The organism is Haloarcula pellucida (genome assembly GCF_014647235.1).
Lineage (GTDB): Archaea > Halobacteriota > Halobacteria > Halobacteriales > Haloarculaceae > Haloarcula > Haloarcula pellucida.
In genome coordinates this window covers 1,208,555-1,254,436 of record NZ_BMOU01000001.1, presented here as the reverse complement: position 1 = coordinate 1,254,436, position 45,882 = coordinate 1,208,555, and the positions used below count along the sequence as shown (strand labels likewise).

The 45,882-nt window shown below is 67.3% G+C and carries 48 protein-coding genes and 2 rRNA genes (1 of these 50 running past the window's edge); 28 read left to right on the top strand and 22 right to left on the bottom strand.

The features are described 5' to 3' along the window. Positions 1 to 229 (top strand): 23S ribosomal RNA (locus tag IEY28_RS06665); the annotation flags it as partial. A 127-nt stretch (positions 230 to 356) separates the two neighbouring features. Then, positions 357 to 479 (top strand): 5S ribosomal RNA (rrf, locus tag IEY28_RS06660). 546 nt (positions 480 to 1,025) lie between these two features. Here rrf and IEY28_RS06655 read toward each other — a convergent pair. Then, positions 1,026 to 3,122: a beta-glucosidase gene (locus tag IEY28_RS06655; protein WP_188995641.1), complete on the bottom strand. Its 2,097-nt coding sequence runs from the start codon at positions 3,120 to 3,122 to the stop codon at positions 1,026 to 1,028. Positions 3,123 to 3,216: 94 nt separating this feature from the next. Between IEY28_RS06655 and IEY28_RS06650 the strand changes: the two genes are divergently transcribed. The 4 genes from IEY28_RS06650 to IEY28_RS06635 all read left to right on the top strand — a co-directional run bounded on the left by IEY28_RS06650 (position 3,217) and on the right by IEY28_RS06635 (position 6,583). Continuing rightward, on the top strand, positions 3,217 to 4,056 hold the full coding sequence (locus IEY28_RS06650) for a VOC family protein (RefSeq protein WP_188995640.1): 840 nt from the start codon (positions 3,217 to 3,219) through the stop codon (positions 4,054 to 4,056). Positions 4,057 to 4,182: 126 nt separating this feature from the next. Beyond that, positions 4,183 to 4,821 (top strand): alpha/beta hydrolase, encoded by a 639-nt coding sequence (locus IEY28_RS06645; RefSeq protein WP_188995639.1) that lies wholly within the window; start codon positions 4,183 to 4,185, stop codon positions 4,819 to 4,821. Positions 4,822 to 4,887: 66 nt separating this feature from the next. Continuing rightward, the gene (locus IEY28_RS06640) at positions 4,888 to 5,988 is read left to right on the top strand and encodes a DUF3179 domain-containing protein (RefSeq protein WP_188995638.1); all 1,101 of its coding nucleotides are present in this window, start codon (positions 4,888 to 4,890) and stop codon (positions 5,986 to 5,988) included. After that, on the top strand, positions 5,978 to 6,583 hold the full coding sequence (locus IEY28_RS06635; RefSeq protein ID WP_188995637.1) for a hypothetical protein: 606 nt from the start codon (positions 5,978 to 5,980) through the stop codon (positions 6,581 to 6,583). The genes IEY28_RS06640 and IEY28_RS06635 overlap by 11 nt, the downstream gene beginning before the upstream one ends. On the opposite strand, the gene IEY28_RS06630 is transcribed toward IEY28_RS06635, so the two are convergent. After that, positions 6,584 to 7,012 (bottom strand): CopG family ribbon-helix-helix protein, encoded by a 429-nt coding sequence (locus IEY28_RS06630; protein WP_188995636.1) that lies wholly within the window; start codon positions 7,010 to 7,012, stop codon positions 6,584 to 6,586. It lies immediately after the preceding gene. A gap of 126 nt (positions 7,013 to 7,138) precedes the next feature. Between IEY28_RS06630 and IEY28_RS06625 the strand changes: the two genes are divergently transcribed. The 5 genes from IEY28_RS06625 (at position 7,139) to IEY28_RS06605 (ending at position 13,091) form a co-directional block, all read left to right on the top strand. Then, positions 7,139 to 8,323 (top strand): vWA domain-containing protein, encoded by a 1,185-nt coding sequence (locus IEY28_RS06625; protein WP_188995635.1) that lies wholly within the window; start codon positions 7,139 to 7,141, stop codon positions 8,321 to 8,323. Positions 8,324 to 8,375: 52 nt separating this feature from the next. After that, the gene (locus tag IEY28_RS06620; protein WP_188995633.1) at positions 8,376 to 9,605 is read left to right on the top strand and encodes an FHA domain-containing serine/threonine-protein kinase; all 1,230 of its coding nucleotides are present in this window, start codon (positions 8,376 to 8,378) and stop codon (positions 9,603 to 9,605) included. A 2-nt stretch (positions 9,606 to 9,607) separates the two neighbouring features. Continuing rightward, positions 9,608 to 10,705 (top strand): PP2C family protein-serine/threonine phosphatase, encoded by a 1,098-nt coding sequence (locus IEY28_RS06615; protein ID WP_188995631.1) that lies wholly within the window; start codon positions 9,608 to 9,610, stop codon positions 10,703 to 10,705. Between the two features lie 75 nt (positions 10,706 to 10,780). Further along, positions 10,781 to 11,851, top strand: a complete 1,071-nt coding sequence (locus IEY28_RS06610) for a double zinc ribbon and FHA domain-containing protein (RefSeq protein ID WP_229783079.1) — start codon at positions 10,781 to 10,783, stop codon at positions 11,849 to 11,851. A 43-nt stretch (positions 11,852 to 11,894) separates the two neighbouring features. After that, positions 11,895 to 13,091 (top strand): zinc ribbon domain-containing protein, encoded by a 1,197-nt coding sequence (locus IEY28_RS06605; RefSeq protein ID WP_188995628.1) that lies wholly within the window; start codon positions 11,895 to 11,897, stop codon positions 13,089 to 13,091. Here IEY28_RS06605 and IEY28_RS06600 read toward each other — a convergent pair. Further along, positions 13,088 to 13,498, bottom strand: a complete 411-nt coding sequence (locus tag IEY28_RS06600) for an archease (RefSeq protein ID WP_188995626.1) — start codon at positions 13,496 to 13,498, stop codon at positions 13,088 to 13,090. The genes IEY28_RS06605 and IEY28_RS06600 overlap by 4 nt on opposite strands. A 53-nt stretch (positions 13,499 to 13,551) precedes the next feature. Next, positions 13,552 to 14,208, bottom strand: a complete 657-nt coding sequence (locus tag IEY28_RS06595; protein WP_229783078.1) for a halocyanin domain-containing protein — start codon at positions 14,206 to 14,208, stop codon at positions 13,552 to 13,554. Positions 14,209 to 15,020: 812 nt separating this feature from the next. Here IEY28_RS06595 and IEY28_RS06590 point away from each other — a divergent pair. Together IEY28_RS06590 and IEY28_RS06585 are read left to right on the top strand one after the other, a co-directional pair. Then, positions 15,021 to 15,329, top strand: a complete 309-nt coding sequence (locus IEY28_RS06590) for a hypothetical protein (RefSeq protein ID WP_188995622.1) — start codon at positions 15,021 to 15,023, stop codon at positions 15,327 to 15,329. Between the two features lie 192 nt (positions 15,330 to 15,521). After that, complete coding sequence (locus tag IEY28_RS06585; RefSeq protein WP_188995620.1) at positions 15,522 to 15,734, top strand: hypothetical protein; 213 nt, start codon at positions 15,522 to 15,524, stop codon at positions 15,732 to 15,734. Here the strand turns inward: IEY28_RS06585 and IEY28_RS06580 are convergent. From IEY28_RS06580 to IEY28_RS06570, 3 genes are read right to left on the bottom strand one after another with little or no spacing between them, the layout of a single operon-like run. Continuing rightward, entirely contained in the window at positions 15,701 to 16,006 is a 306-nt protein-coding gene (locus IEY28_RS06580; RefSeq protein ID WP_229783077.1) for a DUF6199 family natural product biosynthesis protein, read from the bottom strand. The genes IEY28_RS06585 and IEY28_RS06580 overlap by 34 nt on opposite strands. Positions 16,007 to 16,063: 57 nt before the next feature. After that, on the bottom strand, positions 16,064 to 17,818 hold the full coding sequence (locus IEY28_RS06575; RefSeq protein WP_188995618.1) for a MutS-related protein: 1,755 nt from the start codon (positions 17,816 to 17,818) through the stop codon (positions 16,064 to 16,066). Between the two features lie 58 nt (positions 17,819 to 17,876). Further along, entirely contained in the window at positions 17,877 to 18,692 is an 816-nt protein-coding gene (locus IEY28_RS06570) for a cupredoxin domain-containing protein (RefSeq protein ID WP_188995616.1), read from the bottom strand. A 220-nt stretch (positions 18,693 to 18,912) separates the two neighbouring features. Between IEY28_RS06570 and IEY28_RS06565 the strand changes: the two genes are divergently transcribed. Together IEY28_RS06565 and IEY28_RS06560 are read left to right on the top strand one after the other, a co-directional pair. Continuing rightward, the gene (locus IEY28_RS06565; protein WP_188995614.1) at positions 18,913 to 19,530 is read left to right on the top strand and encodes a zinc ribbon domain-containing protein; all 618 of its coding nucleotides are present in this window, start codon (positions 18,913 to 18,915) and stop codon (positions 19,528 to 19,530) included. Between the two features lie 45 nt (positions 19,531 to 19,575). After that, a complete protein-coding gene (locus IEY28_RS06560) occupies positions 19,576 to 20,313 on the top strand; it encodes a sporulation protein (protein WP_188995612.1) in 738 nt (245 codons plus the stop codon). A 4-nt stretch (positions 20,314 to 20,317) separates the two neighbouring features. Here IEY28_RS06560 and IEY28_RS06555 read toward each other — a convergent pair whose 3' ends face one another. Beyond that, positions 20,318 to 23,152, bottom strand: coding sequence for a DEAD/DEAH box helicase (locus IEY28_RS06555; protein ID WP_188995610.1), 2,835 nt, complete (start codon positions 23,150 to 23,152; stop codon positions 20,318 to 20,320). A gap of 89 nt (positions 23,153 to 23,241) precedes the next feature. On the opposite strand from IEY28_RS06555, the gene IEY28_RS06550 reads away from it, so the two are divergent. After that, positions 23,242 to 24,012, top strand: a complete 771-nt coding sequence (locus tag IEY28_RS06550) for a creatininase family protein (protein WP_188995608.1) — start codon at positions 23,242 to 23,244, stop codon at positions 24,010 to 24,012. A gap of 69 nt (positions 24,013 to 24,081) precedes the next feature. Beyond that, a complete protein-coding gene (locus tag IEY28_RS06545) occupies positions 24,082 to 24,927 on the top strand; it encodes a class 1 fructose-bisphosphatase (RefSeq protein WP_188995606.1) in 846 nt (281 codons plus the stop codon). A gap of 2 nt (positions 24,928 to 24,929) precedes the next feature. Here the strand turns inward: IEY28_RS06545 and IEY28_RS06540 are convergent, their stop codons facing one another. The 3 genes from IEY28_RS06540 to IEY28_RS06530 are packed head-to-tail and all read right to left on the bottom strand — an operon-like array spanning position 24,930 to position 28,667. Continuing rightward, a complete protein-coding gene (locus tag IEY28_RS06540) occupies positions 24,930 to 25,679 on the bottom strand; it encodes a metallophosphoesterase (protein WP_188995604.1) in 750 nt (249 codons plus the stop codon). 52 nt (positions 25,680 to 25,731) lie between these two features. Then, complete coding sequence (locus IEY28_RS06535; RefSeq protein ID WP_188995602.1) at positions 25,732 to 27,393, bottom strand: hypothetical protein; 1,662 nt, start codon at positions 27,391 to 27,393, stop codon at positions 25,732 to 25,734. Continuing rightward, the gene (locus IEY28_RS06530; protein WP_188995600.1) at positions 27,390 to 28,667 is read right to left on the bottom strand and encodes a Single-stranded DNA binding protein; all 1,278 of its coding nucleotides are present in this window, start codon (positions 28,665 to 28,667) and stop codon (positions 27,390 to 27,392) included. The genes IEY28_RS06535 and IEY28_RS06530 overlap by 4 nt, the downstream gene beginning before the upstream one ends. A gap of 232 nt (positions 28,668 to 28,899) precedes the next feature. On the opposite strand from IEY28_RS06530, the gene IEY28_RS06525 reads away from it, so the two are divergent. Further along, positions 28,900 to 29,358 (top strand): hypothetical protein, encoded by a 459-nt coding sequence (locus IEY28_RS06525; RefSeq protein WP_188995598.1) that lies wholly within the window; start codon positions 28,900 to 28,902, stop codon positions 29,356 to 29,358. A gap of 48 nt (positions 29,359 to 29,406) precedes the next feature. Further along, positions 29,407 to 30,081: a 2,5-diamino-6-(ribosylamino)-4(3H)-pyrimidinone 5'-phosphate reductase gene (locus tag IEY28_RS06520; RefSeq protein ID WP_166970917.1), complete on the top strand. Its 675-nt coding sequence runs from the start codon at positions 29,407 to 29,409 to the stop codon at positions 30,079 to 30,081. A 6-nt stretch (positions 30,082 to 30,087) separates the two neighbouring features. Here IEY28_RS06520 and IEY28_RS06515 read toward each other — a convergent pair whose 3' ends face one another. The 3 genes from IEY28_RS06515 to IEY28_RS06505 all read right to left on the bottom strand — a co-directional run bounded on the left by IEY28_RS06515 (position 30,088) and on the right by IEY28_RS06505 (position 32,060). Next, the gene (locus tag IEY28_RS06515) at positions 30,088 to 30,375 is read right to left on the bottom strand and encodes a DUF7545 family protein (protein ID WP_188995596.1); all 288 of its coding nucleotides are present in this window, start codon (positions 30,373 to 30,375) and stop codon (positions 30,088 to 30,090) included. A 76-nt stretch (positions 30,376 to 30,451) separates the two neighbouring features. Further along, a complete protein-coding gene (locus tag IEY28_RS06510; protein WP_188995594.1) occupies positions 30,452 to 30,925 on the bottom strand; it encodes an SRPBCC domain-containing protein in 474 nt (157 codons plus the stop codon). A gap of 91 nt (positions 30,926 to 31,016) precedes the next feature. Further along, positions 31,017 to 32,060, bottom strand: a complete 1,044-nt coding sequence (locus tag IEY28_RS06505) for an NAD(P)/FAD-dependent oxidoreductase (protein ID WP_188995592.1) — start codon at positions 32,058 to 32,060, stop codon at positions 31,017 to 31,019. A 102-nt stretch (positions 32,061 to 32,162) separates the two neighbouring features. Between IEY28_RS06505 and IEY28_RS06500 the strand changes: the two genes are divergently transcribed. The 3 genes from IEY28_RS06500 (at position 32,163) to IEY28_RS06490 (ending at position 34,250) form a co-directional block, all read left to right on the top strand. Beyond that, positions 32,163 to 32,447, top strand: a complete 285-nt coding sequence (locus IEY28_RS06500; protein ID WP_188995590.1) for a DUF357 domain-containing protein — start codon at positions 32,163 to 32,165, stop codon at positions 32,445 to 32,447. Positions 32,448 to 33,002: 555 nt separating this feature from the next. After that, entirely contained in the window at positions 33,003 to 33,974 is a 972-nt protein-coding gene (locus IEY28_RS06495; protein ID WP_188995588.1) for a transcription initiation factor IIB, read from the top strand. 96 nt (positions 33,975 to 34,070) lie between these two features. After that, the gene (locus IEY28_RS06490; protein ID WP_188995586.1) at positions 34,071 to 34,250 is read left to right on the top strand and encodes a DUF7836 family putative zinc-binding protein; all 180 of its coding nucleotides are present in this window, start codon (positions 34,071 to 34,073) and stop codon (positions 34,248 to 34,250) included. Here the strand turns inward: IEY28_RS06490 and IEY28_RS06485 are convergent, their stop codons facing one another. After that, positions 34,251 to 34,655 (bottom strand): translation initiation factor IF-2 subunit beta, encoded by a 405-nt coding sequence (locus IEY28_RS06485; protein WP_188995585.1) that lies wholly within the window; start codon positions 34,653 to 34,655, stop codon positions 34,251 to 34,253. A 187-nt stretch (positions 34,656 to 34,842) separates the two neighbouring features. On the opposite strand from IEY28_RS06485, the gene IEY28_RS06480 reads away from it, so the two are divergent. Continuing rightward, on the top strand, positions 34,843 to 35,079 hold the full coding sequence (locus IEY28_RS06480) for a UPF0058 family protein (RefSeq protein ID WP_166970894.1): 237 nt from the start codon (positions 34,843 to 34,845) through the stop codon (positions 35,077 to 35,079). Positions 35,080 to 35,160: 81 nt separating this feature from the next. Here IEY28_RS06480 and IEY28_RS06475 read toward each other — a convergent pair whose 3' ends face one another. Both IEY28_RS06475 and IEY28_RS06470 read right to left on the bottom strand, forming a co-directional pair. Further along, positions 35,161 to 35,601, bottom strand: coding sequence for a DUF555 domain-containing protein (locus IEY28_RS06475; RefSeq protein WP_188995584.1), 441 nt, complete (start codon positions 35,599 to 35,601; stop codon positions 35,161 to 35,163). 45 nt (positions 35,602 to 35,646) lie between these two features. Continuing rightward, positions 35,647 to 36,627: a DMT family transporter gene (locus IEY28_RS06470; protein WP_188995583.1), complete on the bottom strand. Its 981-nt coding sequence runs from the start codon at positions 36,625 to 36,627 to the stop codon at positions 35,647 to 35,649. Positions 36,628 to 36,853: 226 nt separating this feature from the next. Between IEY28_RS06470 and IEY28_RS06465 the strand changes: the two genes are divergently transcribed. Then, positions 36,854 to 37,642: a helix-turn-helix transcriptional regulator gene (locus IEY28_RS06465; RefSeq protein WP_188995582.1), complete on the top strand. Its 789-nt coding sequence runs from the start codon at positions 36,854 to 36,856 to the stop codon at positions 37,640 to 37,642. A 78-nt stretch (positions 37,643 to 37,720) separates the two neighbouring features. Here IEY28_RS06465 and IEY28_RS06460 read toward each other — a convergent pair whose 3' ends face one another. Beyond that, entirely contained in the window at positions 37,721 to 38,344 is a 624-nt protein-coding gene (locus tag IEY28_RS06460; protein ID WP_188995581.1) for a uracil-DNA glycosylase family protein, read from the bottom strand. Positions 38,345 to 38,457: 113 nt separating this feature from the next. Between IEY28_RS06460 and IEY28_RS06455 the strand changes: the two genes are divergently transcribed. The 4 genes from IEY28_RS06455 (at position 38,458) to IEY28_RS06440 (ending at position 43,537) form a co-directional block, all read left to right on the top strand. After that, positions 38,458 to 40,008 carry an acyl-CoA carboxylase subunit beta gene (locus IEY28_RS06455; RefSeq protein WP_188995580.1) on the top strand — a complete coding sequence of 517 codons (1,551 nt, stop codon included), beginning with the start codon at positions 38,458 to 38,460 and terminating at the stop codon, positions 40,006 to 40,008. Positions 40,009 to 40,010: 2 nt separating this feature from the next. Next, positions 40,011 to 40,316, top strand: a complete 306-nt coding sequence (locus IEY28_RS06450) for a DUF8022 family protein (RefSeq protein WP_188995579.1) — start codon at positions 40,011 to 40,013, stop codon at positions 40,314 to 40,316. A gap of 314 nt (positions 40,317 to 40,630) precedes the next feature. Then, positions 40,631 to 42,484, top strand: a complete 1,854-nt coding sequence (locus tag IEY28_RS06445; protein WP_188995578.1) for an acetyl-CoA carboxylase biotin carboxylase subunit — start codon at positions 40,631 to 40,633, stop codon at positions 42,482 to 42,484. A gap of 66 nt (positions 42,485 to 42,550) precedes the next feature. Beyond that, positions 42,551 to 43,537 (top strand): biotin--[acetyl-CoA-carboxylase] ligase, encoded by a 987-nt coding sequence (locus IEY28_RS06440; RefSeq protein ID WP_188995577.1) that lies wholly within the window; start codon positions 42,551 to 42,553, stop codon positions 43,535 to 43,537. Positions 43,538 to 43,563: 26 nt separating this feature from the next. On the opposite strand, the gene IEY28_RS06435 is transcribed toward IEY28_RS06440, so the two are convergent. The 4 genes in view from IEY28_RS06435 to IEY28_RS06420 are tightly spaced (at most 60 nt apart) and all read right to left on the bottom strand, a layout consistent with a single transcriptional unit that may run on beyond the window. Then, positions 43,564 to 44,040 (bottom strand): universal stress protein, encoded by a 477-nt coding sequence (locus tag IEY28_RS06435; protein ID WP_188995576.1) that lies wholly within the window; start codon positions 44,038 to 44,040, stop codon positions 43,564 to 43,566. Between the two features lie 60 nt (positions 44,041 to 44,100). After that, positions 44,101 to 44,496 (bottom strand): SHOCT domain-containing protein, encoded by a 396-nt coding sequence (locus tag IEY28_RS06430; RefSeq protein ID WP_188995574.1) that lies wholly within the window; start codon positions 44,494 to 44,496, stop codon positions 44,101 to 44,103. A gap of 36 nt (positions 44,497 to 44,532) precedes the next feature. Then, positions 44,533 to 45,555, bottom strand: coding sequence for an amidohydrolase family protein (locus tag IEY28_RS06425; RefSeq protein WP_188995572.1), 1,023 nt, complete (start codon positions 45,553 to 45,555; stop codon positions 44,533 to 44,535). Between the two features lie 21 nt (positions 45,556 to 45,576). Then, positions 45,577 to 45,882, bottom strand: the end of a protein-coding gene (locus tag IEY28_RS06420) for an HD domain-containing protein (RefSeq protein WP_166970871.1). Its footprint extends 918 nt past the window's final position; 306 of the gene's 1,224 nt are visible here — the last part of the coding sequence; its start codon lies beyond the right edge, outside the window; the stop codon is at positions 45,577 to 45,579.

Sequence of the window (45,882 nt, the reverse complement as noted above, 5' to 3'; positions counted from 1 at the left end):
AGAGGAACTACGATTGGCCGCCACTGGTGTACCGGTCGTTCGAGAGAGCGCTGCCGGGTAGCCACGCGGCACGGGGTAAGAGCTGAACGCATCTAAGCTCGAAACCCACCTGGAAAAGAGACACCGCTGAAGGCCCCTGTAGAAGACAGGGTAGATAGACTCGGGGTGTACGCACTGAGGTAACGAAGTGTTGAGCCCACGAGAACTAACAGTCTGAAGCCATCATTCATACGCACTGTGACTCGCAGTTCAGCCATCGAGCTGACTGAACGAGTCCAGGCGCAAACTGGATCGCACGTACACAAGGTTGTTCGACCGAGACTGGTGATTTCGCGGTTCGATTCCGCGACTCGGCGTTAGGCGGCCATAGCGGCGGGGTTGCCTCCCGTACCCATCCCGAACACGGAAGATAAGCCCGCCAGCGTTCCAGGGAGTACTGGAGTGCGCGAGCCTCTGGGAAATCTGGTTCGCCGCCACCATTCATACTTTCATCGAGCCTCGCAGAGAGTCATCTCTCTGCGGGGCTTTTTGCATGTATAGAGAGCGGCAGCGCTGTCGGCGGCGGAACGCGTTCGAGGCTGCGCCGTCGGCACACGGTATGCCAGCGAACCCGGGCGTCGTATAACGGCTGATGGACGTGACGCGTTCGGGACCGGCGTTCACGCCCTGGAGACGCTCGCGGACGACGAGACGCTGACCGCCGACGTAACCGTCGTCTGTAACGGCGGTAGTCGAACACTTGTTGCAGTCGACATGCGGGGCGCATCGCGCACTCTCGACCGTGGGATCGACGCGCGTGCCCGTCTTCGCTCGATAGCGGCAGCCACGACAGCGCTGGGATGAACCGACCCGCAAGGGGGCGTCGGGGAACGTCTCCGTCAGGCCGTAGCCACTCCTGGGTGGAGTCGAGGAGCGCTGATAGTGCGCACCGGTAGCGTCGTCAGAGCGTCCCGTGGGCGGTCGAGGTCGACGATACTCGGCACGCTACTGTCACAGAGATAACTGCCGGGGCCCCCGATCGGTTTTTAACGGTCGATGCGGACCGAGGCCCGAACGTCGGCGGCGGAACGCGCAACGTCAACGGTGTAGCGGCCGTCGTCGACGGTCCATCCCCCGGCCGGGTCGTACCGCGAGAAGGCGAGATGGTCGAGCGACAGCGAGACGGTGCGCGACTCACCGGCATCGAGCGCGACTGCGTCGAAGGCGGCCAGTTCCCGAACCGGACGGTCGATGTCGTCGGTGTCCGGTGGGCGGACGTACGCCTGGACCACCTCGCGGCCCGGTCGGTCTGCGACGTTCTCGACGGTGACCTCGACGGTCGACTCGTCGATGGCCACAGCGTCGCGGTATTCGAACGTCGCATAGGAGTGGCCGTGGCCGAACGGGTAGGTCGGGTCGTGGTCGGTCGCGTCGAAGTGTCTGTAGCCGACGAACAGGCCCTCGTCGTAGTGGGCCACGCCGTCGACGCCGGGGAACCGTCGCTCGTCGCTCGTCGGGTACGCCTCTTCGGGCGCGAACGTGACGGGGAGTCGACCACCGGGGTCGCGGTCACCGTAGAGGACTGTAGCGAGCGCCGACCCGTCGGCCTGTCCGGGGTACCACTGTTCGAGGACTGCCGCTACGTCGTCGCGCCACGGCATCTCGACCGGGCCGCCCGAGCGGACGACGACGACGGTCCGGTCGTTAGCCGCGGCGACGGCCTCGACGAGTTCGTCCTGTCGACCGGGAAGCGAGAGGGAATCACGGTCGCGGGCCTCCGTCGTCGCGTCTCGGACGACGACGATCGGTACGTCGGCGTCGGCGGCGGCGTCGACGGCGGCATCGAGCGACGGGTCAACGGGGGGTGTGGACCCGCCGTCGCTGTCGTGGCCACTCTCGACGAACGGTAGCAGGTCGAACAGCGATACGTCCTCGATTTCGGGGACGCCGGGTGCGACCGTCACTGTCCCGTCGGCCCGCGATTCGATTCCGTCGGCGGGACTGACCGAGTGAAACGGGGTCGTCTCCGAGGACCCGCCGCCACCCAGTTTCGGTTCGTGGACGTGAGGGCCGACGACTGCGACGTCGGCGTCGTCGGCGAGGGGGAGGACGTCGTCGTTGTCGAGCAGGACGGTCCCTCGGACGGCCAACCGCTCGGCGAGGTCGCGGTGGCGCTGGCTATCCAGTTCGCCGGGACGGTCCTCGTCGTCGAACAGGCCGATTCGAGCCATCTGCCCGAGGACGCGCGTAACCATGTCGTCCAGTCGTTCGGGCGAGACGTCGCCGTCGTCGAGAGCGGTCGCAAGCGGGTCGCCGAACAGGCCCGCGTGGGTCGCGTCGGGGATGCCGTCGGGCCACTCGAAGTCGTCGAGTGCGTCGTCGCCCGCTTCCGGGACGCCCGGCATCTCCACGTCCAGTCCGGCGTTCGCCGCGCCGACAGTAGTCTCCAGCCCATACCAGTCGGAGACGACGTAGCCGCCGAACCCCCATTCGTCTTTGAGCACGTCGCCGACGAGCCGTTCGTGGTCGCTCATATGCGTGCCGTTCACGCGGTTGTACGCGGTCATCACCGACCCGACGCCGCCCTCGACGGCGGCCCGGAACGGCGGGAGGTACAGTTCGCGAAGCGTCCGTTCGTCGACGTCGGCACTGACCGTCGTCCGGTGGGTCTCCTGATTGTTGGCGACGAAGTGTTTCACCGTCGCGACGACGTCCTCGGACTGGATGCCGGAGACGAGCGCTCGGCCGATGTCGCTCGCGTGAACGGGGTCCTCGGAGAGGTACTCGAAGTTGCGGCCACACTGCGGGACGCGGATGATGTTCACACCCGGGGCCAACAGCGCGTCTTGGTCGTGGGCGCGCGCCTCGCGGGCCATCGCGGCACCCTGCGTCCGTGCGAGGTCGGGATCGAACGTCGCCGCCGTCGCGAGGGAGGCGGGGAACGCCGTCGCGCGTTCGCCCTCGGCCCGGATTCCGAGGGGACCGTCGACCAGTCTGAACGGTGGGATTCCGAGCCGTTCGACGCCGGGGAGAAAGCCAGTCGCGGTCCCTTCAGGGTCGTCGGTCCCGCGAACCAGCGATAGTTTCTCCGCACGGTCCATCTCGGCGAGGAGTGTGTCGACATCGGCTGGCGTCCGTTCCATTGGATACCGAATCGTCGTGCCGGGTGATATAAAGCGTTCCCACGGGACCGAACGGCGGCACAACCGATATCTGTCTCTCCGGCGAACAGTAGCTATGGCGGACAAGACTGACGCGCTACCGGCCGAGACAGATATCGGGCGGGTCGCTCTCACCGTGGGTGATGCGACCGAGACGGTCGAGTTCTACGAGACGGTGGTCGGACTGTCTGTCCACGAGCGACAGGCGGCGCGGACGGTCCTCGGCGACGGCGAGACGCCGTTGCTGGAACTACACGAGGATAGCGGGGCCCCGGAACGCTCTCGGTCGGCGGCGGGCCTGTTCCATACGGCGTTTCGGGTTCCGTCGCGGGCAGCGCTGGGTGACGCGCTGGAACGCATCGACACCGAGTGGCAACTGTCCGGGGTGTCGGACCACCTCGTGAGCGAGGCGCTGTACTGTCGGGACCCGGAGGGAAACGGGGTCGAAATCTACCGGGACAGACCGCGAGAGGAGTGGGGGGAGACGGCCGACGGCGGCGTCGAGATGGCGACGAAAACGCTGGACCGTGACGGTGTCAGAGCCGCTGCGACCGGCGCGAAAGGAGCGCCCGAGGGAACCGACGTCGGCCACGTTCACCTCGAAGTCACATCGCTCGAAGCGGCCCGTGCGTTCTACGTCGATGCGCTGGGGATGAACGTCCGGACGACCTACGACGGCGCGCTGTTTCTCGCCGCCGGCGACTACCACCACCACGTCGGTGCGAACGTCTGGAACGGCCGGACAGACCCGGCAAGCGGTCGGGGACTCGCGTGGTTCGAACTCGTGTTCCCGAACTCACGGACCGTCGAGGCGGCGACCGACCGACTCTCGACTGCGGGTTACGAGGTGACGGCCGACGGAGACGGGGTGTCGGTCACCGACGGCGACGACATCACGCTGCGTCTCCGATCGTGAACCGGTTGTGTCGGTGTTACCGGCTACTCAAGGGGGCAGACGCGGTAACGGGGGTATGGTAGCGAGCGCTGTACACGACGGCGGGTGGCAGACGATAGACGCGGCGGGAGTCCTGGAGGGGCGACGATGAACGGGCCACATCAGGGCCAGCAACTCGTCGCCGCCGGCACGCCGCTCGAAGCGGCCGACGCGGCGATGGTGCTCGTCCACGGGCGCGGGGCGACGGCCCGGAGCATCGTCCAGATGGGACAGGAGGTCCATCGGGACGGCCTCGCCCTCCTCGCGCCGCAAGCCGCCGGCAACACGTGGTATCCGAACTCCTTTCTCGCCCCCGTCGAGGACAACGAACCGGGCCGAAGTTCCGGCTTGCAGGCCGTCGGCGACGCCGTCGAGACGGCGACGGAGGGCGACGTTCCACGGGAGAAAGTCGTCTTGCTCGGGTTCTCGCAGGGCGCGTGTCTCGCGAGCGAGTTCGTCGCACGGAACCCACGACGGTACGGCGGTCTCGCGGCGCTGAGTGGCGGTCTCATCGGGGAGTCCGTCGACCCGACGGAATACGAGGGCGACATCGAACGGACGCCCGTGCTCGTCGGGTGTAGCGACGTCGACCCGCACATCCCGCTGGAGCGGGTCCACGAGACGACCGAGGCGTTCGAACGGCTGAACGGCGACGTCGACGAGCGCATCTACGAGGGGATGGGCCACGGCGTCAACGAGGATGAACTCGACGCGGTCTCGGAACTGGTCGCCGACGTTCTCGGGTGAGGCGCCGGCGACCGGGTTACTGCGGGCTCACCGCGAGGCTTTGACGACCGCGACCGTACGTCACGCATGACCATGACGCGCCGTGATTGGCTCCGAGCGACCGGTGCGCTCGGCGTCGTCGGCCTCGCCGGGTGTAGCGGCAGCGGCGGGTCGGGCGGTGGCGCCGACCAGCCGAACCGAACCGGGGGTGAGACGGGGCAGTCCACGTCGGCGGCCCGACGACCGCCGACGGCCGACCGGTCGCTGTACCTCGGCCACGACATCGAACACGTCTCGGACAACATCGTCAGTGGCGGCGTCCCGAAAGACGGCATCCCGGCTATCGACGACCCGAAGTTCGGGCCGGCGAGTGCGGCCCCACTCGACCCGGGTGACCCGGTGTTCGGTGTCGTCCGCGACGGTAAAGCGAAGGCGTACCCCCAGCGCATCCTCGTCTACCACGAGGTCGTAAACGACACCATCGCCGGTGACCCGGTGGCAGTGACGTACTGCCCGCTGACCGGCACCGCACAGGGGTTCGACCGCGGGCCCGTCGAGTTCGGCGTCTCCGGTCGACTCGTGAACTCGAACCTGACGATGTACGACCGTGGGACCGATAGCTGGTGGCCGCAGGTGCTCGCGACGGCGGTTCGCGGCGAGATGCAGGGGGCGACACTCAGGGAGTTCCGTGTGGTCTGGACGACGTGGGAGGCGTGGCAGACCGAACATCCCGACACCGTCGTGCTCACCGAGGACACCGGGTTCCAGCGCCGCTACGGGACCGACCCGTACGGTTCGTACAACCCGAAGCGCGGGTACTACGCCAGCGCCCAGACGTTGTTCGCACCGCTGGAGTCCGACGACCGGGTCGACCCGAAGCGTGTGGTCCTCGGCACACGGACCACGGAGGGCGCACTCACCTTCGACAAAGAGACGCTCCTGACCGACCGAGTTCGCACCGGCGACATCGGGGGCACCCAGTACGTCGCCGTCGCCGACGACGCACTCTCGACGGGATACGTCTACGCGAACCCCGAGAGCGTGTCGGTGAACGCCGTCGAAGACGGGTACCGAGTCGGCGGCGAGACGTACACGGCCGACTCGCTCCCGCTGGAACGGTCACTCGCCTTCGACGGGATGTGGTTCGCGTGGGCAGGATTCTACCCCGGGGTGGACTATGTCCGCTGACGTCGCCGCGGGGTCACAGTCGGCGGTGGCCCACGTCGAACGACTCCTCCGGCAAACCGGCGTGGCGATTCGTGGGGCGTTCTCCCGCCGCGACGGCCGTGCGACGTTCGGTGTGGCGAGCGTGTCGTACCTCCTCGTCTACCTCGCCGGCTTGCGACACCTCGGCTTCGGGCCGTGGGGAGTCGAGCTATCCGTCGTCGCGGACCCGCTCGCCCGGGCGACGCGGATGGTCAGCCCCTTCCAGTGGGAACCGGTCGCGCTCGTCGTGGCCGGTCCGGTAGAACTGCTCGTCTCGCCACTGAACGTCGCGCTGGGGACGGCGCTGGCGGTCCTCGTCGGCGTGAACCTCGCCGTCTCTGTGGTCGCCTACCGCGGTCCGAAAGCCTGCAAAATCGGTCCCGGTGCGGGTGCGGCCGCGGGGCTCCCGGGACTGCTCTCCGGGTTCGCCTGTTGCGGGCCGACGATACTGCTGGTGGTCGGGCTACAGGCCAGCGCCACAGTGCTCACGGTGTTTCAGTGGCTCGTCCCGTTCGCGGGGCTCGCACTGGTCGGGACGTTGCTGTGGGTCGGGACGAACGTCGACCTCGAGGCCTGACTACTCGATGTCCGAGAGCGCTCCGAACTCGTCGACGGGGACCACGGAGTAATCGATGTTCAGCGTGTCCTTCGTCGCGCGAATCTTCCCGACGAACGTCGATATCTCCTCTAAGTCGCCCTCTAGGACGAACAGCTCCATACAGCGGTGTTCGCCGACGTGACTGTGGAAGTTCGAGGCGACGAGGCCCTCGTGTTCGTGGCGCAGGTGCATCATCTTCTCCTCGACGGTGGTCGTGTCGTAGTCGAAGAGGACGGTGACGATGCCCATCAGTTCGCGGCCCTCCAGTCGCTTGTCTTCGAACTCGCCCAGCAGGTTCCGACTGGCTTCGCGGATAATCTCGCTGCGGCCCGTGTAGCCGTGTTCGTCGGCGAACTGGTCGATGCGCTCCAGTAGCGACTCCGGCATGGAGACACTGACGACGGTCATGTATTAATCGAGTACCCCGTTCCTATTAATGATTATCGAACCGGGCGGGAACCGACAGACTGTGGCCGCTCTCCGCGTACACCGTGGGGAAAACTTATAATTAGCTCGTAAGTCCCTCATAACAGTATGACTGCGAACGTCGTGACCGACGTTAACCGGCCGTACGTCCCGGGGTCCGGGGCGAAACTCACCGCCGAGATCGAGGTCGAGCCGGGACAGCAGGACGAGCGGCCGACGCGACAGATCGCGCTGTGTATCGACGCCAGCGGGTCGATGGCCGGCGACGAGATAGCACGGGCCCGCTCGGGTGCCGAGTGGGTGTTCGGGCTGCTCGAAGACGACGACTACGTCTCGATAGTCGCGTTCGACAGCGACGTCCACGTCGTCCTTGACGCGACGCGGTGGGGAGACATCGCCCGCGAGGAAGCGATGGAGACGGTGGCAGACATCGCCGCGGGCGGCGGGACAGATATGTACCGGGGTCTCGCCGCCGCGGCTGATTCCTTGCGGCAACTCCCCGACGACGGCAACACCGCCCGGCGCGTCCTCCTGCTCTCGGACGGGAAGGACAACACCCACGACACGCCGGAGTTCGAGACGCTCGCCCGGGAGATAGACAGCGAGGGCATCCGAATCAAGTCGGCGGGTATCGGGAGCGACTACCGCGAAGAGACCATCCGGACGCTCGGCAGCGTCGCGCGCGGCGAGTGGACCCACCTCGAAGCGGCCGGGGACATCGAGGACTTCTTCGGCGACGCCGTCGAGGAGGCCGGCACCGTCGTCGCGCCGGACGCCCGACTGGAACTGAACGTGGCCGACGGCGTCGAGGTGAGCGAGGTGTACCGTGCGCTCCCTCAGACACAGGAGGTCACGCCGGAGTGGGAGGCTAACACGACGGTCGTCAAACTCCCGGACCTGCTGGACCGAGAGACACAGCGCGTCGTCCTCAAGGTGCACGCGCCCGCCCGTGACATCGGACAGGAAGTCACGCTCGCGGACGTGACCCTGACCGCCGACGGCGAGACGGCCACCGGCGCGATAACCGTCGAGTACACCGACGACCCCGAGAAACTCGGCGAGCACAACGAGGGGGTCGACGTCGACCACCGCCAGACGGTCATCAAGACGGAACTCGGCAAGGGCAACGTCGCCGAGGCCCAGACTCAGATAGAGCGGATGACGCAGGTCCACGGCGCCGACACGGAGGCCGTCGAGGCGGCCGAACGCCAGACGGAAATCGTGATGGAAGGGGGTCGAGAGGAACAGAGCAAGGCGACGAAGATCGTCACCGACGAGGGCCTCCAGAAGTGACGGCGGACCCAGCGGCTGACGGCGATACAGCGGGATGCGGCGAGGCGTGACCATGGCGTGGGAACCCGAACCCGGCGACGTCATCGCTGGCCGCTACGAACTCGCGGAGTTCCTCGGCAAGGGCGGGTTTGCAAAGGCCTACCGGGCACTCGACACCCAGACCGGGGACAGCGTCGTCCTGAAACACCCCAACTACAGCGAGTCACAGAACGACCGGGGCGTCATCGAGGAGTACTTCCAGAAGGAGGCCGAGACGCTCGAACGCATCACCGCCGCGGGCGGCCACGAGAACGTGATGGCGCTGTACGAGGCGGTCGAGGACCGCGGGACGCCGTTCCTCGTCGTCGAACTCGTCGAGGGCGGTATCGAACTCGACGAGGTCATCGAGCAACACGGCCCTATCGACGCCGAACAGGTGCGACAGATCGGCATCGACCTCGCGGACGCGATGGGGTTCATCCACGAGAACGAAATCGTCTACCGGGACCTGAAACCGGAGAACGTGATGCTCACGCCCGACATCACGCCGACGCTCATCGACTTCAACACGGCGACGGGGTTCGACGCGACGGGCGACCCGTCGACGGGCAACACCGGGACGACGATTCTCGGGCCGTTCAAACCCAGAGAGGTCGCCGAGGCCAGTCGGACCGACGTCCGTCAAGGACCGTGGTCCGACGTCTACTCCATCGGGAAGATTCTGCTCTTCCTGCTGAAAGGCAGTGTACCGAAGAAAGACGGCGTCAACCCGCAGGACTTCGGCGCCGATTGCGAGGACGCCCTCGCGGCAATCGTCGAACGGGCCACCCAGTCGGACTACCGCCAGCGCTATCGGAACGCCACAGTCCTGCGCGACGTACTGGAAGCGAGGGACCCGACCCCGCCGGCGACGGCCTCGGTGCGGTACATCCAGGCCGACCAGCGGTTCACCGTCGAACCCGGCGACACTATCGGCCGCGCCGGCGCAAGCGGCCCGCCGGCCTCTATCACCATCGACGACCCGCAGGGAGAGTACATCTCCTCTGTGCAAGTCCAGTTCGACACGGAAGGCGACGACTGGTACCTCGTCGACCGAAGCCTCAACGGCACGTTCGTCCAGAAGGGTGCCGGCTGGCAACGCGTCCTGTGTGAGGCGGGTCGCGAACGCCTCCGCAGCGAGGGTGAGGACCCGACCGACCGCCACGGCGACGTGCCGCCGGAGTCGATTCGGCTCCGGGACGGCGACCTCGTCTCGCTCGTCCACCCGACCTACGGCGTCACGTTCGAGTTCAACTCGGAGTAACCATGCGATACGCAACCAACTACGACATCGGCGACCGGAAGCGCGGACAGGGAATCAACGAGGACAGCATCTCGATGACCGTCTTCGAGGAGGGCCATCGGGACGGCTACCGGGGACAGACCCGGCCACCAGTCGATAGCAGCGACACGGACGCCGAGCAGGTCGACCGCCCTGCGAACCGTTCTGCGGGCGTGTTCGTCCTCGCGGACGGCGCGGGCGGCCACGACGCGGGGGACGCGGCCTCGTACATCGCGACGACAGTCGTCGCCGAGCGTCTCGCCCCCATCGCAATCCGTACGGCGCGGAGTCATCCCGACGCCTTCGACGTGGACGTAGCCCCCGCGGTCCTGCCGGACGCGCTCGGGCCGGAAGACGTTCAGGCGGCGATAGCGGACGCCATCGTCGAGGCGCACCGAGAGATACTCCGCTATGCCAGCGAATCCGGCACCCAGTCGTACACCACCGTCGTCGCCGGCGTCTACGCCGACGGGAAACTCCACCTCGGGTGGGTCGGCGACAGTCGCGCCTACCTCGTCAACCACGCTCGCGAGGAGATAGCCCGTCTCACGAAGGACCACGCCGTCGTACAGGAGTGGGAAGACGCCGGCGAGATTGACTCGGTAGAAGCCCACGTCCACCCCAACGGCAACGAGATAACCCGGGCGCTCGGCGGGTCGGGCCACGAGGACCCCGACCGAGCCACGGTCGACGTGGACACCCGGACCGTTCGTCTGTTCGCCGAGGACACGGTACTGGCGACCAGCGACGGCCTCATCGACGCCCAGACCGACGCCCCGGACCTCTACGAACAGTACGTCGACGCCGACAAGTCCGAGGACGCCGCAGAGCGAGTCCGCGAGGCCGTCGTCACCGACGACGAGATCCGGGACGTGTTGCTCGACGCCGAGTCGCTCGACGCCGCCGCCGCCGAGTACGTCTCGCTGGCCAACGACCGCGGCGGGAAGGACAACGTCTCGGTACTGCTGTTCGAGGACGACGCACTCCCCGAGACGCCCAGTAGCGGCGGCTTACCGATACGAGCGGTCGACCCCGACGTGGACGTCTCGGACCGTGAGACGGTCATCATATCGGAAGAGTGAGGGGGCAACTGTTTTCTTTCTCCCCGTAAAAACCGCTCACGAACGAGTATGTCAGACGCGAGCACCGGACAGACAGTGGAGTGCCCGATCTGTGGGGAGGAGTTCGACCCGACAGTCGCGGGCGGGTGGTGTACGAACACGGAGTGTGGCGAGTGGCAACACACCGACGACGAGAGCGAGACCGAAGCGTCGTCTGCCGACGGCGGCGACCTCCTCTCGCAGGCCGCCGAGGCGTCGCCGACGGACGACGAACCGGCACAGGAGACAGGGCCGACCGACGCCGAAGCCTCGACCGCCGAACAGACCGAAGCAGCGAGCGACGCCGAACCGGCGGCAGGCGCGGACGGCGGCGCGAACGCGACGGACGCCGGTGCGAGCGAGACAGACGACCTGCCGACTGGGGCCGACACCGAGTCGGAAGCCCCGGCCGGGACGGCGGATACGGCGACCGACGACGAGGGCGATACCGACGCCACCGAGGCGGCGGACGACGGTCTGTCGGCCATCGACTGTCCGGACTGTGGGGCCGAACTCGACGCCGACGCGAACTTCTGTGTCGAGTGCGGGGCCGACGTTCGAGAGGTCGAACCGGCCGCCCCGCTCACCGAGTGCCCCAGTTGCGGCACCGACGTCGGCGAGACGGACAGTTTCTGTGTCGAGTGCGGCGAGAACCTCGACGCCCACCGCGGGGAGGGCGACGCGGGCGAGGACGACGAGACTGAGACGGACTCCCACGGCGACGACGCCGAGACTGCCGCTCCGGCCGAGACCGACACGGAAGCCGAGGACGCCGTGGAAGCGCTCGAAGCGCAGTCCGACGAGGAGAGCGGGTCGGACCCGGTGCCCGACTCGCTCGTCCTCGCGGTTCGCGGTCGGGAGATCCCCGTCGAAGACGGCGACACGGTCGGTCGTGAGGTCCGCGCGGCACTGACCGACGCCGGCCGACCCGAGGACGAGGCGGTTCGCGTCCACCGCGAACACGTCCGGTTCGTCCGTGAGTCCGATGCCTTCTATCTCGTCGACCTCGGCGACAACCCGACCAGCCTGAACGGCCACGCCCTGCAGAAGGGCGACCGCGAGTCGGTCGCGCCCGGTGACGAACTCGAACTGTCGGGCGTCGCCACGCTCACGATTCGCGCGCCCTGACCGGACCACACGAACTAAGCCGCCCCTCGGAGATACCCCAGTAATGGCTGACCGCGTTCTCGTCGCGGAGTTTCGACGGTCGATCTCGTTGCTACGGAGTGAGGTGTGGGTGCTCACCGGCGCGCTGCTGGGTGCCCTGTGTTACGGCGCGTGGGTTCTCGCGACCGGTATCGCGGTCGGGAGCGCCACACCGGGGCTGGCGAGCAGCGTAGTGACGACTGTCGGCGACGTCACCGTGACTGGGCTGTCGGTGCTGGCACTGGTGCTGTGGGTGGTCGTGCCCGCCATCGCCGTGTCGGTACTCGCGGGTCGACGGTTCCGCAACGAACACGGGAACCTCGAAAAGCGATATCGACTGGACCACCCGGCCCTCCTGCTCGCGCTGCCGGGACTGGTCATGGGCGGGTGTCTGGTGGCCACCGTCACGGCCGGACGGTCACCGGCGGTGACGGCGATAGCCCTCGTCGCGAGCGTCCACCTGCTGGTCCGCACCGTCGCCTACGGCTATCGCGTCTACACGCTGTCGGTTCCGCGACTGTTCACGGCGTCTCTCGCCGTGGGTGGGGCTGCGCTCGCCGGGGGATGGCTCGTCGCGGCGACGGTCCTCGCCGAACGGAGCGAGACAGCGGGTGGGCTTGTGGCCCGGTCGGGACTGTCCTCGGTGGTCGAGACCGGCCTCACGCTCGCCGGCGTCGGGCCGGCCGATGCGCTGGCGGTCCTCGTGTCGGTACCGGCACTCCTCGCGACGGCCTATCTCGCGGTCCAACTCGTCGCTGGAACCGTCGTCCGGATACAGGCACCGCTTTCGAACCCGACCCGACGCCCGGGACAGCGGTTCCCGATAATGCCGCCGGTGAGTCGCGGCGACGCCGGCGAGAACGGTGCTGTGGCCGTCGGCTCGGGATCGGACGACGGCGAGGCAGATACAGTCGACGAGGTGTCCGCGGAGGACGAACCCGACACGACCGACGACGCGTCCGCCGACGACCGCTCGCACACCCGAGTCTTCACGCCCGACGACCCCGTTCCCGAGAACAGTGGCACGCCGACGGAGGTGGCCACCGTCGACGGGATGGGACACGACGAGGACGACACGGACGACGGGTGGGAGGACGATACGGCGGTGTTCTCGTTCGACCGCGAGGACTCGTCGCCGGACGTCTGTGAGGGCTGTGGGGAAACGATAGCCGCGGACGCCGAGGTGTCGTTCTGTCCGAACTGCGGCGAGCGACTGGACTAGACGTCGAAGACGACGTACGCCCGCCAGCCGTCGTCGGTCGCTTCCAGCGCCATCTCGGAGTACGTGACCGCCTTGACCTCGCGAGCAGTGACGGCCGAGAGCGGGACGCCGCGGGCGCTCGCATCGACGTGCCACTCTTCGCCGCCGCCGCTGACGGTCGCCTCGTTGTCGACGGGGAGGACGTTCCGTACGTCCCGTTCGTAGATCAACTGATCGAGGTAGTCAAACAGCAGTGCCTCCCGCGACTCGGCGGTGACGGTCAGGTCGAACCGACTCCCCTCCTCGGGGACGGACTCACACATCGCGGCGGCGAGGCCGTCGGCGACGGCGGCGAACGTCTCGTCTATCGTCTCGCCGGTGGCTTCGACGGCGACGTCCGCCGTGTGTTCTCGGAGGTCGAACGGCATCACCCGAACGTCGGACCGCCGGGGAGAAAGCGGTACGGGTTCGGCCCGACAGGTCACCGCCGACGGTCTGTCTGTTTCGCCTTGCGCCGCATGAGCGCAGCGAAAGCCAGCGGCGAGAAGAACGCCATGGCGATGACGGCCGCGAGTGCAGTGACGGGGCCGCTGGCGGACCCCGTGCGACCGCCGTCACCGCTCGTCGCGTTCCCGCCGCTGCTCTCGCTGTCGCCGCTCGCGGTCGCCGTCGCGGTGCTGCCGCCCCCGCTACTGCCGCCCGAGGCCGCCCCGACGACGACGGCACCTTTCATGCCGAGGCCCTTGTGCGGCTCGCAGACGTACTTGTAGATGCCCTCGCTCTCGAACGTATGTGAGTACGTCGTGCCCTGTTCGGAGACCAGACCACCGGAGTCGAGGGGGCCGTCGCCGTCGGAGACGACGTTGTGGCCGCCGCCCTCGCCCGTCCACGTCCAGACGACTTCGGTACCGGGCGAGACGCGGACCGCCGCCGGGCTGAACGCGAACGCACCGCCGTTGCCCTGGGCGCCGACGGTTATCTCGACAGTGTCCTGTCCCGTCTCGTCGACCGTGCCGTCGAAGTTCGCGACGCCGTCGAACCACCCGCCGTAGTCGGGTCCCTGTTGTGCCGATACTGCCGTCGTAGCGCCCAGTGCGACCGTCCCGGCGGTCACCTGCGCGAACTGTCGCCGCGTCATCGAACCAGTCATGGGTGTCTCTTTGGACGAGCGGCGTCCGAGCCGTCAGCAACCGACCGTCCTTACCTGACGAGTCGGCGACGGACGAGCCTAAAAGCGGAGGGCTGTTCTCAGCGGATAGGAACGAACGCGATAGTGTTCGACAGTGCCGACGACGGGATGACATCGTATCCCTCTGTCTCGGCGGCTAGATGACAGCGAAATTCGCCCACGACGCCCATCCGATACAGTTCCGTCGAGGGAACGAAACCGTGCTACTCTATCACGAGCGTGCAATAGATTTAATATATCACCTCGTGATGGTGTAGATACGTCACTCAGACCGACGTGGTGTTCACATGACCCGTACCACTCCTACCCCAACGTCTCTGCCCGCCCCCCGCCGGTCGTCCGGCGGAGGGTGGGCTATCGGACGCGGCATCGATGCCGCGTATCCGGTATCTCTTGCTGGGGGTCGGAGTGGTCGGGTGAACGCCCGTCCGCTTTGCCCCGCAGCATAGGGGTACAGCGCCACCGTGGGACGGCCGTCCGGTCGCGCGGACGCCCACTGCGGTGGGGCCTCGATTTCGACTCCCGACACCGACGACGGCGTCGGCCGTGGCCTCGAACGGTTCGAGTGTCACGACGGCGGGTCTGATACCCACGAAGGGACAGTCATTCGGTGGCGTCGGCCATCGACCGCTGTCGGCCGTCGGCAGAGATGCACCACACTAGAGATACATCTCCGTCGAGCGACGCGACCGTCGCTCGCCCCGACGTGCTCGACCGGTGAGCCCCCGTCTCGGGGCCGGTTCGACTCCGGCCGTCGGCGTATGTCGCTCCATGCGACCGTCCCCGTCGACGCATCGGCTGACGTCTCGCTCCGGGTCCCCCGTGGCGGGACTGAAGACCTAGAGAGCGGCGTCGCCGCGGTCATCGAGGGCGTCGACGGCGTCACCGCCGTCACCGTCGACCGCGTGACAAGCGTCCGCCCGACGTTTACCGACATCCGCGTAGACGCCGACGTCTCCATCACTATCGCCCTCCCCGCCGACGCCGACCCGGAGGCGGACGTGGCGGAGCGACTCCCCGACGGGTTCGGAATCACGTCGGTGAACGACCTTGTCGTCGAGGAGGCCTGACGCGTCGCTCCACCTCTCAGTGCCCCCGAGTCCGCTGGCGGACCCCGGACGCCCGGGACCGGGTTCGACCCCCGGCGGGGAGCGAAATTCATGCGACCGACCTACCTACTCGCGATCGCGCGACAGCGACGAGAGACGAAGGATAGCGACGAGAAGCACCGACGCACCCGCCGTCGGTAACACCGCGGGGTTTTGGCCGTATTTCGAGAGCACGACGGACACTCACTAGCCGCACTCGTCGGCACCGTCGAGGACGCGGGCTTCGAGACGGACACGATAGCCCAGCGGGAGGAGAAACTGGAACTCGTCGCCGAGAAGCACGACTTCGAGTGCGAACCCTACGGCGGGACGCTACTGGACGAGGGCCGGTATCAGACCGACTCGTCCGACTCGGCGACTTGGTGACCGTCCTCGCCCTCGATTTCGACCGGTTCGACGTCCTCGTCGGCGTCGAGTTCGCCCGCGAGCAGGCCCGTGAGGCCGGTGACGAGCATCCCGACGCCGGCGATTCGCGTCGCTCGGACGTACCAGTCTTTGGGTTCGAGATCGCCGGGGTTCTCGTAACCGCTGAGGAGGAATTTCGCGTTCAGTTTGATGGCCTGCCGCGGGAGAAATACCGCGAGCAGTCCTTGCCCGACCATCCACGCGTAACTGAGTGGGAGGAGTCGTCGTAGCATCAGGTCCACGTTGGGCCTCTCCCTACCTGAACCCTCGCCTGTCGGCACTCCGGGCGTCTACTCGCTCTCGGTCCAGAGCGCGTCCGAGAGGGTACGCTGGACGGCCTCCTCGCCGACGGCGCGGGCAAGCGTCTCGAACCCGCTCCGCTCGACGGGGTCGTTCGCGTTGGCGACGAGTCTGGAGACGATGAACTCCGGCGTGGACTTCCCGACGGTGCCGAAACGCGGTTGGTAGTCCACCAGCAGGTCGAGGTCCTGACTCAGTCCCTCGGCGAAGATGCCGTCCGTGCGGGCCGCTGCGGGCAGCGGTTCGAGGTCGGCCGCGAGGTGCGTAACGAACACGCCGAGTGCGTCGCGGTCGACGGTCAACGTGACCAGACCGTGCAACAGGTTCGCCGCGGAGCCCGGTTCGGTGATGGCTTCGAACTCGTCGACGAGCATCAGCGCCCGGTCCCCGCCGGTCAGCGGCGGGACGACCGACCGGAGCGTGGATTCGAGGACGCCCGCGTTGAACGAGGCGTGCCGGCGGTGGAAGACGACGGTGTCGACCAGTCCCACCTCGGCGGCCTCGGCGGGCACCGGGAGGCCCATCTGGGCGAGCAGCTGGACCTGACACAGCGTCTCCAGCAGGGTGGTCTTCCCGCCGGAGTTCGCCCCCGTGAGGACGGCCACACGGTCGCCGCTGGGCGGGTCGTTCGCGGAGTGGACCGCCAGCGTGTGGTCGCCGATAGCGTAGGTGACCGGCTGGACGTCGTCCGTGTCGGCCAGCGCGAGGTTTCGGGCGTTGCGGACGGCGATGGTCTCGCGGTCGACGAACGTCGGCCGGGTGAGGTCGTAGGCGATGGCGAACCGGGCGAGCGACACCGACAGCGCCACGTCGCCCACGACGGCGACGGCGGCGTCGACGTCCTCGCGCGCGGCCGTGAGGTCGTCTTCGAGGCTCGCCGCGACGGTCTGTTCGCGCTCTTCGACGGCGCTCCGGAGCGACGAGCGCAGTTCGCGGAGCGCGGCGTCCACGAAGTCCTGCGCGTCCGTCGCCTCGCGCGGCATCGCGTCCCGGACGCGCGTGCCGTCGACGCCCGTCTCGTCGGTGACGTGCCGGACCAGCGCGTCCTGAAACTCGTCGGGTCGGCGGGCGTCCGCCTGTACCGCCTCGACCACTTCGGGCGTCGCCGCGGCGAGGTCCGCTATCTGGCCGAGTTGGGTCCGTAAGCGGTCGAGTTGCTCGTCTGCACCCTCGCCGACCCGGTCGCCCTCGCCCGCGAGGCCGGCGAGTGCGGCCCGGGCGTCGGTCAGCGCGTCGCCGTCCAGTTCCGCGACGGCGTCGAACACGCCCTCTGAGACGCCCGTGTCCTTGAGCGCGAGCGCCGTCTCGACGGCCGCGCGCTCCCCGCCGGCCTCGTAGCGTTCGAACGCGTCGAGGACGGCCCGATGGTCGTCCTCCGAGAGGGTTGCCCACGTGTCTCTGGCCGCCAATACGTCGTCCAGCCGTTCCGCCATCGCCTCTCGGGTCGGCAGTGGGGTCAGGACCCGAATCTTGTCGGCCGCGCCGGGCGTGACCGCGTACTCCTCGGCGAGGTCCAGCAGTTCCTTGTACACGTCGCGGGTGTCACGGGTCGCCAGGAGGTCCATCGACTCGGCCCCCGTCGCCCGCCGGAGGATACGCGTGGCCCGGCCTCGCGAGAGGCCCGCCGCCGTGAGCGCGCGCGTGTCCGCCGACTCGATGGCTTCGACGGCCCGTTCGACGCCCAGTTCCTCGCTCAGTAGTTCGGACGTCTTCGGGCCGATGCCCCAGTACTCCTCCAATCGCATAGGCGGGCCGACGGGCGGCCCGGGTTTAGTCGTTTATCATGGCCTCTCCGGGCCGTCTTCACCCCTCTGACTCGCCGGACTGGGCCTGATTGGCTTCGAGGTCCTGCCAGTCGACGGCCCCCTGTTCGACGATAGCCGTTGGCTGTAGTGCCGGGTCCGTGAGCGTCACGCGGGCGAGGCCGACCGGCCCGGTCCGTGGCTCGGCCAGATTCTCGGGAGTCGACGTCTCGAAGGGTGCCTCGGTGACGTCGCCGACGACCACGCGCAACGCCATGCCGAATCCCTCGTGTGGCGAACAGAGCATGTCGTATACGCCCGGCGTCTCGAAGGCCTGCAGCCACGTGTCCGGGACTGGCTCCGGGGGACCGTCCGCCTCTCTCTCACCTTGGTCGGCGCCGGCACCGCCGCCTCCTTCGCCGCCCCCTCCGGTTTCCCCCTCACCGCCGCCGGTCTCGGCGGGGGGCTCTATCTGGTCGTCCGCGATGGATTCGGGCCGCCACCCGAGCAGTGGCGAGGAGTACGCCGTCACGCCGGTCGGGACCCGCCGTCGCATCCCGAACGCGGGATGGTAGGCGACGACGTTGTGGTCGGGCGTCGTGAACACGAACTTCACCACGTCGCCGGGTTGCACGTGCAGACCGGTCGGTTGGTAGAAGAAGTCGGCCGGTCGGTTCGGGTTCGTCGGCGGTCCCTGTATGAGCGTCTGCACTTCGTGGACCGTCCCCCGCCCGTCCGTCTCCTGCTCGCCGCCGCCGCCCTGTTGGCCGTCGTCCGCCTGTGCGGTCGCCGTCCCGCCGAGCCCCGACAGCACGGCACCGGCACCGAGCGCCTTCATCACGTCTCGCCGCGAGGAGTCTGGTGGGTACTGTCCCATGGCGGGCCGTCCTCACGCATCGTCCTTTGTTAACGAGTCCAACGAGACGAGGAAACGAGTACAAGACCGCGTTACCGGCGCTGGCGGTCGCCCGGCCGACTGGAAAGGCGACCTTTGCGTCGATAGGGTGGCCGTATCGTTGCCAGACCCGACGCTCACTCGAAGACGGACCGCCCTTGTCTCCGGACCACTCAAGCCCCCGGCGTCGTAAGCGGGTCGTATGGCCGACGGACCGGACGCCGACGGGCCGACTTGTCCCGCCTGCGGGGCGACCCTCGACTCCCTCACACTCGAGTGTCCGGCCTGCGGGGAGCGACTGCTCTCCGAGGCCCAACTGGCCCGACTCGACGAGCGGATGGCGGCGGCCTTCGAGGGCGACCGCGACGGCGCACCGGGGTGGGCCGTCGTCCTGACCGGACTGGCACTCGGCATCGCCATCGCGCCGCTGGTCGCCTACGCCGCCGTCATCGCGGTCGGTGACCTCCCCCTGTCTGCCCTCGCCGTGCTTCTCCTCGCGGGGTGGCTCCTCCCGGCGGCGTACCTCGGCCGGTTCCCCTCGCCAAGTGCGGCGCTCGCACGCGGCCTCTACCTCGTCGTCGTCGGCGTCGTCGCCGTCGTCCTCGCGGTGGCCTACGACGCGGTCACCGGCGGATCCTCGCTCGTCACCCAGCGAACCGGACTCGTCGCTACGCTCTTGGCGGTGCCCGCCGTCGCCGCGGTCCTGTTGGCGCGCCGCGTCGCGGCCCGGGCCGCGAGACAGGCCCGGGGTGAACCCGGACCGCTCCACGAACGCGCGGGTATCGAACCCGACGGTGAGGACGACGGTGACACTCCCTGACAGACACGAAGTTTATAACCGACGGCGACGCCACCCACTGATGGCATGAAAGACGTGCTCTCCCGCATCGGAATTGGTTCCGCCCGTGTCGACACTGTCTTGCCCTCCAGCACCGTCCGCGCCGGCGACGCCGTCGACGCCGAAGTCCACGTCGAGGGTGGCTCGACCGACCAGGACATCGACGCCATCTACTTCGCGCTGGAGACGGAGTACCGCACCGAGGAGGGGTACGCCGACGCCATCGTCGACAAGTGGCAACTGACAGAGCCGTTCACCATCGGGTCCGGCGAGGAACGGCGCTTCGAGACGACTATCGACGTCCCGCGGCGGACGCCGGTGACCGTCGGGTCCGTCTCCGTCGAAATCGAGACGGGACTCGACATCTCGATGGCCGTCGACCCCGAGGACGAGGACCGAATCGAGGTCCGACCGACCGAGCGTCTGCAGGCCGTCTTCGACGCGCTAGAGAACGTCGGGTTCTCGATGAAGTCCTCCTCCTGCGAGGCCCGTCCCGGCGGTATCTTCTCGACGTCGGCGAATTTCGTCCAGGAGTTCGAGTTCCGCCCCCAGCGCGGCGAGTTCTCCGGCGAGGTTGACGAAGTCGAGATAATCCCGGTGTACGACGGGAACGGTCTGACCGTCCACATGGAGGTCGACCGACGCGGCGGTCTGCTCTCGGAAGCCATGGACATCGACGAACGGCACACCTCTTTTACGGTTCAGGATGCAGACCCGGCGGCCATCGAACCGTCGCTGACGCAGGCGATTCGGGACCTGAGTTGACTGCTTAGCCCCAGAACGACTGTGTTCTTGCGTACTCCCGTTCCTGTCGGAGGATGTCCCGATAGAACTCGTCTTCGTCCTCCCGCAGGCGGTTGATGATGCGCGCGGCGTTGTGCGGGCCGACCCCCCGCGCGGCGAGGGCGACGACGGCCTGTTTGCCGTGGGTCTGGACGAGCGATCCAGCGCGGTAGGCGCGCTCGGTCATCTTCTCTTGGTCCTCGTCCTTCTCGTCGGCCCGCACCGCCGAGACGACTTCGTCGGCCCACGGGTTCAGCGCGGCGACGCGGGTGGACCCGCATTTGGGACACTCCGGTTTGTCACGAACCCGGCCGACCTGCTGTTTCCGGTCCCAGTCCTGACAGTGCAGACAGAGCAGGATGACTCGGTCGCTCTGGATGCGCTCTCTGACCGTCTGGATGACGCTCGCGTCGGCGTTCTCCGGCGAGAGCAGTTCACGGCCCGACGAACGACCGCCGAGGCCGACGGGGGTCCGCTCGGCCACCGTCTCCAGCGCCACCTCGCCGGACTGGAGGCGTTCGAGGAGCGTCGCCGTCGCCTCGATAGCCAGATCTTCGTGCCGGACCTCCCGCATGGCCTCCTCGTACATCGGCGTGTCCTCCAGCGCGGCCAGCAGGCGGTCCCGTCCGAAGTCCGTCGACCCGCGGCCGCGCCAGCGCTTTAGCGACCCGAACTTGGTCGCGACCTGTGCGAGTTTGAACTTCAGCGCGTCGGCGTTCTTCAGGCTCAACTCCACCAAGGCGGGGATGTGGTCGGGGGCCGTCTCCTCCAATACCTCGATGACGTCGCCGGCGGTGATTCGCCGCGGCACCTCCAGTTCGATGCGGTAGGGGTCCACCTCCATCGCGACGGAGGACCCGGCCCGCTGTCCCAGCAGCGCCGAGAGGATGCGACCCAGCGTCTCGTTGACGGTGTGTCCGTGACACGAGTTGACCACCACCTCCCGGCCGTGAAACTCCACGAGGACGGTCTCGTCGTCGGGAATCGGCCCCTCGTGTCCCGCCAGTTGTGAGAGGCCGTCGGCGACCGTCTCGCGGTCACCGTCGTACCGGGCGGCGACGTGGGAGGCGACCGAGTCGACCGGCGCGCCGTCCTGCAACTGACTCCCTGCCACGCGGCGCAACTCCCCGACTTCCTGCGCGACGGCCTCCGGCACCGGAATCTCGGACCCGGTCCACGACGGCACCTCGCCGGCGGGGTCCTCGATGGGCGAGACGGTCACCACTTCCTCCTCCTCGTCGATGTTCGTGATGCGCCACATCTCGCCGCGCTGGACGAACACCTCGCCGGGGGTGGCGAAGTTGACGACGAAGCGTTCGTCTAAGGTCCCGACCTGTTTGCCGGAGGCCACGTCCTCCACCTCGTAGGTGGCCTCGTCGGGAATCATCGAGAGGTTCTGATAGAAGTACTGCCACGTGCCGCGGCGCTTCTCCAAGGTGTCGCGCTCCTCGTCCAACCAGACGACGTTGTTCTCGGCCAGTTCCCGAACCACCTCCTTGAACTCGGCTTCCCCGAGGTCACGGAACGGGTACGCCCGCGCGAGGACGTGGTAGGCCGCCATCGCCCGAATCTCCCCGGTGTCCATCACGAGGCCGGCTATCTGGTTGGCGACGGTGTCGAGGCTCCCGTCGTGAATCTGTGCGGGTTCCACGTCGCCGTCCTGCGCCTGCCTGGCGATGGCCAGCGCCTCCAGCGTGTCGTCGGCGTGGGTCGTGACGACGGTACCCGTCGACACTTCGTCGCGGCGGTGGCCGGCACGGCCGACGCGCTGGACCAATCGGGACACCTGCCGCGGACTCCCGTACTGGACGACGTGGTCGACGTGGCCCACGTCGATACCCAGTTCCATCGAGGAAGTACACAGCAGGGCGTCGAGGTCGCCGGCCTTGAACCGGTCCTCGACGTCGATACGGGCCTCCTTCGAGAGCGACCCGTGGTGGACCCCGAGGTTCGTCCCCAGTTCCTTGAACCGCGAGCCGAGTGCCTCCGCCGTCTGGCGCGTGTTCACGAACAGCAGGACCGACTCTTTCTCGGCGATCAGGTCGTCGATGTAGCGGACGTGGCTGGCCGTCTCGGCGTCGGTGACGAGTTCGCTGGAGAGGCGCTCGTCCCGGTCGGTCACCTGCGGGCGGACCACCTCGACGTCGAGGCGACTGCCGATGTCCACCTCGACGACAGAACAGGGACCGCCACCGGTGAGAAAGCGCCCGACCTCCTCGGGGTCACCGACCGTCGCCGAGAGGCCGATTCGCTGGAACCGGCCCGCGACCTCTCGCAGGCGCTCCATGCCGATAGTCAACTGGGCGCCGCGCTTGGCGGCCGCGAGTTCGTGCACCTCGTCGACGACGACGTGGTCGACGTCCTCCAGCGCCACGCGGAGTTTCGACCCGGTCAGCATCGCCTGCAGCGTCTCGGGCGTCGTCACCAGCACGTCCGGCGGGTCGTTCGCCTGTTTCTGTCGCTGGTAGTCGGTGGTGTCGCCGTGGCGAACGTCGACGTCCAGACCGAGCGTCTCGCCCCACCACTCCAGTCGCTCGCGCATGTCCCGGTTGAGCGCCCGGAGCGGCGTGATGTAGAGCGCGCCGATGCCGAACCGGTCGTCGGCCTGCACGAGGGCGTCCAGCACCGGGAGCATCGCCGTCTCCGTCTTCCCGGTGCCGGTGGGGGCGACCACGAGGGCGTCGTCGCCGCGGGCGAGCGCCGGGATGGCCTTCCGCTGTGGCTCCGTCGGCGTCGTGAACCCGCGCTCGGAGAGGGCGGCCCGAACCGCGTCGCCCAGCGCCGTGAACGCGTCGTGGCCCTGTGTCACCCCGTCGGTCATCGAGGCCGTCTAGCGACTACATCGGGTTAAACACGTTGTGTCACTGGCTGTCGCACAGGTTGAAGGCATCGGGACCCGGACTACCGCGTATGTATCTCGCCGACGAGGCGTGGCCGGATCTCGAATCGTACTTCGAGTCTGAGTCGCTGGCGCTGGTTCCGCTGGGGTCGACCGAACAGCACGGGCCGCACCTCCCCGAGGCGACGGACCACCTCATCGCCGAGTCGTTCGCCCGGGCCGCCGCCGAGGACACTGGATACCTCTGTACGCCGACCATCTCCGTCGGCGTCAGCCCGCACCATCGGCAGTTCCACGGGACGATGTGGGCCGACGCGCCCGCGTTCCGCGACTACGTCGAGAGTATCACCCGAAACCTCTCGTACCACGGCATCGACCGCGTCGTCTTCGTCAACGCCCACGGGGGCAACGTCGAGCATCTGCGTGAGGTCGGTCGCCGCCTACGCGACGACGGGACGATGTACGCCATCGAGTGGATGTGGGACGAGAGCATCACCGACCTCATCGAGGCGGCATTCGAGACGCCCGGCCCCCACGGCGGTCCGAAGGAGACGTCGCTCGTCCAGTACCTCGCCCCCGAGTTGGTCCACGAAGACCGCATCGAGGACGCGCGGGACGGCGGTCTGCGGGAGTTCGACGAGTCGACCGGGCGCGTCCACGGGGCGCGAACGTTCTACGACGCCATCGACAACACCGAGAACGGCGTACTCGGTGACCAGACCGACGCCTCCGCCGAGGTCGGCGAGGAACTGTTCGAGGCCGCCCTCTCGAACCTCTGTCACCTCTGTGAGTGGCTCGCCGACCAGCGGTTCGAGGACTTGCTACCGAAAGCCCACGTGTAGCCTTATGTCGGTGGCCCTCCGAGGTCCCGGTGAGATGAACGACAGCGGCGAGTTACGGAGGGCCGGCCGATGAACACGCTGGACGACATCGAGCGAGCGGTCAAGGACACCGCGCACTACGTCAGCAGCAATCTGGCGAACTACGCGGACCGCTCCGGGGCGCAGAACCCGAGCGGCGAGCAACAGGTCGGCGGCGACGTCTGGGCCGACGACCTCTTTTTCGACGCCCTCTCGTACGTCGAGGGCGTGGGCGGGTACGCCAGCGAGGAGCGCGAGGACGTCGTCGACTGCGGCGAGGGGTACACCGTCGCCATCGATCCGCTCGATGGCTCTGCGAACCTCGCGTCGAACAACTCCGTCGGCACCATCGTCGGCATCTACGATGGAGCGGTGCCCGCAAGCGGCCGTGAGATGGTCGCCTCGATGATGGTGTTGTACGGGCCCTACACCACGATGACCGTCGCCCGGGAGGACCGCGACGTGGTTCAGGAGTACCTCCTCCGTGACGGCCACAGCGAGCGCTGGGGGACTTTCTCGCTGCCCGACGAACCGACTGTCGTCGGCCTCGCCGGCAAGTACAACGAACGCAGCGACCCGATGAACGAGTTCGCACAGCAACTGTCGAGAGAGCTGAAACCCCGGTACGGCGGTGCGACCGTCGCGGACCTCGCGCAGGTGCTCGAGTACGGCGGCCTCTTTGGCTATCCGGCGACAGAGACCTATCCCGGCGGGAAACTCCGCGTGCACTTCGAAGCCGCGCCGCTCGCGTACCTCGTCGAAGCGGCCGGTGGCGGGTCGACGGACGGCGAGCAGTCCTTACTCGACGTCGGCCCCGAGGGCCTCCACGACCGGACGCCGACGTTCCTCGGCAACAGGGAACTCGTCGAGCGGACGGAGACGGCGCTGAGCGAGTAGCCTCAGACGCGGCGGTACCGCCCGAGTCGCGTCCCGTCGAGCAGGAACGCTTCCGTGTCGGCCATCCCCGCAGGGAGGAACGGCGCGAGGAAGTCCTGTCCCTCGACGTTGACCCACGTTCCGCCCGAGCGGTCGTTGAACGCCGGGAAGACGACGAGGTCCGCGCTCGTCTCGATGGCGACGCCGTCGTGGTCCGCGAACGGGTCGGCGACGAGCGACCCGCGGAGCCACGCCCGTTCCTTGCGAGCGCCGCCCACCTCGTCCTCCAACCTGACGACGGGGTGTTCGTGGCCCATGCAGACCACCTCGGCGTGCAGTACGTCGGGCGCGGGCCACGTGTGCCCGTGGACGAACCCCACGTCGCCGATGCGGGTGCCGTGGCCCGGCGTCACCTCGACGCCGGGGGCGAGGTCGTCGAGGATGCCTTCGAGGTCGCCGTCGTGGTTCCCCTTCACCAGCGTCACCGGCACGTCGACGGCGTCGAACAGCGCCGCGAGTTCCTCGCGTTCGTCGTCGAAGGGCGACCCGATGGCGTGGCCGAGGTCGCCGAGGACGACCAGTCGGTCCGCCCCCGACCGGTCGAGGAGTGACAGCAACCGCTCCCGGCGTCGGTCGGCGGCGGACTGCAGTTCGACGCCGTCGTAGCGCAGACCGGCCTCGATGCCGGCGTGGTAGTCGGCGACGGCCAGCAGTCGCTCCCCGTCGGTCTCGACGGTCGCGGCCGGTGCGTTCGGGAGCGGTTCGACGCGCATCGCTGTCGGGTTGGCGACGGCGGAAGAAAAACGGCGCGGCTCGGATACGGACTCAGATGGGGGTGAGCTTCCCGTCTTCGGGTTCGTAACAGCGCCCGCCCATCAGCGCGTCCTGAATGGCGTCCGCGACGGCGTCGGGGTCGGCGCCGTACCGTTCGACGACGGTCGAGCGGACGGTCTCGCGGTCGGCGCCGCCCCCGTCGTTCAACTCCGTCATCACGTCCATGACGGCGTCTTCGAGGTCGACGTCGTCGGCGTCCGGCGCGTCTTCAGCGCCCGACTCGGCAGGCGTCGTCTCGTCGGCTCCTGCCTCGGTGGCCGTCTCGGGCGTCTCGACGGGCGCGTCGCTGGTGGCCGCCTCGGCGTCGGGTTCGACGGACTCGTCGCCGGCGGGTGCACCGGCAGCGTCCGGAGCGCTCTCCGCGTCGGCGGCCCCGGCCGGTGCCCCAGACTCGGCGGCCTCGGCCAGTTCCTCGGGGTCGGGCGTGTCGATGCCGGCCGCCCCGGCCTCGTCGACCTCCGTCCCGCTCTGGAAGTCGGTCCCGTACTCCTGTTCTATCTCCTCGCGCTCGTCCTCGTCCAGTTCGAACTCGGTGTCGAAGTCGCCGACCTCGTCCTCGTCGGCACCGAGGTCGGCGGCTCCGGTCTCGGTGGCGGCCGCGTCGCCGGCCGTCTCGGTCGGTTCGACGGTCTCGGCCTCGTCTGCGCTCGCGTCGGCCGTGTCGCGACGCTCCACGTCGGTGTCGAAGTCGCCGAGTTCGTCGTCGTCGTCTGCGCTCACGTCCGCTGTCTCGGCAGCGCCCGACGCGGTCGTCTCTACGGGCTCGCTTGCAGCGTCGGACGCTGGACTCGTCTCGGAACCCGTACTCACCGGTTCGGTGTCGGCATCCGTCGTCTCGCCATCGGCCTCGCTCGTCGCCGGGGCAGCGTCCCCGCCGGCGGAGTCCTCGCTCGTCTCGGGCGCGGCCGCGGCAGTTTCGAGGTCCGTCTCCGCGAGTATCGGAATCGGGTCGTCGGTCCCGTCGTCGGGCGAGAGCGACAGCGACCCGACCTCGTCGAGTTCGTCGGCGACGACGCGGGCCGCGTCCAGCGAGAGGTCACGAACCGCCTGCAGGTAGTCGCCGGTCGTCCCGTAGTGGTCCAGCGCGAGGGTGATGCCGGCAGCGATACTCTCGTCGACGCCGGACTCGACGAGCGACGCGTGGAGTTCGTCGCCGGACAGCCCCGATTGTTTCGCACTGGCCATCCGTGCCACGCGGTCGATGGTCTGCTCGGCGGCCTGTACGACCCAGCGGTCCCGCGTGTCGGCGTCCACCTCGCTGATGGACTCGGGCCGGATAGAGGTGAACACGCGGTCGCCGTCCTCCGGTTCGAAGGTGCGGGCCTTCCCGGTGACGGCGACGAACATCGGCGGGGTCGCCGATTCGAGGAACGCCAGCGCGTCCGGTTGGTACTGACCGGCGTAGACCACGAACGGCCCCGTCGGGTCGACGATGCGGGCGCGCAGGACTTCCTCGTTGACCTGCTCTACCTCCGTGAGGACGCCGACGACGAACAGGCGGTTGATCCGTGTGCCGGTCGGCGTGACCACGTAGTTCGGAGCGCGCTCCTCGTCGGACTCGGAGTACGAGAAGTCCGCATCGTCGAACTCCGCGGCGAACAGGCGGTGGGCGACCTCGCGGCGGCCCGGTCCACCGTCCTCGGACTCGCTCATGCCTCCACCTCCCGGAGGAGGGTGTTCGCACGCTCCGACGGGTCGTCCTCAGACTCGCTGAACTCGCTGGCGTTGAGGTTGGCGCCGTACTCGTCGACCGAGAGCGAGCCGCGGACGACGTATTCGAGGCCGACGACGCGGTCTGCGATGCGGTCCGCGACGACTTCCTTGTCCATCGCGTCGCGGGCGTGTTCGCGAGCGTCCTCTAGGTCGCCGCCGTAGATTCTGGCGGTCAGTTCGTCGTCTAAGATGACGGTAACGGTGGCGGTGCCGTCGTCGAGTATCGCTTTGGTCCGCAGGTCGTCCTCGCCCTCGACGGCGCCGTGGGAGCGACACTGGCCGTTCTGGATGACGCGGCCACACTCCGGACAGCGCTCGATGAGGCCGGACCCGTCGCGTATCTCGATGACGTTGCCGGCGAGTTCGACGTCGAACTGCCCGCCGCTCTCGACGGCCTCGCGAATGGACATCCGCGGGGCGTCCTCAGCGACCGCTACCGACTCCGAGAGCGGCGTCACGGTCGAGAACTCGGAGACGTTGACCGACGGCGCGCCGCGGAACTCCCGGACGAACGTCTCTTCGATGCGGACCGAAGCGCCTGCCTCGATGGCGTCGTGTGGTTCCCAGTCGGTGAAGGGGAGGCGTCCCGACTCGTCGCCGAGGACACCGCTGAGGATAGTCGTCTCGCCGTCGCGGCCGTCGATGACTTTCTCCTCGCACTCTACGACCTGCACTTCGACGGTGATGCCGCGGTCGCCGGGTTCGAGGTCCGTGAGACTCGACTCGCCGCCGACCTCGGCGTCGATATCGAGCGTCTCGTCGACGACGCTCGTCTGGGTGCTGTCGCCGAGGTTGAGTTCGGGCTTCCCGTCCCACTCGCGGACGCCAGCGTTGCCGAACTGCACCGTCTGGCCGGGTTCGAGGTCGGCGTCGAAGCCGTCCCACGCGGTGTAGGAGATGGTGCCGGATTCGTCCGCGAGTTCGCCCTCACGGATGACGTGCTGTTCGCCGTTGTACTGGATGGACCGCCGACCGGACGTGAGTACCACGGCGGTGACCGTCACGTTCGAGTCGTCGGTCGAGACCTCGCTGATGGCCTTACTCGATGGGGTGCCGTCGCTCCCGCCGCCGTCACCGTACTTCCGGCGGAGGCTCTGCTTGGCCTCGTCCATCGGTACGGAGTACTCGACGAGGTTCTCCAGGTCGCGTCTGACCTCCTCTTTGTCGACGTCGAGGTCGGAGGCGAGTTCCTCGACATGGTCTTCGAGAGACATCGAAGGAGGGTTCGGCGGGGGCGTTGAAAAGGGTTTGTGGGCCGACGCGAAGGGGGTCCTGTCACCGAGCGACCAATTCGGCCGATATTTTTATTGTTGATAATGTCTATCGCAGTTTGTATGTCTCGTATGTGGCGTTTGTATGGTCTAGGGAGCTATATTACGCCATTATCGGCTCGGTTGATGGCTCTAATTCCCAGCCATGATACCGATTGCGCGGGGGGAGCGTAACGTGGGCAGTCTCTTCGGGTCGAAACCATCAGACGCACACGTTATCTGGCGGAGCGGTCGCGACGATGGCGGGAAAAAGCGGTTCGACTTCGAGTATCTGGAACTGTGGGCGGCACACTTCGGCGTCGACTACGAGGAGTGGGAACGAGTGGACCACGACCGCGGCGAGGACCCCCGGAAACAGCACGTCTGCGTGTTTCATTGGGCCAAATCCGGGGGTCAGGAGGTCTCGCTGGGCGGCGAGACGTGGACGATGGGGGCCTCCGAACGCCCGCGGACGTTCATAGAGATCGACGAGGCGGGGATGGTTCGGCTGAAGGGATGGACGAGCGAGACCACCATCGACGTCGACGAACTCGTCCTCGACGGGACGACCCTCCGTCTGCGGACCGCAGACGGCGGCCAGAAGTCACTCGACGTCGAGAAACTGGCCAGCAAACCCGACGCGAACACCACCTGATTCACCAGAACCGAAACCCGTTTCCTCTCTACTCGCCTGCCGTGTCGTATGCACGTAGTCGTCAACGCCGCGATGAGTGCCGACGGAAAGCTCTCTACGCGGCGCCGTGAGCAGATACCTATCTCCGGGCCCGACGACTTCGATAGAGTCGACCAGTTACGGGCCGACAGCGACGCCGTCATGGTCGGCGTCGGGACGGTGTTGGCCGATGACCCCTCGCTGACGGTCGACGATCCGGACCGTCGTGAGGCGCGGACCGAGCGAGGCGACCCGGCAAACCCCGCCCGCGTCGTCGCCGACTCGCGCATCCGGACGCCGCCGGACGCGAGGGTCCTCGACGGCTCGGCGGAGACGTATCTGCTCGTCAGCGAGGCCGCGCCGACGGACTTCATCGAGGAGATGGAGGCCGCGGGCGCCTACGTCATCGCCGCCGGCGAGGACCGGGTCGACCTCACGACGGTACTCGCCAAACTAGAGGGTGAGGGCGTCGACCAACTGATGGTCGAGGGCGGCGGCGAACTCATCTTCGGCCTGTTCGAGGAGGGGCTTGTCGACGAGCTCTCCGTGTTCGTCGGGCCGAAAATCTTGGGTGGACGGGACGCCCCGACGCTCGCCGACGGCGACGGGTTCGTCGAGGACTTCCCGGCACTGGACCTCACCGGCGTCGAACGACTCGACGACGGCGTCCTGTTGACGTGGTCGGTAGACGGTCGAACCGAGTAGAACGAGTCAGTGGTCGTGGCCGGTCAGTTCGCCGAACGTCGCGCCGAAGCGCTCCTCGAAGAGGTCGAGCGTGAGTTCTTCGAGCGCCGCAATCTCTTCGTCCGGTTCGCCCTGACTGTGGTGGACGGCGCCGTGGATTCGCTGAGCGAGACCGAACATCGCGATGTCACCGACGACCTGCGGGTCCGTCTCGTCGGCCTCCTCGCGGAGGATGTCCAGCAGGCCGCTGGGAACGGTCAGTTCGTCGGTCGCGTCGTCGCCTTCGATAGTCAGCGTGACAGTGTCACTATCCATACGGACCCGTTCGCCCACCCGACGGAAGGGTCTGTCGGGTTCGTGTCCGCCGACTACCACGCCGTCATTGACCGAATCAGGCCGCGACGCCGCCGTCCCGTGTTTCGGTCGCCGTGGTCTGAGCAGTCCCCTCGACACGCGCTCGGAGGGCTTCGTTCATCGCCTCGAAGCCAGCGCGGATGTTCGCCTCGTCGAGGAGGAGACCGACCAGCAGTCCCGAAAAGGACTCACTGTGGTGCAGTCGAGTACGACCGTCGTCGAGTTCTTCGAGTCGGAACTCGTGGCGGCCGTCGAAGAGGCCGGGCACGCCGAGTCGGCCCAGCCAGGCCAGTCGCTCGCCGGGGTCGGCGGCCGTGACTCGAGGTTTGAATCCCCTGCCGCGCCCCTCGGGTGGTTCGATGCGAATATCGAGACGGTCGCCCGCTGTCGGCGTCCCCTCGATAGCCGTGACGAACGGGTTCCACTCGGGGTACGATTCGAAGTCGGTCAGCGTCGCCCAGACGTCTGCGGGGGTCGCGTCGACGTCGATGGTCGTCTCGATGGTCCTCATGTTTCCGTAGACGTTCGCTGATACGATACAGACAGACTGAGCCGTGTGTACACGCGATTCGCCGAAAAACACCCGCACGTGAGCGGTGCGATCAGTCGTCCGCTGCTTCGGCGGCGGCCTCGGTTTCCTCGTTCTCCGGCAGGTCTTCGAGGTAGTCGTCGGCGTCGATGGCGGCCTTACAGCCCATCCCGGCGGCGGTGACGGCCTGCTGGTAGTGGTAGTCGACGACGTCGCCGGCCCCGAACAGGCCGGGGACGTCCGTGGCGGTTTGGCCGCCGCCCTTGCCGCCCTTCGCGACGATGTAGCCCGTCTCGTCGAGTTCGACCCCCGTGTCTTCGAGGTAGTCGGTGTTCGGCGTGTGGCCGATGGCGATGAACACGGCGCCCACGTCGAAGTCGGACACCTCCGTCTCGTCGTCGTCGAGTTTCTCGGAGGGATGGCCCGCGTCGTTCCGGGCGAGGGTGACGTGGTCGACGCCGTCCTCGGGTGAGCCGTGCATCTCCAGCACCTCGGTGTTGCGCATGATCTCGATCTCGCCCGACTCGACCTTCTTCTGGACCTTGTCTATCCAGTAGTCCTCCGCGCGGAACTCCTCGCGGCGGTGGGCGATGTACACCTTGTTGGCGAACTTCGTGAGGAAGTGAGCTTCCTCCATGGCGGCGTCGCCGCCGCCGACGACCAGCATGTCCTCGCCGCGGAAGAACGCGCCGTCACAGGTCGCACACGTCGAGACGCCGTAGCCCATCAGGTCGTCTTCACCGGGGATGCCCAGCGTGCGGGCGCTGGCACCCGAGGCGGCGATGAAGGCGTCACAGGTGTAGACGTCGCCGTTGGTGAGTTCGACGCGGAACGGGCGCTCTGAATCGTCGACGTTCTCGACGACACCGTGTTTCAGGTCGGAGCCGAACTGCTCGGCCTGCGCTTTCATCTCGTTGATGAGGTCGGGGCCGGAGATGCCCTCGGGGAAGCCGGGGTAGTTCTCGACTTCGCTCGTGAGCGTCAACTGGCCACCCGGTTCGTCCCCTTCGAGGACGAGGGGGTCGTTGTTGCTGCGGGCGGCGTAGATGGCCGCTGTCAGGCCGGCGATGCCGGTCCCGGCGACGATAAGTCGGCGGTGGTCCTCGGTGTCTGTCATTACCCGTGGTACTCCACAGCGGCGTATTTACCTTGCGCTGTCGTGTCGACGGCACACAGCCACGCCGACAGGCTTACACGCTCGCCGTCGCTCGCTCCGGCTATGGCCGCCGACCTGACCGAGAAGACAGACCGGTACGAGGGACTGCTCGCCGAGGCACTGGACGCCGCCGAGATCGCGCCGCCCGAGGGGACGCCGATGCACGACGCCGCGCTCGACTGCGAAGAGATGGCGTCGTCGTACCTCGAAGACGGGCGCCATTTCCGCACGGAGGACGACCTCGTCAACGCGCTGGCGTCGTTCTCCTACGGGCACGCGTGGCTGGACGCGGGCGCCCGCATTGGCCTGTTCGACGTGCCGACCGAGGGCCATCTTTTCACGGTCTGAGGCCGTCTGCGCCGCCGAATTACCCCCCGGCATTCGGTGTCTCTCGTACGGACCACGTGCGGAACTACCGGAACACCGTCGAGGAGATACTGGCGGTCCCAGAGTGACCAAAACGACGCACGTAGACGGATGTGGAGTGCAACCTCGATGACTACCCGGTCGTAGTTCGGAAACCCCTTTTATACATCACCGGTCTGACTGCGTCTTCGGCAACGCATCCGCACGGCCCTGATACCGCTCACCGTCCTGACGTCCGGTTTCCCCGACGTCGTGGCGGAGCTATCGGTCGAACAGGCGTCGATGATCCGCTGACCGGGCCTGAAATGAACGACTGGTCGACCTCCGGTCCCGGCGTCACCGTCGCCACAGCGCCGGGGAGGCGGCAGGTTTAAATGAGGGTGTGGTCTTCCGTGATATCTTCTACCACGGCGCTTGCATGCGATTAGGGCGCACACTCGGCGAAAGGTTTTTATACTTGTCGAACTAACTATTGGTAAGAGAAACCCGGCAAGGGTTCTTTAGCATTACGCACCCGGCAGTCGGGGAACATCCACCATGAGTGAATCCACAGTACGCAACACGACAGAAGAACAAGTACAGGAGCGAGACATCGGCGAGGAGACGACAGAACAGCAGGACGTCTGTCCCGAGTGTGGCGGCAACGTCACGACAGACACCGAACACGGCGAGACGGTCTGTCAGGACTGTGGGCTCGTCGTCGAAGAAGACAGTATCGACCGGGGACCCGAGTGGCGTGCGTTCGACTCCTCGGAGCGTGACTCGAAGTCCCGCGTCGGCGCGCCGACGACGAACATGATGCACGATAAGGGCCTGTCGACCAACATCGGCTGGCAGAACAAGGACGCCTACGGGCGGTCGCTCTCGTCCAGCCAGCGCCAGAAGATGCAACGTCTGCGCACGTGGAACGAGCGGTTCCGCACCCGCGACTCCAAAGAGCGCAACCTCAAGCAGGCGCTCGGCGAGATCGACCGAATGGCCTCGGCGCTTGGCCTCCCGCAGAACGTCCGCGAGACGGCGAGTGTCATCTACCGCCGAGCGCTGGACGAGGACCTGCTCCCCGGCCGTTCCATCGAGGGTGTCGCGACGTCGGCGCTGTACGCCTCGGCGCGCATGGCGGGGAGTCCCCGCTCGCTCGACGAGATGGCGGTCGTCTCCCGGGTCGATAAGATGGAACTGACCCGGACCTACCGCTACATCGTCCGCGAACTGAACCTCGAAGTCAAGCCGGCGGACCCCGAGCAGTACCTCCCCCGGTTCGTCTCGGACCTCGGCCTGAGCGACGAGACGGAGCGGCAGGCCCGCGAACTCATCGAACGCGCTCGCAAGGCGGGCATCCTTTCCGGGAAGTCGCCGGTGGGCCTCGCGGCTGCCGCCGTCTACGCCGCTGCGCTCCTGACCAACGAGAAGGTCACCCAGAGCGAAGTCGGTGACGTGGCCAACATCTCGGAGGTCACCATCCGCAACCGCTACAAGGAACTCCTCGAAGCCGAGAACGTCCCGGCGTAGACGGTTTCGTTGGACCCCTGACGCCGACACTGTCTGAGGCAGACCAGTGGGGTGACGCCAACCTTTTTCCACTTCCGGCGTGTGTCAATATCACACATGGAGGAAGCGTACGTCCGGTTGCTCTGTCCCGAGTGTACGAAAGACTGGGAGTCGACGCCGAGCGAGTTACCGACACACGACACGCTGTATCACTGCCCGAACTGTCACGCGAGCAGACGCCTCGCAGAATTCACACGCACCGATCGCGACTTACAGACGCTGAAAGGGCTTCAGTAACTAGCCGCTGGTCGCCGAGCGTGCACCACACGCCTCACAGCGCAAGAGCAGTGCGTCTCCCTCACGTTCGAGTCGCGTATCGGGGAGCCCACACTCAGAACAGCGGACGAACTCGTCGACGTACTCGTCGATAGCCGTCCCCAGACGGTCGGCGCCGAACGACCCGGTGAGCCGTGCCCGCCCACTCTCGTCGATGTGCGCGCTTGTCCCCACCTCCGTCTGGAGGAACTGCAGGACGTGGTCTGGCTCCCGACCCAATCGGTCACACAGCGACTGGAAGTTCTCCACGACGGTGGCGTTCCCCTCCTGTCTGACCTCGGGGTCCGGTACCTCGAACCGCTCTGACGACCCCTCTATGTCGGGCGTCTCCGACATCGCCCGGTCGAGCATATCGTCGTAGTCCATACGACACAGTGGACGGCCCGGCGTCAAAAATCTTTCAAACCCACCGACACCGGCCCCGGTCGGACGTGACCCGCTACGCGAATTCGGCCGTCTAAGACCGCCTATTCTAACGTTTTATCATCGGGTCGGTGTGTTAACCACCGTCAGAGTAGTACTATAACCCTCCGTCCTCTAGCAAGGGTTGACCATGAAGAAGCAGGAACTCATTCACCTTCACGGCCTGCTTGCACAAGTACAGAACCACTACGAACAAGACACCGGTTCTACGGTCGAACACGACGAGTACGCCGAACTCGGCGTCAAGCCGACATCGATTCACAAGTCGAAGACAGACCACAAGGCCGCTGTCTTCGCTATCGCCGACGGAATTACCTCGGAGATGACCGCCGAGGAGAAAGAGCCTGTTTCTGCCGCCGCTGACTAACTCTCCCGCATCGTTCCTTCAGAAGCGCCGCTACTCAGCGGCTGCCACGGCCGAAAACGGACTGCGAGACGTCGCCGACGGCTATTCGTCGATGAGTTCCTCGAACTCGGGTAGTATCTCTTCGTCGGTCGCGGTGTCGTCCGCCTCCGTGTCGTCCGCCTCCGCTTCCGCCGGTTCGTCCTCGTCCGGTATCTCCTCTATCTCGACGATGTCGAGCGGGATGTTCTCCAGTCGCTGGCCGATCTCCTTTCGCGCGATGCGGGCGGCGTGTTCGTCACGCTCGACGTTGAAGACGGTCATCTCCAGTTCGAGCGCGACGAGACTCTCGTCGGCCGCGAGGAACGCGGGCTCTAACTCCTCCCCGCAGTGTGGACAGCTCCGTTCGCCCATGTTGATCTCGACGTAGTTGAGGTCCGGATTGAGCATATCGCCGGTCTTCGAGATAGCGATTCGGACCGCTTCGTCGGCTGTGGCTACGTCGTAGACGGGGACGGCTGCCTCGACGACAACTCTGCAGTCCATACGAGCATGTTTGCTGGCCTATATAATGAAGGTTGGCCCGGGCGTTCAGTCGGATTCGAACCCGGTCGCGTCCTCGCCGACGTCGAGGGCGTCGGTGGAGACGACGGCGTCGGTAGGCAGTCGGGAACCGATGGACGGGATGGCGATGGACTCGCTGCCCAGTACGGCGAACCCGACGAAGATGGTGAGGAAGCCGACGACGGCTAGCTCCGAGATAGACTCGCCCAGTAGCGCCCACCCACCGAGCGTCGAGACGACCGGAACGACGTAGAACACGAGGTTCGCGTGGGTCGCACCCGACCGGTCGAGCAGGCCGAAGTAGGCCACGTAGGCGACGGCGCCGGCGAAGACGCCAACGTAGAGGAGCGCGACGAGCGCCGCAGGACCCCAGCTAACGGCGGCGACGGACTCGCCGGCCTGCCAGCTAAGTCCGTGACACAGGGCGGCGGCGACGGGCAGGGCCCACGCCGTCCGGACGGTGCTAGAGAGGTCGCTGTCGCTCCAGCGGACGAGGACGCTCCCGAGCGCCCCGCTGACCGCGCCGCCGAACAGGAGGAGTTTGCCGCCGCCGCCACTGAACAGCATCTCGGGGTCGGGGTTGACGACCAGTGCGACGCCGAGCAAGCCGACGAGCAGGCCGACCGCACCGCGCTTCGAGAGGCGCTCGTCGGCCAGCAACAGGGCCGCGAACACGGGGGTCAGGATGGGGTTGAGGCTGAAGACGATGGCGCCCACGGCGCTGGTGGCGTCCTGCTGGCCGACGAACAGGAGCGCGTTGGTCAGGCCCAGCGCCAGCAGTCCGGTCGAGAGGATGCCCAGCGCGTCACCACGGCTCTGGGGGAGCAGGTCGCTCCGAGACCGGGTGAGCGCCACGTAGCCGAGCAACGCCACGGCGGCGACGTCGAACCGGAGCGCGACGAACAGGAGCGGCGGGAAGTGGTCGAGGCCGGCCTTCGCCGCGACGAACGTCCCGCCAAAGAGGACGCTGGCGGCCACACCGAGCGCGAGGACACGTCGTGACACCATCGTTATAGCAACACCTCGCCGACGGACTGACCGGGTACCGAGACACGCAAGAGAATCGCATATGACGGCTGTATCATCGTACTTTCGAGTAGACGTAGTAGGGTTATAGTCTCGTTTAGAAACTCTTACACGACGGGTCGGGACCGACGACCCGCGGCGGTATTTCACGGAGTGAAATTATTGCACGACACGAAAACCGTATCCGTACGGGCCAGCAAGCGCCGGTATGGACGCCACGCTTTCGGAGATAGAGTTTCTCGCGCTCTCACCGAATCGGGTCGCGGTGTTAGAGCTCCTCGCGGCCGACTGGCACACACGCTCGGAACTCGCCGCCGAGACCGGTGCGTCGCAGGCGACGCTGGGGCGCATCCTCGGGGACTTCGAGGACCGGAAGTGGGTCCGACGGACCGAGGGCGGCTACGTCGCGACGGCGACCGGACGCCTCGTCGCCGAGGGGTTCAGAGACTTACTGGACATTCTGGAGACGGAACGCGACCTGCGGGATATCGTCGACTATCTGCCGACTGACGCGATGGACTTCGACTTGCGACACCTCGCGGACGCCACGATTACGACGCCGTCCCAGACGCGGCCGAACGCGCCGTTACAGCGCCTCCTCTCGCTGATGCGCGACGCCGACGATGTGACGGCGTTCTCCCACGCGTTCAACGACCAGAGCCTCTCGGTCGCGGCCGACCGGGCAGGGAGTCAGCAGTTCCGGGCGATTCTGTCACAGAGTGCCGTGGACGCGCTCACCGGAGACGAGACGCTGCGGGCCCGCCTCCGCTCGCTCGTCGAGACGGAGACGGCGTCAATCGGCGTCTACGACGGGGAGATACCGCTCGCGGTGACTATCGTCGACGACGTGGTGAACCTCCTCGTCCGGGACGAGCGCGGGGTGTTGCAGGCGGCCGTCGACACCGACCATCCAACCGTCCACTCGTGGGCCGAGGCCCGATTCGAAGACTACCGCGAGCAATCGGCGCCGCTCACCGCGGCCGACCTCCGACCCTGAGTCCTGTTGTCGACTGCACCTTCGTGAAGACGGTCGCCACCCCGGGCGACGGTCGCCACTGGCTGGCAACCGACGGTATCAGCGGACGCGCCAGACCTCGTCGCCCGGGAGGAACCGACCCAGTTCCGCTTCCTGTCTGTAGTCGGTCGCCAGTAGCGCCGTGAGTGCGGCGACGAGTTCGTCCTCGTCCTCGTCGGTCCACTCGACGGGGTCTTTGACTGGGTAGACGAGCCACCCGCTGCCGCGAACTTCCGTCGCGTGGAGTTCCTCCATGTCGACGGCGTCGGCCGGTTCGGCGGTCATGTTCGCGAAGACGTGCTTCGTCGCGCGTTCGCCGACCGGGAGGAGGACGTGTGAGGTAATGGCCCGGACCTCGGTATCGAACATCGGTTCGTGGTCCGCGTAGTCCGCTTCGGTCGGGACGCGGTCGCCACAGAGGAACAGATACGAGAGGTACGTCTTGTCGACGGTCGGCGGCGTCCCGGCCTCCTGCAGGAGGCCGCCCGCAACGAGCGCGCGCTGGAGTCGCTCGGCGGCAGGGGTCCCGGTGAAGGGGATGCCCGATTCGCTGCCGCCGTGGACGCCGGGGTGGTCACCGATGACGTGGAAGTCCGCGTTCGCATCACCGTAGCCCGGAACGAACGGCTCACACGGCGGCTGGAAGCCAAACGGGTTGTGCTGGGTTGCCGTGATGTTCTTCACGAGGGGAGTCTGGAAGCAGGTCGGGAAAACTCCGACGGTCTCGGGCGGGCAACGCTTTTTTCGGATGCCCCCGACGAGACGGGTATGCTCAGGTCCGGGAGCCGTGATGTCGCGTGAACCACGACGACCGCGTCGAGGACCTCCGCGAACGGAAGGCGGAGGCCGAACGTGGCGGTGGTAACGAGCGCATCGAGGCCCAACACGAGAAGGGGAAACTCACCGCGCGTGAGCGCATCGACTACTTCCTCGACGACGACACCTTCGTGGAGATCGACGCCCTGCGGGAACACCGCTCGACGAACTTCGACATGGACGAGAAGCACGTTCCGGGCGACGGCGTCGTCGTCGGCTACGGCGAAGTCAACGGCGAACGGGTGTACGTCTTCGCCCACGACTTCACCGTCTTCGGCGGATCGCTCGGCGAGGCCTTCGCCCAGAAGGTCTGTAAGGTGATGGACAAGGCCATCGAGAACGGCGCGCCCATCATCGGGCTGAACGACTCGGCGGGGGCACGCATTCAGGAGGGCATCGACTCGCTGGCTGGCTATGCCGACATCTTCCACCGCAACCAGAAAGCCAGCGGCGTCGTCCCGCAGATTTCGGCCATCATGGGCCCCTGTGCCGGCGGTGCCGTCTACTCGCCGGCCATCACGGACTTCGTCTACATGGTCGAGGAGACCAGCCACATGTTCATCACCGGCCCGGACGTCATCGAGACGGTCACCGGCGAGGAAGTCGGCTTCGACGAACTGGGTGGGGCACAAACCCACGCCACGGAGTCCGGTGTCGCCCACTTCACGGCCGCGGACGAGAAGGCGGCGATGGACGACATCCGCTATCTCCTCTCGTATCTCCCGCAGAACAACGTCGCGGACCCGCCGCGCGTCGACCCGTGGGACGACCCGGAGCGCCGGGACGAGAGTCTCGTCGAGACGGTGCCCGACGAGCCACAGAAGCCGTACGACATGGTGGACGTGATAGACGGCGTGTTGGACGAGGACTCCTTCTTCGAGGTGGCCGAGGGGTTCGCGCGTAACATCGTCACCGGGTTCGCCCGACTCGACGGGCACAGCGTCGGCGTCGTGGGCAACCAACCGCGCGTGAACGCCGGGACGCTGGACATCGACGCCTCGCGGAAGGGCGCGCGGTTCGTCCGCTTCTGTGACGCCTTCAACATCCCCATTCTGACGTTCGTCGACGTGCCGGGGTTCATGCCCGGCAAGGACCAGGAGCGCAACGCCATCATCAACCACGGCGCGAAACTGCTGTACGCCTACAGCGAGGCGACGGTGCCGTTGCTGACTGTCATCACGCGCAAGGCGTACGGGGGCGCCTACGACGTGATGGCCTCGAAGCACATCGGCGCAGACGCCAACTACGCGTGGCCCACGGCCGAGATAGCGGTGATGGGGCCGCAGGGCGCCGTGAACGTCCTCTACGACGACGAACTCGCCGACGCCGAGGACGTCGAGGCCCGCCGGCAGGAACTCATCGACGAGTACCGCGACGCCTTCGCCAACCCCTATACCGCCGCCGAACGCGGCTTCGTCGACGACGTGCTGGAACCGAAAGACACCCGACCGCGACTCGTCGAGGACCTCGACCTCCTGCGGGGCAAGCGAAGCGACCAACCGGACCGCAAACACGGGAACATCCCACTGTGACCATGGCTACCGATACCGCAGACACCGTCGACGGCGCGCTGGTGGCGGAGATAGCGGCCCAACTCCCGGACGCGTCGACGGACGAGGCGGCGGCCATCGCCGTCGCCGTCGGCGCGCATCTCACGGACCGTAAGCGGGCCGCCGCCGCGGCTGCTGCGGCGGCTGCGGCGGCCGGCGGCGAATCGTGGGACGGCAAGGAGTGGTCGTTCTCCGAGCGCGTCGAAGGGACACAGAAGCGCCACGTCAGGGTCCGCGAGGAGGCGCCGACGGACCCGTGGAGTGCGGCCGGGCGGACAGACCGGATGTAACGGTTCGGCCGCCCAGCTCCGCCAGTTCGGTGGCCAGCAGCGGCAGGCTCCCCCGGCCTTCGAGCGTCTCCAGCCACGCCACCGGTACCCCGTCGATGCCGAAGCGTGCGCCGGCGACGGTCACCGCGCCGATGGTATCGGCGTCGCCGCCGAGACGATGGCCGCTCGCAGCGAACCGGCGGCGAGGATGTGGACACCTCCGCGAGTGGTCCGTTCGTCCATGTCCGACCGCTCGTGTACCGTGGAAAAAAAGAGCGGTCGGTCGATTCGCCGCTCCGCATAGTTTTATGGGCCAACTCTCGGTATGGTGGGATATGTTCGACAAAGTACTCGTCGCCAACCGCGGTGAAATCGCGGTCCGGGTCATGCGCGCGTGCGAGGAGTTGGGCATTGGGACGGTTGCTGTCTACTCTGAGGCCGACAAACACTCGGGGCACGTCCGCTACGCCGACGAGGCGTACAACGTGGGGCCGGCACGAGCGGCCGACTCGTATCTGGACCAAGAGGCGATTATCGACGCCGCAAAGCAGTCCGGCGCCGACGCCATCCACCCCGGCTACGGCTTCCTCGCCGAGAACGCCGACTTCGCCCGGAAGGTAGAGGACACGGACGGCGTCAAATGGATCGGACCGGCCGGCGACGCGATGGAGAAACTGGGCGAGAAGACGAAGGCCCGGAAGATCATGCAATCGGCGGACGTTCCCATCGTCCCCGGGACGACGGACCCCGTCGACGACCCCGAGGAAGTCGTCGAGTTCGGCGAGGAACACGGTTTCCCCGTGGCCATCAAGGCCGAAGGTGGCGGCGGTGGCCGCGGGATGAAGATCGTCCGCGATCCCGACGAGATAGCGGAGCAACTCGAATCCGCCAAACGCGAGGGTGAGGCGTACTTCTCGAACGACTCCGTCTATCTCGAACGGTTCCTCGAGAACCCCCGTCACATCGAGATCCAGATCATCGCGGACCACGAGGGCAACGTCCGCCACCTCGGCGAGCGTGACTGCTCGCTCCAGCGTCGCCACCAGAAGGTCATCGAGGAAGGCCCGTCGCCCGCGCTCTCTGATGAACTCCGCGAGAAGATCGGCGAGGCCGCGCGCCGGGGCGTCCGCGCAGCGGACTACTACAACGCCGGGACCGTCGAGTTCCTCGTCGAGGAAGATACCGACCGCGAACCCGGGGAAGTGCTGGGGCCGGAGACGAACTTCTACTTCCTCGAAGTCAACACGCGTATTCAGGTCGAACACTGTGTCACCGAGGAGATTACCGGTATCGACATCGTCAAATGGCAGATCCGGGTCGCCCAAGACGAGGAACTGAGATTCGAACAGGACGACGTGGAGATCGACGGCCACGCGATGGAGTTCCGGATCAACGCCGAAAACGCCGCCAAGGACTTCGCACCGGCGAATCAGGGCTCGCTGGAGACCTACGACCCGCCCGGCGGGATCGGCGTCCGACTCGACGACGCGCTCCGCCAGGGCGACGACCTCGTGACCGACTACGACTCGATGGTCGCAAAGCTCATCGTCTACGCGTCCGACCGCGACGAGGTCATCGAACGCGGCAAGCGCGCGCTCGCGGAGTACGACATCGAAGGGTTCCCGACGGTCATCCCGTTCCACCGGCTGATGCTCACCGACGAGGAGTTCGTCGGCGGCACCCACACGACGAAGTACCTCGACGAGACGCTCGAGAAGTCCCGAATCGAGGAGGCCCAAGAGCGCTGGGGCACGGAGACGGAGACGAGCGCCGACGAGGACGAGGAGGTCGTCGAACGCGAGTTCACTGTCGAGGTCAACGGCAAGCGCTTCGAGGTGGACTTAGAAGAGCGCGGCGCGCCGCCCATCAACGTCGGCGACGTCGACGTCGGCGGCGGCGGTGACCGGCCACAGCGACCGGGCGAGAGCGGCGGGTCCGACGGCGGCGGGGGCGGCGGGTCCAGCGCCGAGGGCCAAGAAGTCACCGCGGAGATGCAGGGGACCATCCTCGAAGTGTCCGTCGACGAGGGCGACGAGGTCGAATCCGGCGACGTCCTCTGTGTGTTGGAGGCGATGAAGATGGAAAACGACATCGTCGCCGAACGCGGCGGCGTCATCAACGACGTCGCCATCGGCGAGGGCGACTCAGTCGACATGGGCGACCTCCTGTTCGTCATCGGGTCCGAATAAGCGCCGAAGCGACGGCGTCCCGGTCGAGTGGCGCCCTTTTTCCCGGTCGCCGTCGAAGCGACTGGCATGAACGAGACACGCCATCGGGTTCTCGACGCGCTCTCTGACGGCCCGGTCTCGGGACCGGCGCTGGCCGAGGACCTCGGTATCTCGCGGTCCGCGGTCTGGAAACACGTCGAGGCGCTTCGGGCGGCGGGATTCCAAATCGAGAGCGACGACGCGGGCTACTCGCTTGCCGAGGTGCCCGAATTCGGTGGTGAGGCCGTCGAATACGGCCTCGACGCGCCCTTCGACGTCGAGTACCACGACAGCATTCCGAGTACGAACGCCCGGGCCCGTGACCTCGCGGCCGGAGGCGCGGAGGACGTCGTCGTTCTCGCGGACGAACAGACTGGCGGCCGGGGACGCCTCGACCGGGACTGGGTGTCACCGAGCGGCGGTATCTGGCTTTCCATCCTCTTCCGGCCCGACGTGCCGATGGCCCACGCGCCGGTGTACACGCTCGCCGCCGCCGTCGCGGCGACCCGCGCGGCACGCGAGGCGGGCGTCGAGGCGACCATCAAGTGGCCGAACGACGTCCTCGTGAGTGTCACGAGTGCGGGCACGTCGTCAGCGGACGATGACGACGTGCTGGTCGGCGGCGAGGAGCGGAAACTGGTCGGTATCCTCACGGAGATGGAGGGCGAGGCCGACCGGGTCTCGTGGGTGGTCGTCGGCATCGGTGTCAACGCCAACGTCGACCCGGACTCGCTACCGAGCGAGGCGAACCCGACGAGTCTGCAGGCGGTCCGCGGCGAGACAGTCGACAGGCGCCTGTTCACCCAGCGCCTCGTCGAGACGTTCGACACGCTCCGGCAGACGCCCGAGTCCGTGCTGGACGAGTGGCGCGAATACGCGACGACGCTCGGGAAACGTGTCCGCGTCGAGACGCCGACGGGCGTCGTGGAGGGCGACGCCGTCGACGTCGAGTTCCCGGGACGACTGGTGGTCGAGACCGACGACGGACGCCAGACCGTCTCCGCCGGCGACTGCGAACACCTTCGGCCGGTGTAGCGGCCGCAGTCTGCGGGCGGGGTAGTTCACTGCGTGACGCTCGCTTCCGGTTCGTCGTCTCCCGGGCCGACGTCCGTGTCGCCGACCGGAACCGTCACCACCGGGACCGGCGACGACCTGACGACACGTTCGGCGACGCTGCCGAGCAATATCCGGTCGAGCCCTCCTCGGCCGTGGGTTCCCATCACGATGGTGTCACAACCGTTCTCGCGGGCGTACTCGACGATCTGCTTGCTCGGTGCCCCCTCCTCGGTGGCCGTCACGACTTCGAGGTCGCCGGTCATCGTTTCGAGGGATTCGAGCGCGAGTTCGCCCTCCTCTCGGAGCATCTCGGTGACGCCGTCCCACGTCGTCTCGACGGGCAACGTCGCGTAGCTACCCGTGTCGACGACGTACAGTCCGTGTACCTCGGCGTCGTGGAACCGCGCGAGTTCGACGGCGTGGTCCACGACCCGGGACATCCCCTCGGACCCGTCTGTCGGCACCAGTATCCGGTCGTACATACCCGACAGTACGACGGCGGCGCGTTTAGTTATTCGCCAATTGGTACCACACACCGCGCCTCAGTTCAGTTCTGACTCGCGCTCGTCGTCACCGTCGCCGGCCGCCTCGTCCATCACCTGTTCGAGTTCGCGCTCTAACTCGCGCTCGGTGAGTGCGCCGTCCCTGTACTTCTCGGTCAGTCGGTCGACGGCGTCCGCGTCGGCCGCGGGGCCGTATTCGGCGGGCGCCTCCGCCGGCGATTCGTCGCTGCCGAGGAGAGACGACCCGGCCCAGTAGACCGCGTAGCCGACGCCGACGACGAGGAGGGCGGTCATCAGCAGGGACAGGAGCGCCGCGAGTAGATTCTGGAGGACGGCGAGCACCGCGGCGGCGACGCTGAGAGCGACGAGCAGGGCCACACCGGCGAGCAACACTCGCCAAAGTGTGCCGAGGGCGCGGTCAGTGGTGGAGGACATCACGCTCCCCTTGCAGTCCGTGGCCGATAAACGTGGCTACGACTCGGGGAGAACGACCCGTTCCACGTCGGACGCTCCAGCGCGGCGGACGACCGCTCGGATGGGGTTGTGCGCCCCTGTGAGGTTGTCCGAGTCGCCGTCCAGAACGAGCAGGCTGGCCGGCCGCCCCTCCTCGATGAGGCCGCAATCGAGACCGGCCAGTTCGGCCCCGTTGACCGTCGCCATCCGCAGGACGTCCCGCGCAGAGAGGTCGTACAGTTTCGCGGTGAACTCCATCTCGCGGAACATCGACGGACTGTTGAGAAAGACGTTGTCCGTCCCCAGCGCCACCGTCGTCCGCTCGGCCAGTTCCTCGACCGGTGGCTTCCCGACACCCGTGACGAGGTTCGACCGCGGACAGACGGCGACCGGAATCTCACTGTCGGCGACGCGTTCGAGGTGGAGACGCTTCGCGTGGACCATGTGGACGAGGAAATCGGGGTCTAAGTCCAGCGCCGGGTTGATGTCCGAACTGTCCACCTCGCCGGCGTGGATGCCGAACAGTTTGCCGGCCTCGCGGGTCGCCCGGCGTTCCGGCCCGAACTCGGCGTCGTTGGCGCCGCTGGCGCCGAAGCCGTCGGCCATCTCCATCGCCTCGACCGTCTCGCGACCGAGGACGACGCTCCGGAGCGGCGAATCGGCAAGCGCCGCGCGGATGGCACGCACGCCCTCGACGCCGCCCTCGCGGAACTCGACGAACGCGCCGGTCCCGGACTGGTGCATGTACGACAGCGACCGGACCATCCCCTCGACCAGTTCGGACCGGTCGGCCTGCCGGAGGAGACGGTGTTTCAGGCCGTCGGGCGGCGCGACGAGTTCCTCAAGCGAGAGGCCCTCGCCGGCCTCCTTCGCGATGGAGTCGCCGATGTGCGTGTGGGCGTTGACGAACGCCGGGCAGACGATGGCGTCGCTGTCGACGCTGTCCGCCTCGATAGCGGCGATCTCGCCGTCTTCGACGACGACTCGCCCCTCGATAGGTTCGAACGTCCGGCCGCGGAGAATCGTCCCTTCGATACTCATGTACTCCTCTCCACTCGATGCTCAGTTAAATTCGTCGAGGGTCGCGTGGATACCCGGTCGGACGTCCCGGACCCGCGCGCCGTCTAAGTCGAGGCCGAGTTCGCGGATGGCGACGTCGCCCACACGGTCGCTGTCGTCCTCGGGGGCGTAGACGCCCAGACGCCACTGGTCACGCTGGGCGGCGCGGATGGCGTTGACGAGCGTCGACTGCTCGCCGAGGCGGCGCACCTCGCCGTTGACGAGGACGCGACTCGTGGACTCGGTCATCGACGGTTCCGAGGGGACGTCGAGGACCACCGAGTCGGGGTCGACGTTCGCGCTGTCGGC

Coding starts and splice junctions, on each gene's coding strand:
- IEY28_RS06580 (WP_229783077.1), bottom strand. CDS start 16,006: ATGCTACGACGACTCCTCCCACTCAGTTACGCGTGGATGGTCGGGCAA.
- IEY28_RS06515 (WP_188995596.1), bottom strand. CDS start 30,375: ATGGATAGTGACACTGTCACGCTGACTATCGAAGGCGACGACGCGACC.
- IEY28_RS06485 (WP_188995585.1), bottom strand. CDS start 34,655: ATGGACTACGACGATATGCTCGACCGGGCGATGTCGGAGACGCCCGAC.
- IEY28_RS06475 (WP_188995584.1), bottom strand. CDS start 35,601: ATGGACTGCAGAGTTGTCGTCGAGGCAGCCGTCCCCGTCTACGACGTA.
- IEY28_RS06535 (WP_188995602.1), bottom strand. CDS start 27,393: ATGAGCGAGTCCGAGGACGGTGGACCGGGCCGCCGCGAGGTCGCCCAC.
- IEY28_RS06620 (WP_188995633.1), top strand. CDS start 8,376: ATGGCGTGGGAACCCGAACCCGGCGACGTCATCGCTGGCCGCTACGAA.
- IEY28_RS06530 (WP_188995600.1), bottom strand. CDS start 28,667: ATGTCTCTCGAAGACCATGTCGAGGAACTCGCCTCCGACCTCGACGTC.
- IEY28_RS06465 (WP_188995582.1), top strand. CDS start 36,854: ATGGACGCCACGCTTTCGGAGATAGAGTTTCTCGCGCTCTCACCGAAT.
- IEY28_RS06445 (WP_188995578.1), top strand. CDS start 40,631: ATGTTCGACAAAGTACTCGTCGCCAACCGCGGTGAAATCGCGGTCCGG.
- IEY28_RS06595 (WP_229783078.1), bottom strand. CDS start 14,208: ATGACGCGGCGACAGTTCGCGCAGGTGACCGCCGGGACGGTCGCACTG.
- IEY28_RS06600 (WP_188995626.1), bottom strand. CDS start 13,498: ATGCCGTTCGACCTCCGAGAACACACGGCGGACGTCGCCGTCGAAGCC.
- IEY28_RS06560 (WP_188995612.1), top strand. CDS start 19,576: ATGAAAGACGTGCTCTCCCGCATCGGAATTGGTTCCGCCCGTGTCGAC.
- IEY28_RS06555 (WP_188995610.1), bottom strand. CDS start 23,152: ATGACCGACGGGGTGACACAGGGCCACGACGCGTTCACGGCGCTGGGC.
- IEY28_RS06520 (WP_166970917.1), top strand. CDS start 29,407: ATGCACGTAGTCGTCAACGCCGCGATGAGTGCCGACGGAAAGCTCTCT.
- IEY28_RS06425 (WP_188995572.1), bottom strand. CDS start 45,555: ATGAGTATCGAAGGGACGATTCTCCGCGGCCGGACGTTCGAACCTATC.
- IEY28_RS06650 (WP_188995640.1), top strand. CDS start 3,217: ATGGCGGACAAGACTGACGCGCTACCGGCCGAGACAGATATCGGGCGG.
- IEY28_RS06450 (WP_188995579.1), top strand. CDS start 40,011: ATGGCTACCGATACCGCAGACACCGTCGACGGCGCGCTGGTGGCGGAG.
- IEY28_RS06435 (WP_188995576.1), bottom strand. CDS start 44,040: ATGTACGACCGGATACTGGTGCCGACAGACGGGTCCGAGGGGATGTCC.
- IEY28_RS06625 (WP_188995635.1), top strand. CDS start 7,139: ATGACTGCGAACGTCGTGACCGACGTTAACCGGCCGTACGTCCCGGGG.
- IEY28_RS06440 (WP_188995577.1), top strand. CDS start 42,551: ATGAACGAGACACGCCATCGGGTTCTCGACGCGCTCTCTGACGGCCCG.
- IEY28_RS06635 (WP_188995637.1), top strand. CDS start 5,978: ATGTCCGCTGACGTCGCCGCGGGGTCACAGTCGGCGGTGGCCCACGTC.
- IEY28_RS06545 (WP_188995606.1), top strand. CDS start 24,082: ATGAACACGCTGGACGACATCGAGCGAGCGGTCAAGGACACCGCGCAC.
- IEY28_RS06615 (WP_188995631.1), top strand. CDS start 9,608: ATGCGATACGCAACCAACTACGACATCGGCGACCGGAAGCGCGGACAG.
- IEY28_RS06510 (WP_188995594.1), bottom strand. CDS start 30,925: ATGAGGACCATCGAGACGACCATCGACGTCGACGCGACCCCCGCAGAC.
- IEY28_RS06630 (WP_188995636.1), bottom strand. CDS start 7,012: ATGACCGTCGTCAGTGTCTCCATGCCGGAGTCGCTACTGGAGCGCATC.
- IEY28_RS06505 (WP_188995592.1), bottom strand. CDS start 32,060: ATGACAGACACCGAGGACCACCGCCGACTTATCGTCGCCGGGACCGGC.
- IEY28_RS06430 (WP_188995574.1), bottom strand. CDS start 44,496: ATGTCCTCCACCACTGACCGCGCCCTCGGCACACTTTGGCGAGTGTTG.
- IEY28_RS06605 (WP_188995628.1), top strand. CDS start 11,895: ATGGCTGACCGCGTTCTCGTCGCGGAGTTTCGACGGTCGATCTCGTTG.
- IEY28_RS06590 (WP_188995622.1), top strand. CDS start 15,021: ATGTCGCTCCATGCGACCGTCCCCGTCGACGCATCGGCTGACGTCTCG.
- IEY28_RS06495 (WP_188995588.1), top strand. CDS start 33,003: ATGAGTGAATCCACAGTACGCAACACGACAGAAGAACAAGTACAGGAG.
- IEY28_RS06575 (WP_188995618.1), bottom strand. CDS start 17,818: ATGCGATTGGAGGAGTACTGGGGCATCGGCCCGAAGACGTCCGAACTA.
- IEY28_RS06645 (WP_188995639.1), top strand. CDS start 4,183: ATGAACGGGCCACATCAGGGCCAGCAACTCGTCGCCGCCGGCACGCCG.
- IEY28_RS06480 (WP_166970894.1), top strand. CDS start 34,843: ATGAAGAAGCAGGAACTCATTCACCTTCACGGCCTGCTTGCACAAGTA.
- IEY28_RS06550 (WP_188995608.1), top strand. CDS start 23,242: ATGTATCTCGCCGACGAGGCGTGGCCGGATCTCGAATCGTACTTCGAG.
- IEY28_RS06655 (WP_188995641.1), bottom strand. CDS start 3,122: ATGGAACGGACGCCAGCCGATGTCGACACACTCCTCGCCGAGATGGAC.
- IEY28_RS06490 (WP_188995586.1), top strand. CDS start 34,071: ATGGAGGAAGCGTACGTCCGGTTGCTCTGTCCCGAGTGTACGAAAGAC.
- IEY28_RS06570 (WP_188995616.1), bottom strand. CDS start 18,692: ATGGGACAGTACCCACCAGACTCCTCGCGGCGAGACGTGATGAAGGCG.
- IEY28_RS06470 (WP_188995583.1), bottom strand. CDS start 36,627: ATGGTGTCACGACGTGTCCTCGCGCTCGGTGTGGCCGCCAGCGTCCTC.
- IEY28_RS06500 (WP_188995590.1), top strand. CDS start 32,163: ATGGCCGCCGACCTGACCGAGAAGACAGACCGGTACGAGGGACTGCTC.
- IEY28_RS06565 (WP_188995614.1), top strand. CDS start 18,913: ATGGCCGACGGACCGGACGCCGACGGGCCGACTTGTCCCGCCTGCGGG.
- IEY28_RS06640 (WP_188995638.1), top strand. CDS start 4,888: ATGACCATGACGCGCCGTGATTGGCTCCGAGCGACCGGTGCGCTCGGC.
- IEY28_RS06540 (WP_188995604.1), bottom strand. CDS start 25,679: ATGCGCGTCGAACCGCTCCCGAACGCACCGGCCGCGACCGTCGAGACC.